The organism is Lewinella sp., assembly GCF_050633125.1.
Lineage (GTDB): Bacteria > Bacteroidota > Bacteroidia > Chitinophagales > Saprospiraceae > Lewinella.
Map to the genome: position 1 here is coordinate 1 of NZ_JBOEFX010000080.1, position 57,671 is coordinate 57,671.

Here is a 57,671-nt window from a genome sequence, read left to right on the forward strand (position 1 = left end):
TTAGCTTCCATTAAAGAGATTACAGGTGTCAAGACAGCGCCATTAGTGGGGTCTAGCGGGCTATCGATCCAGTATGCGATTATGATGGGCTTGGTGCATGATGCTCTGGAAAAACATCAGGGGAAGGCCATCAAGATTATTGTTCCACCCAACTGTTATGGTGGAACTAATGACCAAGCAAGGCGAGTTGCTGCTTGTATTGATAATGTAGAAGTGTTGGATTTACCCGTTGATGGGGATCATGATATGGTACAAAGCATCGACATTGTTTTAAACCAGGTAGCTCATGACGATGCAGTCCCTTATATCATTGCGGAAATCCCTACAAACCCCAGGGTTGAAGTTCCGGATCTTATAAAGTTAAGGGATGTTTTAAGTGCTGTTCGTAAAACCCAAAGTGGTGAAGTAGCTATTGATCCGGTTTTTATTCTAGATCAAACGTTTTGCCCCAACGTACAATTTTTAAGAGAAGATGGAAGATTCTCAACGATCAGGACTATTTCCTACGTGAGTGGATCGAAATTTCCAAGTGGAGGCAAGTGTACCGCTGGCTACTGTGTCGCAAATAAAAAGGGCAAAGCCCTGATGGAAAAGATAGACCAGCATCTAAGGCTTTGCGATAATGAGGCCACCGACCTTCAGATTGAAATATTAGCGCAGCAGTTGCCGTCCATGAATCAAAGGATACGAGCTGCTTATGAAAATACGCGTGAATTTGTAAACTTCATCAAGGAAGCTTTGCCAACAGCGAAGATCAATTTTGTTTCAGAAGAATTGGCAAAAGAAGGATTTACACCATCCGTTTTTTCCTTAGACCTACCCACAAAAGGGAATACGGAGGAAGAAAAAGAAGCCTACAAAAGAGCTTTGAATCTAAAGTTGATCAATTTGATGATTAACGAAATCCCTCACGAAAGCAAGTACTGCGTAAGCTATGGCCAGCTAAAAGGATGCTACTGGACCATTCCTGCTACCTCTACCCAAGGAACAACCAAAGAAGGCGACAAGGATTATATCGCCCGCGTAGCCATTTCGCCTAACTTGGATCTTGAACTTCATAAGAAGGTCTTTCTAGATTTTGTAGGGGGGATATGATCTTGTTCTTTCTAGGAAAATATCCAATAGACTGGAGATTGACTTGTATATGAACTATACTTACGGTATTTTTGTTATCTAATTAGATAACTACATGCCGACATTTTTCACTATTAATGGGGTTAAAATCCAACTGTTTTTTCAAGATCATGCACCACCACATTTTCATACCGCTATAGCAGAGTATAAGGCTATTATTAACATCGAGACTACCGAAATATTAGAAGGTGATTTGCCTAGGAATAAGAAGAAGGAAATATTGAGTTGGGCAAATGAAAATAAAGAAATATTGATGGAAATCTGGAATGATCTAAATGATTAAAATACAACAGGATATTTATGAAAAATATAATTCACCTTCTCAAAATTAACGAAGTTAAAGGCTTTGAAATATACTGCGTATTCAGTAACGGTGAGTATAGAGTCATTGATATTGCAAAATTTTTAGATAGCAAAGAGCTAAAGTCAGATAGCATTTTGAGAAACCTTTACGATGAAGATAAAGTGAAAAATGTAATCATTAAAAACGCGACACTTACTTGGCCTGATATAAAAAAAGTAAGCCGTCTTTCAAATGGTATGGAATTTGAAGTGGAGCTGGATTTGGACCCGATTGTATTATATGAAAATAGTGAAATAGATAAAGAAAGAGACAGTGCATACCAGCTAGGGCGAGAATTGAAAAAAGCAAGAATATCAGCTGGTATAACCCAAGAGGAACTTGCTCAGAAGGTAGGTACATCAAAATCCTATATTAGTAAGATTGAAAACAGTAGATCAGATATAGGCTATAAAACTTTGCGCAAAATCATTGAAGTGGGACTTAATAAAAGAATAGTGATTGAGTGATTTCAAGTGATCTAAAATACCCCAACTCTCAAAAAAAACTCCTACTTGATATAAGTATGCTGAGGTCAATAATGTTTTTGCTGTTCTATTTAATGGTAAGTGCTTGTACAGATCAATCTACTTACATTGAAAACTTATTTGAAGCAAGGCATTATGAAGAAATAATAGACCTATATAATGCTGCTCCTGAAGAATATGAGGATAGCCCTAAAGGATTGGCCTTTGTTGCAAAGGCTTATTTCCGACTGAGGGATTATGATAATGCCGTTAAGTTTTATGATAAAGCAATTGATTTAGATCCTTATGAACCGATGTATTATTCAGATAAAGGATTGTTGTATCATAAAATAGGAGATTTTAATAAAGCTATCATGCTCTGCGATAGAGCAATTGAATTGAACTCAAATTATCCTCCCGCATATATAAACAAGAGTGCAGCATATATAGGAATGAAAAAATGGGATTGGGCACTTGAAGAATTATTTCATGTAATGAAAATGGAGGTTAGCGATGAGGATAAAGCATATGCTTACGCTAATTTAAGTACAGTGTATTGTAATGCAGGTGATTATGAAAAGGCATTCAGTAATGCTAGTAAGGCCATCGAATTGAATGAGGAAATATTATGGGCATACAAGAATAGAGCGTTTATCTATATGGTGGGAAACGAAGGGGCGAAAGCAATGATAGATATAGATTCAGGTCTAGAGTTAGAGCATAACGACCCTGATTTGTTAATGTATAAAGGCATTGTTTTAATTAGATTACATAATGAAGTCGAGATTGGTTGCATTTATTTTAGAGATGCATTAGAAGGATTGAAAAAGCGAGGCGACGATAGGCTCGAAGGTCAAATAAGTATATTTGAGAGATATTGTAAATAAGTAGCACAAACAACCCCCAAAACCATGACCCTACCCCTAAAACTGATCGCCATATTATTAATCCTGGTAAGCAGCAATATCAATGGGCAGGTCCTTTCGACTGATCAACGTGCGTTTTTAGATCAATACTCCGTCGATTTGTCGGGTAGTGAGTTGCTTGATGGGTTTGAGCAAATCAAGGCTGAAATTGCGGATAAAAGATTTGTGCTCATCGGAGAGTTTAATCATGGTTCCAGAGAAGTATTTCTATTGCGAAATAAACTGATAGCATACTTAAATGACAGTTGCAGCTTCGATGTACTGCTGTTTGAATCTGGCATTGGTGAACTCATAGACCCCGATTTTAACAAAGACATACTTTCTCCAAAACAGATGACCTATGGCCTGCTAGGCGGATGGAGAACCAAAGAGTTCGAACAGCTGATGGAACTCATCAAAGAAAGGAAGCTCTCTATGGCAGGGTTTGATGTCCAAAGAAGCGGAAGGTCATTTGAGCGTACTCTTGATGGGATTGCAGAAACTTCCAATATTGACACTATCCTATTCTATAGTCTCGAAGATAGATTTGGACAATTGAAATCATTGCTTTCCAATAGGAGAGTAAGCTACCATGATTCAATACGCTTAAAGGCCAACGAATTAATAGCTGATTACGACCAACTTTATGCTGCTCTCCTTGAGGTTGAAGCAATGACCTCTGTCAAGAAATTTTTGCTGGCATTGAAAACGGTTCAAAACCGAATAAGGTTCCTGACCTATATGCTCGACTTTAAGGAAGGGAACGACTGGAACAAAAGATGGGCGGCTAGAGATTCATTAATGGCTGAAAATGTGATTTGGCTGGCAGAAAACATTTACCCCAACCAAAAAATCATCGTGATTGGGCATAATTTTCATATTTCTAAACATAATGGAAAGGAAGAAGTAATGGGCGAATTCTTACTTCGAAAGTACCCCAACCAAATGTATAGCATAGGCGTCTATGCAAAATCAGGAAGTTATTTAGGAAACTACGGCGATGAAAATAAGATGACAGCAGCAGCAGCAGCAGAGCAGTTGGATATAAAACATATCATTGAGGCATTGAATGTTGAGGTTAGCTACTTGCATATTCCCAAACAGCTAACAATTGGAGCCGAGTGGCTATATCAGAAAATAGTAACCAATGATACGTTTGTTGATCTGAGTAATTCTAATTCGGTGAACCTGTCTAAACACTTTGATGGATTGCTATTGTTGCAGAACGTTTCTATCCCAGAGAAATAAAGCGAACAAGAGCTTGCCGATATCAGTGTTGTCACCTGCATTAAATTGACGATAGTCATCTACCTACATGACGATAGTCACTAGGGATACCTACAGGTTTTATTTGCTTTGTATACGTCAAGAACCATTACGGAAACCAATAGAAATGGGCTTTGTGTTCTTAACAAGTCTTCACTCGTGGGGCCTGTGTCGTCAATGACAAACTGACAATAAGCAGGTGGAGGATATTTTTTAATAAAACCGACTTTATACAATGGATTTTACTGCAGAGCATTTGAAAAAAGTAAAAACGAGGGATGACTTAATTGAGATAGCAGAAAAGAATGATATTTCAATTGCTAAAACACTGAACAAATTACAATATGAAGCAGAGCTTGTAATGCTGCAAGCAGAATTTGTCAACCTTCAGAAATGGATCGCACAGAAGGGAATGAGGGTTGCCGTAATATTTGAAGGTAGAGATGCTGCGGGAAAAGGAGGCTCCATAAAACGATTTAAGGAGCACTTGAATCCCCGAACATCAAGAGTAGTAGCATTGACGAAACCAACAGAGGTTGAAAGAGGGCAATGGTACTTTCGGCGGTACATAAAAGCGTTGCCTAATCCTGGTGAGATTGTGTTTTTCGACAGAAGCTGGTACAACCGAGCCGTTGTAGAGCCGGTTATGGATTTCTGTACCCCAGAACAATATGAACAGTTTATTATGCAAGTACCTGAATTTGAGCACTTGCTTTATGAAGATAACTTGAAAATCATCAAGTTCTGGTTCTCTATTTCTAAAGATGAACAAAAAAAGAGGTTCGATGCTCGATTGAGTAACCCCTTGAAGCAATGGAAATTTAGTCCGGTAGATGTGAAAGGGCAAGAGCTGTGGGACAAATACACGCACTTCAAAGAACAGATGTTTAGCAAAACGCATACTAATTTTAGCCCATGGATCATCGTAAAAACGAATGACAAAAAGCAGGCAAGGCTGGAAAGTATGAGGTATGTGTTGTCACAGTTTGATTATGAAGGAAAAGGGGAGTCTAAAATACCGCTTTTACCCGATCCCAATGTGATCATGAGGTATCATAGAAGTGCTATTCAAATCGATATTTAAAAAGAACCTACTCTGACGTTTTTTTGTGGTTCACGATGAATTCTAAACACAAAAGGACACACCAGAGGATCAAAAGAAGCAAGATGAATTTAACAAAAGAAGAACTTACGCTCCTTAATTCTAAAGTAGGTTTACATACACTTTTAAAAAACAAGAAAGTTAGTATCCCCAAAGTTTTGGAAGAGGTGAAATATATCCATGACCTAAAGAAGAATCAAGAGGAATTGATAAAGCTTCAGAATTGGGTAATAAAGGAAAATAAGAAAGTTGTTATTCTCTTTGAAGGAAGAGACGCTGCGGGAAAAGGCGGAGCAATACGGCGGATTACGGAATATATCAACCCCAGGCATTTTAAAATCGTTGCTTTAAATATTCCTACTAGCGACGAAAGAAATCAATGGTTTTTTCAACGGTATATCAATCAGTTGCCAAAACCTGGGGAAATAGTTTTCTTTGATAGGAGCTGGTATAATCGAGCAGTGGTAGAGCCCGTAAATAACTTTTGTACAGACAGAGAATATGAAATCTTCATGTCTCAGGTCAACAGCTTCGAGGAAATGCTCATCCAGTCTGACACCTACCTGATCAAATTTTACTTTTCAATATCAAAGAAGGAGCAAGCAAAACGCTTTAGAGACATCAAGAATAGTCCTTTGAAGCGATGGAAGATGTCTTCTGTTGATGAAAAAGCCCAAGCGTTGTGGAATGAATATACCTCCTACAAAGAGAAAATGTTTGAGGTAACCAATACCAAACACGCCCCTTGGACGATCATTGATGCCAATAAAAAGCCCAGTGCCCGATTAAAGGCAATTGAACATATTTTAGCATCAATTCCTTATTGAGGACCAGGAAGTACGAGAGCTTGTTCGCAAAATTTACGAACAAGCTCTTTTTCTTATCTTAAGCCACTTCCTAATTGGGTAAGCGCATGTTGAACATAAACTAACCCAAAAACAAAAAATTAATGAGTCTACTTACTGTCGGTGTTTTCGGAACTTCTAGAAAAAAGCAAGAAAAACGAGTGCCCATCCACCCTGATCAATTGGGCTGGATAGACGAGGAGATCAGGGATCACCTGCTTTTTGAAGAAGGATATGGCTTGCCATTCGGAATGAGCGATGTCGAACTTGCCAAGGTGAGTGGTGGTGTGCTTACTAGGTCTGAGCTTTTCCAGCATTGTGAAGTCGCTTTATTGGCTAAACCCGTACAAGGCGATTTTGATGATATGAAAGATGGCACCATCCACTGGGGGTGGCCACATTGTGTACAGCAAAGAAGGATTACACAAACAGCTATTGACCGAAAGTTGACCCTTATTGCATGGGAGGCGATGCACCGCTGGTCGGCCCATGGAGATTGGCAAATGCACATCTTTCAAAATAACAATGAAATAGCAGGGTACGCCGGTGTGCACCATGCAATGAATCTGATGGGGATCGATGGAAACTACGGCCCGAATAGAAAAGCCGTTGTGATTAGTTTCGGTTCAGTAAGTAGAGGAGCTATACGTGCATTGCAGGCCCGAGGGGTTCAAGAGATTACTGTGTTTACTCAACGGCATTATTTCCTTGTTGCCGACCAAATGGCCGGTGTCAACTATCTTCAGTTTGATCAAAATGAGGAGGGGAGCCTGATGACCCTACATCCAGAACATGAATCCCGCCCCTTTGTGGAAGAATTGGTTGATGCAGATATCATCGTAAATGGTATGCTACAGGATACCGACAACCCCGTGATGCTGGTACCCGAAGATCAAAATGATCGCCTCAAGCCAGGTTGTGTAATTGTGGATATCAGCTGCGACGAAGGAATGGGCTTTTCATTTGCTAAACCCACCGATTTTGAGGTGCCGATGTTTAAGGCCGGCAAAGTGTTTTATTATGCAGTAGACCATACACCTTCCTACCTCTGGAACGCTGCCACTTGGGAAATATCTAATAGCCTGACACCTTACTTGCCAATCATCATGGGGGGAGGCGAAAAATGGCAAGAAAGTGAAACCATCCGGCGCGCTATTGAAATACAAGATGGTGTAATCCAAAATCCAAAAATCAACTCTTTTCAGAATAGGTCAAGCGAATACCCTCATCTTGAACTTCCAGTTGAGTCTTGATGCAAGGGAGGAGTAGAGCGATGCGAGCTACTTCGTGCCCCTTAGGTGTGAAGAGGAGAGATTGTTAATCATTCATTTTCAGCATGCGAATGATGGGCAGACGTTGGAAATGAACACTACTGTGATATCCACGAGGATTACTTGATTTCAGATAGATCTTCTAAGCCCCATCTATCCATACTCCTTAAAATATGCTCTAGAGACTTTCCTCTCGCACTTAGTTTATACTCTACCTTAGGAGGAACAACGGGGAAAATTTTTCTAGAAATGAGCCCGTCTTTTTCTAATTCTCTCACTGATTTCGTGAACATTTTATTAGAAATTGCGGGAACTTTTTTCTGTAAGACTCCAGACCGTAGAGGGCCTTCTAGTAGATGGAATAATATCAGAGGCTTCCATTTAGTACCTATTAGGCTCATGGTGTAATTTAATGAACAAGTGATGTTTTTATTCAAAAATTGTTGTTTAAGTTGTTGATTGTCAGTAATTAACTCTTTTTGGTAACTATGTAACTTTTTGGTAAGTTATTGTCATTGGTAGCAATATAGCTTATTTTTACATTCTAAATTATTGTAGATGACAACAAATAAGAATTATCCGAAATCTTTTTCACACATTGGAATTACGGTCCCTCGTATAAAAGAAGCAGTAAAGTTCTATTCAGAAGTAATGGGGTGGTATGTTATTATGGAGCCATCGACTGTGAAAAAAGAAAAAGACACGGCTATAGGGCAAATGTGTATTGACGTTTTTGGCGAGAATTGGGAAGAATTTGAAATTGCACACCTCGCGACCTCGGACGGTATTGGTGTGGAGTTATTTTCGTTCCCTAACGGAATTAAAGAAGCGCCTGAATTTAATCCTTTCAATACGGGCCTTTTTCACTTCTGCGTGCAAGACCCAAATATAGAGGAGTTAATTGATAAGATTGTAGCTTATGGGGGGAAGCAAAGAATGCCTGTCAGGGAATATTACCCAAATGACAAGCCTTTTAAAATGTGCTACGTGGAAGATCCTTTCGGGATTGTTTTTGAGATCTATACACATAGCTATGAATTGACCTACTCCTCGGGGGCTTATGCTAAATAAAGAGAAACATGGGAGAAATTGGAGAACTTTGCACGGGAAGCATTGATGTATGTCAAAGTGTAAAACAAAGCGTTGTATTTTTATTCATACCGTAAAGCTGTAATAGGGTCCATCGCAGCAGCTTTTTTAGCAGGATACCAACCAAAGAAGATACCTGTAAATGCACAGACGGTAAAGGAAACCAGAATAGAGGAAATCGTAACACTTACGGGCCAGTTCAGTAGATTAGAGACTAATTGAGTGGTGCCTATTCCTAATAGCACGCCAATGAACCCTCCGGTAATGCTGAGAAAAATAGACTCGATCAAAAACTGAAGCAAGATATCTATTCCTCTACCACCTACAGCCATACGCAAACCAATCTCGCGGGTACGTTCCTTTACTGATACGTACATGATATTCATGATACCGATACCCCCAACAAAGAGGGAGATGCCGGCAATCGCAACCAAGAGTACGGTCAACATTTCGCTGGTGGCACTAAAGGTAGAGATGAGCTCTTCCTGAGAGAAAACACTGAAGTCATTTTCCTCATTGTTACGAATGTCATGAGTTGTTCGCAAAATGGAAGTGATCTCTTCCACAGCTGCTGGTGCATCATCTTCACTGGTTGATGAAGCCACAATAGATTGGAGGTGATCAATAGCCAGGATTCTTTTTTGTACAGCAGTATAGGGAGAGAGGATAAGGTCGTCTTGATCTTGGCCAAAGGTATTTTCCCCCTTTTCGCTGAGTACGCCGATAATCTTGAGCGGAATTCTATTAAAGCGAATGGTTTGACCAACGGGGTCTTCTCCTTCCGTAAATAGATTATCGACCAGGGTTTGCCCTATGATCGCTACTTTGGATGCTTTTTTTACGGCTTCATCAGTAAACCCGCTTCCACTTTTTACTTCCAGAACACGTACATCTAAGTATTCGGGGCTCACCCCGTAAATGGTCGTTGGGCTATTGTTTGCGCCAAAGATTGCTTGTCCGCTACCTTGGCAAACAGGGGATACGTTTGTGATCAAGGAAGATTGTGTGTTTAGTGCATCAACATCCTCCAAGGTGAGTGATTGCATTTCGGCGGGGTCCATTCTCACCCCTCCTCTCATGCCTGCTCCAGGCCGGATCGTAAGCATGTTAGCGCCCATACTGGAAATGGACGATTCAATACTCTGCTTAGAACCTTCGCCGATGGCAAGCATAGCAATAACGGAGGCTACACCGATGATGATGCCCAGCATGGTCAGGAATGCTCTCACCTTGTTTAGGAGGATAGCTTTCCAGGCGATTTTAAAGAGATTCAGTATTCTCATGCGTCTACTTCTTTGGGTAAAAGGTCTAGTGCTTTTTGCGCATTGGCAACTTGATCATTGATTTGATCCTTGATGATGCGACCGTCTTTAAGAACAATTGTACGTTGAGTGAAAGTAGCAATGTCGGGCTCGTGGGTAACGAAAATGATGGTCTTCCCCTCCTTGTTGAGCTTTTGAAATAGCGCCAGGATTTCATAGGAGGTTCTGGTGTCAAGGTTACCTGTAGCTTCATCTGCGAGAATCACAACGGGATCATTAACTAAGGCACGAGCAATAGCCACCCGTTGTTGTTGGCCCCCTGAAAGTTGGTTGGGGGTGTGCTTCAATCGGTCAGCTAAGCCTACTAAATTCAAGGCATCAATAGCCCGCTGTTTACGTTGTACACTGTTGCTTTGAGGGTTGTACATCAAGGGAAGTTCTACATTTTCGATAGCGGTGGTGCGTGCCAGCAAGTTGTAGGACTGGAAGATGAAGCCAATTTTCTCGTTCCTGATTTTTGCCAAGGCATTACGGTTAAGGTTTTTGACAACCACTCCGTCTATTTTGTAGCTGCCAGCACTCGCTTGATCCAGGCAGCCGAGGATGTTTAGTAAGGTGGATTTGCCAGAACCACTTGTTCCCATGATAGAGACAAACTCACCTTCCTTTATCGTCAACGAGACGCCGCGTAATGCCCTCACCACTTCGGCACCGAGGACAAAATCCCGACTTAGGTCGGTAATATCGATGATCGTCTTTTGCATGTTCTGTTTATTTTAATTCGCTAACAAGGGCTATCTTCTCTTTCCTCCTGGAGGCGTTGGCATAAATGGACTGCTAGGGCTACCGTCCTTGCTCACAACTACGGGTACTTCACTCACTTTTAGGTTGGCTACCACTTCGTCTCCGGCTTCTAACCCTGATAATACTTCGACTTTGATGCCATCACTTTGGCCAACTGTTATTGTTATTGGTACCAGTTGATTGCCTTTTTTTACCCATACTGTTTTTTCATTCCCAGCTTGTTGTTGTGGGCTATTAACGGGCATCGGGTTGGGACGGCCTTCATCCGGAGTAGAAGGAAGGAATTGAGCATGGTATTGCTTTAGTAATTCCTTATCGGGTTCAAAATTGATTGCTCGCGCAGAAAGAGTTAGAACATCATTGTTTTCATAAGTATAAATAGTCACTGTAGCAGTGAGGCCCGGTAGCAATTTGAGGTCGGGGTTGTCGGCCTTAATGACCACCGTATAAGTGACGACATTGGATGTAACGGTAGGGTTCAGCCGTAGTTGAGTAACGATACCATTAAAAACTTCATCTGTAAAGGCATCGACGGTAAATGCGACCCTTTGCCCTGGTTGAACATTACCCACGTCGGCCTCGTCAACATCGGCTTCTACCTGCATTTTACTCAAATCTTGGGCTATCGTAAAGAGCGTAGGTGTACTGAAACTGGCAGCGACTGTTTGACCTACGTTGACACCTTTAGACAAGACCACCCCTGCAATAGGAGAGTAAATGTTGGCGTAGCCCAGGTTGGTTTGTGCTCTTGATAGTTCAATTTTTCGTTGCGAAAGGTTGCCTTGTGCCGCTTCTAGCTTGTACATGGCTTCCTCATAATCAGCCTTTGATCCATTGTTGTTGCTAAATAAAGCTTCCTTACGATCAGCAAGCGTTTGCAAGTAATCCAACTCATTTTGAGCGATTGCTAAATTCGTTTTGGCCTCGGCTACAGCAGCACTCAAATTCGTTTTGTCTAATTCGGCGATAAGCTGCCCTTTTTTGACGGTCGAGTTGTAGTCAACATACACTTTTTCTACCACCCCAGATACCTGGGTGCCTACCTCAATCTGAGTAATGGGCTCTACGGTGCCCGTTGCTGTTATGGTTTCAGCAATATCTCCTTTGCCAACCAGGACGGTTTCTGTCGTAATAGTAGCTGCTGTCTCTTGTTGGTTAAAGAAGAGGTAGCCTCCAGCGGCCAGTCCAATAAGGAGGATTAACCCTATGCTTTTTATTCGTCTGTTTGTCATGCTGCTAAAGTTAAATTTTGAGCTCATTACCGAGGTAAAACTGTAATAGGTTGTAGTACAGGATACTGGAATACCTTGCCTGTAGATACTGCTGTTCTGCGTTGATGTAGTTGTTTTTACTGATCAGTACATCAGTAGCACTGATGTCACCTAAGTCATATTGCTGCCGGGCTTGATCATAAGCAGTTTTTGAAGCTTCTGATACGACTTGGGCCGCATTGGCTTCCAGTAGTGAAGATGATGCACTTTGCCAGGCCGTCTCTATCGTGCGATAAAGTGTTTTATCAATGGTGCTTTGGGCTAATTGGGCTTTTTGAATGCCAATGAGTGCCGTTTGCACCTGTGTCGAAGTCTGCTTGCGATCAAAAATTGGAACACTGAGTGATAGCCCTATCTGTTGATTAAAGTTGCCGTTCAACTGTTCAAAATAATTGATGTCGCGAGTGCTGGTTTGGCCGGTATATAGCCTTGCGTTGGCGGATAAGGTGGGTTTGTATCCTGCTTTTGCTATTGCTAAATCAAGCTGACTGATTTGTACATCTAGTTCTCCTGCTTTTACTTGTGGCAACTGTGATTTTGCTGTTTGATAGACGGTAATAAGATCAGGGAGCACCAATTCAACTCCAAGTAGCGTACTCGTGGTATCTACAGCAAAATTGGTTTGAGGTTCTAGTTCAAGGAGTTGTTTCAATACCAATACTTGTTGCTTAAAGGAGTTGGTTGCAGCAACGAGTTGATAGGAATCATTAGCATTTTGGGCACGGAGATCGGCGACATCCTGCGCCGCGAGGTCCCCCAGGTCATAGCGGGCTTGGGCTTGGGCAAGCTGCTGCGTAGAGGTCGCCAGGTTGTATTCCGCAATGGCAATGTTCTCTTTCAAGTAGAGGATTTGCAAGTAGGCCTCTGTGACACTCAATACAATCTCGTTCTGTGCTTCTGCTTTGTACAGCTCGTTTTGCGTAAGCAGCAACTGGTTTTGTGAAATTTGTGTTTTCAATTGCCCCCCACTATACAAACTGACTTGAGAGTTTAAGCTGAAGTTGGAGGAGCTGATCTGTTGATTGACGTATTCACTGGTAATGGGGTCAATACTCGTACCATTGGTGAAGCCTATAGAGGCACCACCCGTAAGGTCAGGGTAACGTTGGTTTTCTGCCCGTTCAAGATTGGCTGCCGCCACGCTGCTGTTTAGCGCAGCTTGCTTGACCGTAATGTTATTCTCTTTGGCATAGGCTATACATTGCTGTAAGTCCCATGTAGTATTGGTTTGAGTAAAACCAATTAGCGTTGAGAAAAGAAATATAAATGCCAGAATGTACTTCATAAAAGATAATTCAGGTTGTCAAAATCAAGGGCTAAATTTCACATTAATAACAAGTTTAGCAAGGCCTCGTATGTGGTGTAATTTGCCTTTTCAACCCCTACTGGATTATTTTCAACAACGATGTAGAAATAATCAACCAAATAGACTATTGGGTATTGACAGATAACCCAAGCTTCTTGGTAATGGGTATAAATCAATACCTTTAGAGCGTGTTTAGGGCTGCAGAATTCCTTTACCTAATACGCAGTACCGAGTACGGTGAGGTTTACCTGCTGCAAAGTCCCTGTTGAGAAATGGATAAAGGTGAACTTCACAATACCTTAAAATCTATGGAAATATTTGCACAGAAACGGAATAGAGTCGTTGCTCAAATTGTACTTTGGGTAAGCCTGTTTGGGTCGATGAACCTCATGTTTGTGGGTACTGATGTGCCAGTAGGTTTGTACTACCGCAATTTCATTCACCTTGGAGTGGCGCTGGTAATTATTCTAATGAATTCTTATGTGCTTATCCCACGTTTGTTTGAGCAAAAAAAATATGAACGTTATGGTTTAGCGGTATTTGTAAGTTTGGCCGGGGTGCTTTTTTTAGCGGTAGCAATAGAAGGCGTATTAGCTAGGTTCTATCCAGTCCCCTTTGCTATAGAAAGGCCAATGAGGCAACCTGGAGGGCCGCCAGGGCCAATGGTTAAGTATATGTTGAGTCTTATCATTTATGCGGCTGTTTTTATGGTAGGAATTGTACTGGAAAGTATACAGCTGAATCGTCGGCAAGAGCAACTGGCTAGCCAAGTACAGCATGAGAAATTAGAAACAGAACTGAAGTTTCTCAAAAGCCAGATCAATCCTCATTTTCTTTTCAATGTGCTCAATAATGTGTACACCTTGTCTTTGATTCAATCCAAGCAAACCCCCGAAGTCGTTATGAAGCTATCGGAAATGCTGAGATATATGCTGTACGATAGCAATCAGGAGCGTGTTACCCTTGAGCAGGAGATTGCCTATATTCAGAATTATATTGCTTTACAACAACTAAAAGATGAAGAGCCACTAGATGTGGCAACGACGCTGGAGGTGAAAAATGCCAAAGTCCATATTGCGCCGATGATTTTGATTCCTTTTGTAGAGAATGCTTTTAAGCACAGTAAAATCGAGGATACTGAGAATGGGTGGATCAAAATTCAACTTATTGAAGATGGTTCCTCTATTCGCTTTGAAGTAAGCAACAGTATGCTTGCACAAGGGGGGACCAAAGACCCTACTGGCGGCATTGGCCTGGAAAATGTGCGCCGACGCCTAGAACTGGAATACCCAATAAAGCATGAGCTTAATATTGACCAAAAAGACCAACAATTTGTCATTCAACTCTCTATTCAATTATGACCAAAAGCAGGATCAGGTGCCTGGTAGTTGATGATGAGAAACTAGCCCGGACGTTGTTAGAAAACTATATCGGAAAACTACCTCAATTGGAGTTGGTTCAGCAATGTAAAAATGCAATTGAAGCCATCACGGTCTTAGAAAACGAACGTATTGACCTCATTTTTCTGGATATTCAAATGCCAGAACTTAGCGGGATTGAGCTACTGCACTCTCTGCCAGAGAAACCACTCGTCGTTTTTACCACTGCTTATCAGCAGTATGCACTCGAAGGCTATCAGTTGGATGTGGTTGACTATTTATTAAAGCCTTTTCGTTTTGAACGTTTTGTGCAGGCCGTCAACAAGGTGACCAGAAGACTGAATGTGGGGGCAGGCCAGCCTCTATCAGAAGAAAAAAAGGCCACAGAAAGTCAAGATAGGCCCTTTATGCTTTTTCGGTCTAGTGGTACCGTCCACAAGGTTTTTCTGGATGAGATTCTATATATTGAAGGAATGAAAGAATACGTGGCTATTCATCTGCCTGGTCAGCGGGTGGTCACCTTACAGTCGCTCAAACGATTAGAAGAGGATTTGCCACAAGGCCAGTTTGTACGTATACACAAGTCCTACATTGTCGCCGTGAGTAAGATTACGGCTACGAATAGCGGCCATGTTTTTATCGAAAAAGCAGCATTGCCTATTGGCGGGAGCTACCTGGATGCGGTGCAGCCCTATCTGTTTTAATTTTTATATCCCTGTTTCGTTGATTTTTTAGCCGTTTTGGTTGAAAAGACCGATGGCCTGCGAGCGTATTTAAGCTGTCAGGCGTCAATACGGCATTGTACGCTAAAAACGAAACGATGAAAAACCAGGGTGCCACACTTGGCATAGGGCTACTAGTATTGTTGCTGACCTTAGGGGGGCAGCTACAGGGGCAAAGCTTAGCAGATAAAAGAATCAAATACTCCTATGAGGACAAGGCCTTGGACATGGTCTTTTTTGACTTGAAGTTGGGGGAACGACTCAATTTCGAGTTTGATGCTTCCGATGTTAAAGGGATTGTTATTAACCAAACCATTCCGAGAATGCCGCTAGAGGAGGCTCTTGGTTACCTCCTGAAAGGTACTGGGCTTATTTTTGAACTTCAGGAACCACGAACGATTATCATTTCTAAAGATCCAAATTTTGGCAAGACCGCCCTTGATCCTTCTGAATATACGGCTACTCGCAATAATATATCCATATCAGGGACATTGAAAGACAAGGCTAGCGGAGAGACTTTACCCTATGCGGCCGTCTTAGTCGTGGGTACGGGCAATGGCGTTAGTACGAATGGTGATGGATATTTTACACTACAAAATGTACCGTCTGATACGGCTGTTCTAGAGGTGCAGTACCTAGGTTATCATACCGAGTATTATCGCTTGACCCCTGAAAATACCCAAAAAGATTTACGCATTGAGATGGAAGTCATTGGTCAGCAGCTCGAAGCGGTAATTGTAATAGCAGAGCAGGAAGAGCAGTTACTCAAGGCTTCTACGGGGGTGAGTAAAGTGAGTATCACACCTGCGGCTATCGCTACTTTACCGAGCTTCGGAGAGAAAGACATCTTTCGATCTTTGCAGTTGTTGCCGGGTATTAGTGGGTCTAATGAAAGTTCTTCCGGCCTTTATGTGAGAGGAGGAACACCGGATCAGAACCTCATTCTTTTTGATGACTTTACGGTTTATCATGTTGATCACCTCTTTGGCTTTTTTAGCGCTTTTAATTCAAATGCCATCAAGGATGTACAGTTGTATAAAGGCGGTTTTGGTGCCAAGTATGGTGGCCGACTTTCAAGCGTAGTAGAGCTGACCGGCAAGGATGGAAATTCACAGTCATTCAATGCAGGCATGGGACTGAGTTTGTTGAGTATCAATGGCTTTATTGAATCTCCTTTTGCCAATGGGAAAGGGTCTTTTCTAATCGCGGGAAGGCGCTCTTTTCAGAGCAGTTTCTACAGCAACCTTTTTAATGATTTTACAGATAGTGGCACTGCAAATGCTACCACGAATACTGGCGGTGGTGGTCGTCCTGGTGGTGGCCGATTTGGCCAGCAAGAGGTAGAACCTAGTTCCTATTTTTATGATTTGAATGGAAAGGCAACCTATCGATTAAATGACAAAGACATCCTGTCTCTCAGCTTTTACAACGGGCAGGACCATCTCGATAATTCACGTAATACCGACAATAGCGCCTTCGGGAACCGAAATGTAGACTTTAGTTTTGATCGCGAAAATACAGACTTGACCAATTGGGGTAACTGGGGCTCAGCACTCAAGTGGAGCCGCAGGTGGAATGACAAGTTTTATTCAAATCTCAACTTGTCTTACTCGAACTATTTTAGTGAGCGAGACCGAAGTGATATTACAAGTGTAAACCGTACAGATACCAGCTTTACGCTGAATAACGGCAGCTTGGAATACAATAACCTACGAGATTATTCCCTGAAGCTAGATAACGAATGGCAGCTCACGAGTAATAACCGCTTTGATTTTGGTTTTCAATCCTCGTACAATGATATTGAATACTTGTATCGTCAAAACGATACGCTGGATATCCTGAATCGGGTAGATCAAGGCTTAGTAAGCACCCTTTACGTACAGGATCGACAGACCATTGCACAGAAGTGGATATTGACCGGTGGCCTTCGTACGACTCATTACAGCGTCACCAATAAGTTGTATGTCGAGCCTCGGGCTTCCATGACCTACTTGCTTTCTGATGCTGTGAAATTGAAGGGAGCTTGGGGCAAGTACAACCAGTTTGCTACTCGAATTGTACGGGAAGATATTCAACAAGGTAGCCGCGATTTCTGGTTGCTAGCGGATGATCAAACGGTTCCAATTAGCTCAGCTACACACTATATTCTGGGGGCGAGTTACGAGGTGGGGTCTTACTTATTTGATGTAGAGATGTACCGAAAAAACCTGGATGGCCTCTCTGAGTATACCACGCGTTTTACGCCCTCTGGCTTTGGGCCAAATGCAAGCTTGGATTACGAAGAGTTTTTCTACACAGGTAGTGGCGTTGCTAAAGGGGTAGAAGTGTTGGCTCAGAAGAAATTAGGCTTGTTTACGGGATGGATTGGCTACACGCTGGGGCAAGTAAAATATGATTTCGACGCTTTTGGAGACGAGCCTTTTTATGCCAATCAAGACCAAACACATGAGTTGAAATTGGTAGGTAACTACAAGCATAGAAACTGGACATTTGGTGCTTCGTTTATCTACGCCAGTGGCCGCCCTTACACTGCGCCTACCGGTTTTTATGAGGTTCCACTACTGGATGGAAGTACCGCCAGCTTCTTTGAGGTAAGTGATAAAAATGCCTATCGTTTGCCCGCTTATCATCGCCTCGACCTTTCGAGTACTTACGAGTTCGATCTGGTACGTTCCAAGGCTAGTTTTGGTCTTTCGGTATACAATCTTTATGGTCGTAAAAACCTGTGGTACAAGGAGTACGATGTCGTAGAAGGAGAACTGTTGGAAACCAATGTGTCTTTATTGGGCTTTACGCCAAGTTTGTTTTTCAATTGGTCACTGCGCTAGTAGATGGTTAATGCGCAACAAGTAGATTTTTGAATAAGGACTAAACGCCTGATCATAATTTTTAAAACAAAATAACAATGAATCAATTTCAATTATACATACCAGTTGCCTTTGTTTTACTCCTAAGCTTAATGGCTTGTGAAAAAGACGAGGTAACCAACCTAATATCGGAAACGCCAGTGGTCACAGGTTTCCTTTATGCTGGCCAAAGGTGTGACAGTATTTTTATCGTCAGGACGATTTCTTATGGAAGTAGTGATACGACAGCTTTGCCGATCAACGGTCTGGATGTGGAAATATCTGATGGTGATAGGACCTATCCGCTTATGAATGAAGAGGCCGGTTATTATTATAGTCCAGATCTCAATATTGAGAGTGGCGCAATTTATACCCTTCAATTTGAGTACAACAACACCCTTGTAGCCGCTACGACCTTTGTTCCTATGAAAAAAGAAGCGGTCATTTCTGACACCCTAATTGAAATGGAACGAATAGTTTTGGGCTCTTTCCCGCCGATGGGAGGAGGAACACCCGGAGAAAATGCCATCGAGATCACCTGGGATAATACGGAAGGCGATTATTACTATGTTGTTATTCAGAATATGGAAGAAGATCCTGATTATATTAATGAACTCTTTGCAGAGCAGGATACACTGCAAGAGAATTTTCGAAATTTTCAATTTATCAGCGAACCCCAGGTGAGTGATTATTATAATATTGACCCCAATCGGGAGATTCGTCAATTTGGAGTACACCGCGTTATCGTATTTCGCGTGAATCCAGAATATGCAGCATTGTACAGTGTTTCAGATGTTTCTACGCTGAGTATTACAGCGCCGCCTTCCAATGTGGAAAATGGGCTAGGGATTTTCACGGGAGTATCTAGTGATACTTTATTTTTTGAGGTGAAAGAAGAATAGTATCTTGGGAAATATCGATTTTATGAACCTTATACGAAATGGAATATTTACAGCCTACAAAAACTACGAACTTAAGCTCATTGAGTCTCGAGAGGAAGTCCCTGTTCCAATTGAAGAGAAAAGCTATCAAATTTGGTATGAGAACAATGCAAATTGTCCTTTTGGGGATTTCATAAAATCCAGTCACAATAATGGATTTTATAAAATAGTCACCATCGATCAGCTGAAGGATGTTTTTGCTGTACGGACTTTAGGGAAATATAATAACAAAGTCGTTGAGGTTTTTCCTTCTAGAGAAAAAGACCATCTTCAAATCTCAACAAGAGATAAATCCACTGCAACCGACTTGCATTTTACCAAAGTAGGAGAAGATTGGTATATGAAAGAGGTTGACAGTTCTGCGTTGGAGTTGGTATGGGAGAAAATTCTTCGGGTGAAAACTCCCAAGGATAAGCAGGAGCAGATATTTAGATTAAAAGAGTTAATGAAAAGGCCGGCATTGGATGTTCACGTGAAAATGAATCCTTTGCTCAGTTTATTTCGATACGTTCTTGGTAGCAAAAGAAGTAATTAGATTAAGTCAAGCCTTGAGTGTTTTCGCTGCGGCATTTGTTGTTATGACGATTGTCCTATTCTTACTACCAGTTAATGAAAACAATGATAGGATTATTTACGGGACCTATTTTATAACTTTATTGCTCTTCTCATTTTACACTAGGTACAAGGTGCGTAGATTACCTTAGTAGCGTTATTTTTGAGAAAGGAAGCTGCCATAAATACCTTTTTTACTTGATATTTAATTATTTTAAAGCCCTCATTATGCTGAATCTTACGCTCTCTTTCGTGTTTTTATTACTCTTTTCCTTTGCAATGAATGCTCAAAGTGGCGCTGAAATGAAAGCAGATTCGCTCGCGCTAATTGGTATGAACCTCATGGATGAAGGAGAAATCGCTGCCGCTATTGATTATCTCGAACAAGCCAAAGTAATCTTTCCGGGCAAGTCTACCTACGATTATGAAATAGGCTTGGCGCATTACAAAGGCGGAGCGTATGATGCGGCACTCCCTGTTTTTAGGTCCCTGCTCAAAGGCGCTGATAGCCAACCGCTTTATTACCAAATGTTGGGCAATACCTATGATGTACTTGGTAAGCGCAAGAAAGCCAAAAAGGTATACGAAGAAGGGTTGGAAAAATTTCCCAACTCAGGGCCGCTGTATTTAGAATCAGGGGTGGTGGCCATGTCAGAAGAAGACTACAACCTCGCGCGTTATTATTGGGAAAAAGGCATTCAGGTTGATCCTACTCATCCTTCGAATTACTATTGGGCAACCAAGTTTTTTGCGAGCACTTCCGAAAAAGTATGGGCGCTTCTTTATGGAGAAATTTTTCTCAACCTTGAATTTGGAACAGAAAGGGTAGATGAAATTAGCGGCTTACTTTTTGAGCTTTATAATGAGGTTTACGTTGTGGAAAGCGATACTTCTGGTAGCTTCGACCTTACCGAATCAGGGTTTACCATCTCGGTCGATCGATTGAATTTGGAAACACTTCAAGCAAACAACTTTGCTTTGCTGCCCTTTGAAGGGGAATTTGCTACGAAATATGCGGTGACAGCTATCGTCTATTCCGATGCTCCTCTTGACCTGGAGGGGATTCACCAAGCCCGTACCGTTTTCCTGGAATCCTGGATGGACGAAGAGAACAACAGCCAGGAAAAATACCCTTTTGTACTTTTCCCTTATCAAGCCGAAGTGATCGAAGCTGATTATTTTCAACTATATAATTACTTCTTGTTCAGAGCCGGAGATATAGCATCTTTTGGAGAATTTTATCAGGAAAACGATTTAGAATACGATGCTTTTTTCGAGTGGTACAATGAGCACAATCTGGATTTTACCAATAATAACCATAGTCGCTTGAATTTTGAATAGCGCTTTAATTCGTCAGTTTATTAAAATCCCTGCCGCTGGGATCTTGAAAAACGCGTAAATCAAATTCCGGGACAACCGCTAAAATATGATCGAAGATATCAGCCTGGATATTTTCATAATTAGCCCATTCCTGGTCTTTGCTAAATACATAAATCTCGATGGGTAGGCCATGTTCTGTTGGCGCAAGTTGCCTTACCAGAAACGTCATGTCCTTATTGATCATTGGGTGGTTGCCTAAATAAGCTTTAACATAGGCACGAAATGTTCCAATGTTGGTCATTCTTCTACCATTCACGAGGCTGGAGTTATCCACCTGCTCTTGCTTATTGCTTTGTTGTAACGCTATGGTTTTTTCCTCAATGTAATCGGAGATATACTGGATTTTACTAAAACGGTCCAGCATATCTTCTGTGCAAAACCGAATGGTGTTAATGTCGATGTTGATAGAACGTTTAATCCGTCTACCACCTGATTCAGACATGCCACGCCAGTTTTTAAAGGACTCGGTAATTAAAGCATAGGTAGGAATTGTCGTAATGGTTTTGTCCCAGTTTTGCACTTTGACGGTCGTTAAAGCGATTTCAACGATATCACCATTTGCACCATATTTTGGCATCTCAATCCAGTCTCCTTTGGCTACCATTCGGTTAGCTGATAACTGTATTCCAGCTACAAAACCCAAAATAGCATCCTTGAAAATAAACATCAATACTGCCGTAAGAGCGCCTAAGCTGCTAAATAAATAGACAGGCGTTTTATTCAGTAAAATGGAAATGATAAATATGCCACTGGTGAAATAAATGATGATTTTAAGAACCTGAATAAAGCTTTTTATAGGAAGTCTATTTGAAACCTCATAGGTGCTGTAAATAGCCAGGGAAGCATTTAGAAAGGCATCAATAGCCAGTATCCCCATCGCAATCATGTAGATGAAAATGAGCCCGTTAGCCAAAGAAATGAACGAATCGTAACCCGCCAGAGGAATTGGAATAGATAAATAAATGAAAATGGCTGGCGCCAGATAAGCGAGACGGTTGAATACTTTTTTATGCAGAAGCATATCGTCCCATTGCGTTGCTGTTCGGCCAATAATAGCAGCGAGTGCCCTTAGGATAAAACGCTTCGCAAGCAAATAAACAATAAGGCTTAAAACAATAATCAACACAAAAAGTAAGCTGCGTGATAAAAGATCGGCAGTAGACAATTCGAGGCCCTGCTTTATTATCCAGTTTTTAAAAATGTCAAGCATACGTAGGCTAAATTTTAGAGCTTGTTCGGAAAATTTCCAAACAAGCTCTAAAGATACTCGTAATACAACTAAGCAACAGATGATCAATAAGTGCCTGGTTTTATTCAGGTGTAAAATCAGGCGTAGTCACTACAGCGCATACCGATAACCCACCAAGGCCTGCAGACTTACCCCCTGTTCTTGCCCTCGACTGGAAATGCTATAGCTGGCCATCGTACCGATACGTAAACTGCCAGCACCGACATTCGCCACAATATAGCCCAGTTGTACCCCGGTGCGGAAAGAAGAGTCTAAGGTCAACCCTGTCCAGAAGGTGTCGTACATTTCGTATTGCAAGCCCAGTTGGAAGTGCATTATGTTGTTGGTCGCGTACAGTACTTGTAGGCTAGGCTCTACAAAACCACTGCGGTGATCAAAGTGATAACCTACCAAGCCAAAGCCATGAAGTACTCGCTTGAAGTTAGCTGTCTCGTTGAATTCCGCAAAGCGTAGTGCTCCCGGCATCACCTGCTGGGCACTCAGGCCCGCAAAGAGGTAGGATTCTTCATAGTCGTCAGGATCAGCCCCTGTGTAGTAAACACCAACGCCAAAGTTGGTCTGATTGATCGTGCTTTCCCCGGTACCTAAAAGTTGATCATCAAGGTCGTAAGCAGCCAAGTCATTACCATTAAAACCAAACTGACTCAGGTTGGCCATTACCCCGATGGCGAGCCGATGATTGTAGTCCAGCTTTATTTGGTAGGCATACAGCAGCGAAATACTGGTTTGCCGCAAAGGCCCCGCTTGGTCGTTTTGCACCTGCAGGCCCGCACTCATGTTGTAATCCAGGATAGGCACTTGAATGTCGGCCATAACCGTTTGCGGAGCACCCGCAAAACCCATCCACTGTTGATGATAAACAGCTTGGGTTTCTACATAACTCCAAGGTGCCGTCATCGCCGGGTTCCAACTCGCGTAGGTAGAACTGAACGCAGTTGTGTGAGGCACTTGTTGGGCCACCAGCCAAAGCGGGAAAAACAAAATGAATAGGGTAGTATATCTCATAACAAAAAGGTTGTTCCAATTAAGTAAAGCGTTGTTGGCGCTTCTGTTTCTCTGTGGTGAAACTAATCTAGCTACTTTTTTACCACAGAGGTGTTTTTTTAAAAGAGTTTGAACTTGGCAAAGCCACACTATGTGTCTATGTGATAAATGAAAAATCAATCAACCACAATCGTCAAAGCACTCTTGATGGGCTTCGAGGCAACATCAATGTTTAGCACATAGTAGTAAATGCCCGGTGGCAAGGGCTGGCCATTCCGGGTGCCATCCCAGTATTCGCCGTCGATCTGGTAGTTGGGCTTGCTGAAGATCAAGTCACCCCAACGGTTGAAGATGCTGAGTTGATTACCCCGGTAGTTTTCTAAGCCCCGAAAAATTAGAACGTCGTTTTTACCATCGCCGTTAGGAGAAAGGAAGTTGACAAGGTCTACCAGTACCTCAGGTGCTTCTTCTACGTTTACGGTTAGCGTTTCGGTTACGATACAGCCTTCCGAAGAAGTAATGTCTACGAGGAAAGTAGTTGTCTCATCCAGCGTAACTTCTGGATCAGGGCAGTCAATACAAGATAATTCTACGTTTGTCATCCAGCTGTAGGCAATACCGCCTTCTGCAAACAAAGTGAGGGCTTGCCCGGAAAAAATAGTCGTATCCGGCCCTACAGTTGTAGGAAAAGGAATAAGGCTGATTGCAACGGTGTCGCTTAAAGCACAACCATCCTCGCTGAGCGCATCAAGCACGACCAGGCCTTCATTTGATACCAGAAGCTCTGGAGCATCAGTGCCGGTCGGTACGCCATCAACGGTCCAGTTAAAGGTTATTAAATCTTCATTAGCCAAGAGTATCAAGGTCGTTTTGGGACAAATACTGGTATCTGGCCTCAAATCAAGCAAGGGAAGGATTGCATCGCTGACAATCACTTCATCCATAGCCGTACAACCAGCATCATTACTTGCACTTACGGTGTAAAGCCCTGTTTCCGTAACCGTAATCTCATTAGTCGTTGGTGTAATTGGCTGCCCATCCAGCGTCCAGTTGTAGACAAAGGTAGGGTCGGTTCCTGCGCTTAGGGTGGCTGTTTCACCGGGGCAAATCCCGACATCTTCGCCTAGCTCCAGCACTGGCACCGCATCAGCTTCAATGGTGATTTGATCAGTACTGGTACAGCCTGCTGCATTGGTTACACTTACCGCGTAAGTTCCTACCGTATTGATGCTTATTTCATTGGTCGTTTCCGTTAAGGGTTGCCCCTCGAAGGTCCAACTGTAGGTGAGGTTTTGGTCTTCACTTGCGGATAGGGTTGTTTCTTCCTCTGGACAGATGCCAAAATCATTTCCTAACTCGATGCTAGGCGCAGCTACTTCTGTGATGGTAACCTGATCGGTAGCGGTACACCCGTTTTCATTGGTTACAGTTACGGCATAAACCCCAGTGGTATTTACCGTTACTTCGTTGGTGGTTTGAGGGAAGGGCTGCCCATCTAGCGTCCAGCTGTAGGTGAGGTTGTTCATTGTGCTGGCGGTTAATGTAGTTTCGTCGTTGGCACAAAGTTCAAGGTCTTGCCCCAATTCGACTTGCGGTACCATGCTTTCGCTAACAGTTACTTGATCAACGGCGGTACAGCCGGCAGTATTGGTCGCACTTACGGCGTAGATGCCCGCTTCAGTAACAGTAATCTCGTTAGTGGTTGGCGTAATTGGCTGCCCATCCAGCGTCCAGTTGTAGACAAAGGTAGGGTCGGTACTGGCGGTTAGGGTTGCGGAGTCATCCGGACAAATAGAAAAGTCATCTTCCAGCACAATCTCAGGGGCACCGCTTTCTGAAATGGTGATCAGGGTATCAATAAGGCAATTTGAATCATCTTGTATTTGTACTAGATAGCTGCCTGCTGCCAATTGATTCTCTACTGCGTCAGGCGAAAATCCATCACCAAAATCATAGAGGTAATCTGGCATTCCTCCGCTTACGGTTAGCATGATGGAACCAGTAGGCGTGTCACAGTTACTTTCTTGTAGTTGAATATTGTCGACTTGGATAGCGGATGGTTCCGTAATTACAAAGTCATCTTCGTAAATACTACCGTTTTGGTCGGTAATAGTAAGGGCATAATCTCCTGCTGCAAGATTGTCGATATTCGGATCACTACTGGTAAACCCGTCTGGGCCTGTCCAGCTAAATACATAACTAGGAAGGCCACCTTCAACGTTAGTTGTTATACTGCCTTGGCTTTCGCCGAAACAAGTGTTGGATGTCGTCGAGGTTTCTACCTGTAAGGTTTCTGAAATAATTTGGACCTCTCCATCAATATAGGTGCCGTCTATTTCTTCAATGAGTACGCCATTGATCACACCTATTTGGATTGGGGTAGGAGCGTTGACAAAACTCACCGGCGAACTGTCGCCGAGATCGCCAATAGCGAGGAAGGTTACCGAAAAAATAACGCTGTCATCGGGTAAGGTAAATCCACTCACTTGGCCATCGAACCACACAAAAGTGAGGCGGCCGTTAGCAATATCTGTTTCCCCAAAATTGAACTCCGACATGCCGGGTAGGCCATAGTCACCTGTGTTTTGGTAAGTAACCACTGCGGGGTCCCACTGGAGGGTGAATTGAATACTTACTACATCATTAAAATTCGCTACCGATACGGGCACACTTATGGTGCTTCCTTCCAGTACTGTTTCCTGCCCCGCCGTAATAATGGGGGCTTGGGCCTGGAGAGCCACAACGCTCAAGAAGAGTAAAGTGAGTAAAATGTAGCATCTCATTGGGGATGATTTTGGGTGTTTGTTCTGCAAACCTGATTAGGCGAAAAACCTTCCTGTTGAGCCACAACAGAGATGGCTTTTCATATGAAAAAGAGATATCCCGCCGGAACAAGCGCCGGCGGGAATCTCCAAAAAATCCAATTTTACTTTTGTAAAACCACCTTCTGCGTAGTGGTGAACGCTCCAGCCTTGAATACCAGGTAGTACATGCCTGCTGCTGGCAAATCACGACCATCTAGTTGTACGGTCTGCTGCCCGGCAGGGTAGTATGCTGCCTGACGAACGATCTGCTTACCGCTGATGTCCATCAACTGAATTTCAACATCAGCTGCTTCTGGTAGGAAGAAAGTCAAAGTTGCTTCTGCTACGAATGGATTCGGCTTAAGGGCCTCTACCGATACGTTTTTCTCAACAGGATTGCTGGTCGAAGTTACCTCCGAGCGGTAATCAGTATGAATGTCCAGGGCTTCTCCCGTATTCGTGTAACCGGCAGATCGCATTGTCGCTACATTCGTCTGAATACGTTCTTCCATGCTGGTGCTGATATTCGATGCCGCAAACTTCAGGGTGAAGAGTACTTCGTCGGCCTCCAATTCCCAGCCGTCTATTTGCGCGGTAGGGTCATACCATAGGGTAGTGATCAAGCCCTCATCGAGGTGATTACGACCAAAGAACGTCTCATTCAAGCCAGGTAATGAACCCGGAATAACTTCTGCCAACTGCATTTGGTACTGGTCAAACCAGATGTCAAATTGGTAAGCAGAGATCGTCGTATGTTCCGCTGAACGGAAGCTGATGAGCACGTCACCATTCACGTCGGTTGTTTCCGTAATCACTAGGTTGAGGATGCCACCGTTGGGTGCTTGTAGCCCCATCGCCGTATTGTTTACATCACCCAATTTCATGGCAATGAAATCGTTGCCCATGGTGTCACGGTCGAGGCTCACAAAGTCAATCTCCTCAGGGAAGGCTTCCTGTAACGGGTTAGCTGGATTGAGGAACGTATATTCCTGATCTACAAAACGCCAAGAGTTGAAGTCTGGGAATTCCGTCGTGATATTCAATATCAGTTGTTGGATTTTCACCAGGTCAATACCACTTACCAGACCAGAAACGTCTACGTCGGCAGCAATGATTTTGTAAGGAGAATCCAGCATCTGTACATTGAGGATGTGGCGTTGAATCAAAGCCAAATCCAAGGCAGTTACACCATCCACATGGTTGGTATTACGCATAGGCGTTACCGTGTAAGGCTGCCCCGCAGTAAGATCGAGGAACTCGTAGTCACCAGCGGCATCCGTCATAGTGGATGGTTGACCGGTACAATCTACAATTACTTCGTCCAGTGGAGCACCGGTTTCCCGGTAAACTTTACCAAGGATGTCGACTTTGGCCAGGATACATGCTTCGCCAGCGTTCAGTACGTAAGGCACGGCACCAACAATACCTCCATTGATGGCTCCTACTTCCACAAAGGTAGGGCTGTCATCCATAAATACGGCGGTACATTCATCTACGGTAGAAAGCAATTCTACTCGGATGGTATAAATTACTTCCCCGTCAGCAACACTTACCCCATTGGCGCTAAACCATACCGAAGTGATGGTCTCGTCACTGGCGAGGTTGAAGTCTGAGTTGTCTAATTCCGAAAGGTTGAAGTTGTTTACTCCCACCAAGCGTGCAATCGAGGGGTCTGCTACGTGGATCGATTTCTGGAAAGAAACGATGTCCGTAAAGTTCTCCACACTAACTGGAATTTCTACGATCTGTCCAGGTTGCCCGGTAACGGTACCTATGTTGAAGGTCACTGCTCCTGTGGTACTTACGTCTACCGTCACGGATTCACAAACGGTGTTGTCGCCACAATCATTGGTTACTGTTAGGCAAACGGTATAGATTCCAGGCGTAATGTAATCGTGTACTGGGTTTTGGTCGGTAGATGCCATGCCGTCACCAAAGTCCCACGACCAAGCGAAAGGCGAACCCGTAGAGTTGTCAGTAAAGGTAGCTTCCAGTTCATTTGTTGCGGAAGTAAACGCTGCTATTGGCGCAGAGCCTGGGTTGTCCATCACTTCTGCGTCCGCGGTAGCGGTACAACCGTTTATACCGGTTACAGTAAGGGTATAAGTACCCGCTGCATTTACCGTTGGGTTCTGAGTAGAAGACATAAACATATTCGGTCCCGTCCAGGCGTAGGTGACGCCAGGAGTCGTTGAGCTACCCATTAATTGCACACTTCCTGTTAGACAGTTTAAAGTGCCACCGATAGCCATTGCATCAGGAGCGTCGGTATTGCCCGTTACGGTAGCTGTAGCCATTGCGGTACACCCATTGGTGCCTGTATAGGTTACGATATAATCGCCAGCCATACTTACAATAGGGTTCTGTTCGCTAGACATGAAGGTGTTCGGTCCCGTCCAGCTGTAAGTGCCACCAGGAGGGTCACCACTAGCCATCAATTGTACATTGTTGCTTGCGCAATCCAGTGCGCCGCCAGTAGCAGTTATGGTTGGTGGTGCCGTATCCAGAATTGCCTCGACCATTGCCGTTGCTGTACAGCCGTTAGGTGCGGTAGCCACGACGGTATAGGTTCCTCCAAGGGCAAATACTTGTGGATTTTGATCGGTGGTGGTAAAACCATTAGGATCCGTCCATAGATAGGTTGTGCCTGGGGTCGTCGAATTCGCAGTTACAAAGAATGGCCCAGGGCCACAGTCAATCGTAGTACCCATTGCCGTTAGGTTGGGAACGTCTGCATCTTGATCGACCGTAGCATCCGCCGTAGTAGTACAGCCATCCGGAGACGTTACTGTCAGGGTGTAAGTGCCAGGCATGGTTACGAATGGGTTCTGATCACCCGACATAAAGCTATTGGGGCCTGTCCAACTATAGCTTACGCCAGGGGTAGTAGAGCTACCCATTAGCTGTACATTACCGGTTGCGCAGCTCAGCGTTCCGCCAGTAGCTATAGCATCAGGGGCAGTACCGCCGGTGACGATGATTTCGCCAATAGCGCAACAACCGTTGCCGCCGCTTACGGTTACAGAATAAGTACCCGCAGTAGTTACTTCAATGGTCTGGGTTGTTTCCAGCGTCGACCATTCGTAGCTGAGACCAGGGTTACCTGCATCCAGGGTAATGGCTGTGCCGCATACACTCTGAGGAGGGCCTAAATCTACTGTGATATCGTTAAGAACGTTGATCGTGAAATCTGTGCTAGTTATATTTCCACAAGCATCTTGCACACTAAACTGATAGTTGTACATAACAGTATCGCTAGGCACACAACCCACAATCAAACCCGGAGGAAGGATGGTTATCTGCCCACTCAAGTCGCCATCACAGGCGTCAAACGCAGCGAGGTTAGCAAAAAGCGTCGCTTCATCTGGGTAGGCATCATCACACCCAATGGTGATGTCATCAGGTACGCCTGAAAGTAGAGGCGCTTGCGTATCGTTGAGGTTGACGGTAATGGTAAACAGGTCAGGATTAGCATTGCCACAATTGTCAACGGCCTCATAAGTGTAGTTGCCAGAAGAGGCGTTGCCACCACCACAAGTGATTCCACTCGTGGCCAATACCAAGGTGACAGTTGAAGTTCCACAGGCATCAGTTGCTGTAGGCAGGTTGGCTGCCAGGATAGCGTCTACATCATCGCCACATTCAGCGTCGATGACGAGGTTTAACGCCGGAGTATCCCATTCTGGGGCTTGTGTATCTACGACCTCTATGTCAAAACTGAGCGAAGCACTTTGTCCACAGGCATCTTGAACGAAGAAATTATACTCTAATGTTTCTAGCGGTTCGCCAAAGGCACAGTCACCAATCACTATCACAATATCTCCAATGACGTCGTCACTGATGTCAAAACCATTTCCGTCAAGGACTAAAATGTCAGTACCAAATTCAAAAGAAGGAATAGGGTCACCACATTCTACCGTGACGGTGCCGGTAGGAGCACCGACAAACATAGGGGGAGCAGGTTGGAGTACCGTCAGGTTGACGACGTAAAACTCTTCGTTGCCACAATCATCCGTAGCCGTGAAGGTGATCACGTAATCCCCAGGAGGGTACAAGCCACTAGCGTCTTCGTCAGAGCTGCTGGCGAATGGGGAGTCATTGGTAATGGTGACAGCGCCACAACCGTCAGTAGCGGTAGTAGAAAGCCCAATCACAGCAGCCTCACAGGTGCCAGCATCGGTATCAACGGTAATATTCTGTGGCGGGCCAGTCGTAAAGACAGGTAAGGTATTGTCAGTCTCCGTTACCGTAATGGAGAAGAAATCGGGGTTGGCGTTACCACACTGATCTACGGCTTGATAGAAGTACGTTGTTTCTGAGGTTAAGCCACACAAAGGAGTAGCTAGCGCACCATCGAAAACAATATCTACGGTTGTAAGATCACAACCATCGGTTGCAGTAGGCAAGTTGGCTGCCAACAGTGCATCAATGTCATCGCCACATTCAGCGGTTAAGCTCAATTCCAGCGAAAGATCATCCCACACAGGGGGCTCTGTATCAATACGCGTTTGTGTCCAGGTTACTTCGTCAAAGTTACCGTTAGCATCGGTAATGCGGTAGGTGTCGGTGATGATTTGGATCGTACCGTCAGAACAGTCTTGCGTATCAAAATCACTGCCAACGTACTGGATGTTTGCACTGATATCACCATCACATTCATCAAAGGCAATAATATCTACACCGTTTACCAGAATAGGAGGTACACCTTCAGAACATTCGATAATCACATCCGTGACGAGTAGCGTGATGGTAGGATCATCCAAATCCGGATCGCAGGGGTCTGGCGCTACGATTGCACAACCAGCTAGCGCAGAAGTGTTAAGTGTGTTAGGATCGTACTGGGTGGCTGTAATGACTTGTCCTTCGGTAAGTGTGGCTGGGCCAGAGAAGTTACCAGATGCATCCGCCGTTAATTGCCCAATATAGAAACCTTGACAGGTGGTGTTTCCAGGACACGCATCATTGTCTTGAAAGTAAAATTGTACCTCTGCATTAGGGGCCGCAGTACCACTTACGACATCAGGGGTAGCGCTCGTAATAACCGGAGGTTGGATACCACCGTTGCCGCCGCTTTCCATGTTGATGGCAACATTTTCGTTACAATAAAAATTTGTTTCGGAATAATAGTTATTCTGTGCTCCCGAACGGTTAAAAATGCCAGTTTGGTTAAAGCTTACCGTATTTCTTATGAATTGATTGGAGGAAGCGTCCTGGACATAAAATCCAATATTTCCACCGTAATCGTCACCCGCAGCATTGGTGCCGATGAAGTTGTCTGTGAAGATATTGAAGGAGGTAGTGGCGTCCAGCATCGTGACGATATCGCTGGTTGTATTAAGTCCTCCCATGGTATTGTTAAAAACATTGATATCCCTGGAATCTTGTAGCCAAAGTGCTTCCGCATCGATAGTGCTAGCAACGCCATTTTCATCAATATTCAACAAGCATTCCGAAATAGTGCTGAATCCGGTACCCGCCAGGAAAATTTGAGTGAAACCACATTCTGTAACAATGCATTCAAAAATATTAAAGTTTGAATTGGCTGTCATGCTGATTCCAGCACCTACGGCATTAATTACTTTCAAACCAAGGATACCTACACCATCACCAAATACAACCACACCTTCATTGCCATCCATATCAATGGTAATAAGCGGTGTACCTGCATATCCAGGCTGAGACGTACCATACAAGATGATCCCTTCGTCCGTGATTTGAGGAAAGTTTGCTGCCATCGTAATGGTATGCGAACCGCTTCCATCAATATCAAAAAAGATATCGTCGATGAATGGTTGGGTATTAGCGCAATCAATTGCTGCTCGCAGCGAGCCAGGGCCACTATCTTCTGTATTAGTGACGTAAAGGGATCCGAGGGCGTGCTCAAAGCAACCCATATCCACTGAACATACTTTTACACGCTCGGTCAGATCAAGGTCTACATCCAGGGTTTCTCCGGCGCCATCGCCATCTACATCGAGGATGTCGCTAGGGAGCAGACTGGCGTCACCAGCATTAACGGCAGGGGATTGATCTTGCAGGCGGTAGTTGCCACCAGCAGGGCTGAAAAAGACAGGGTCACCAGTGATGTTGCCGTTAGTACCGATGGTAATGTTCGAACCACTAGCATCGCCAATCAGATTATTATTGGCGGTAAAAGATGGTCCAGTCTGAGCAAAATCCGGGCTACTACCCGTATTGTTGGCAATGATATTATTATACAGGGTAACATCCCCACCGCTCCCAGCTTGAAAAACGCCACCGCCACTACCTGCAGCACTGTTATCACTAATCGTATTGTTAATGATAGTAGCTACGGCACTAAATACAATAGCAATAGCACCACCGTTAGTATTTGATTGGTTGTTGTAAAACAAACAATTCGTAACGGTATTGGTACTGTTGGTGTTCAAATCCAGCGCACCACCCTGACCAGTAGAAGTGTTATCGATGAAGTTACAGTTTACGAAATTACCGGTACCAAAACCAACGGACACTGCACCACCAACATTAGCACCAGTGTTATTACGAAAAGTACAGTTGGAAGCATTAAGCGTAGCTACCGAAACTTCAATAGCTCCACCAAAAGCACCGGGAACATTAGCATTGGTCATCTCAAGATTTATCAGATTGACCACAGCATTGGAATAAACGCCAAATATCCGATTACTACCGTTGCCACTGGCATCGATGGTTAAACCGGCTCCTGAAGCATCCAAGGTCATGTCTTTACTGAGGTTAATCTGACCGGAGGTGAGTAAAATAGGGCCACCAACATTGAAGTCAATCGTGCCGCCGACAGGAATGTCGATCACTGCTTGCCGTAGCGTTCCCGGCCCGCTGTCGGCGACACTGGTGACAGTGATTTGCGCCATCATCCACAAGGGAAGCAAAAACGCAATAAATAAAAGGTGTAGTTTACGCATAGTACGAGGTTTTAAAAACTGAATATGGAACTGGGTTTTAGGTGTTGAACACCTGTGTGGTTCCGATTAAGTAATTGGATCAGCTGTTCACTGATGAACCTTTGTTCTATGCAAAATTAGCTGGTGAGCACCCGGTATTCACGGACATTTTATTAATTAAATAAGTTTTTAATTTTAATATTTTTTTGTTAATGAATTGATATTCAGAGCTTTGATTTGTTTTTTTATAAGTCTTGTTTTGATATTTTGTTCATAGGGTGAGTTTATTCTGATAAGGAATAAGTAGTTTCGCATTGTGTTGGTAGAAAAGTAAATAGATGAAAATGGAAACACCAAGTTATGGTATTGTTCTCTCCGGCGGTGGCGTAAGAGGGATTGCTCACTTGGGGGTGATCAAAGCTTTAGAAGAGCACGGTATTTATCCCGAAATCATTGCCGGAGCCAGTGCTGGAGCAATTGTAGGTGCCTTTTATGCTGCCGGACATTCCTGGCAGGAGATTCTTCATTTTTTTAAATCCACCTCCATGTTTTCCTGGCAGAACTATACCTACCGTAAGCCAGGCATTTTGGATACCGACAAGTTTGAAAGCCTCTTCGCTTCTTATCTGCCCGGGGATAGTTTTGAGAGTTTGACCAAGACCCTCTTTGTTTCCACTACGGATATTGAGAAGGGAAAGAATGTGATTTTTAAAGAGGGCTCCTTAGTGCGCAAGGTACTGGCATCGGCAGCTTTCCCGATGGTGCTTTCTCCCGTACGCATCTCTGGCATCTATTACGCTGATGGGGCCATCACTAATAATTTTCCGGTAGAACCACTCTTACCGCTGTGTGACAAGATTATAGGCTCTTACGTTAGCCCACTTCCCGTTGTTCAACCCGGTGAACTGACCAACTCAATGGCCGTACTAGAGCGCGCGTTCAAGATTGGCATGGCTGCTCTTTCTGAAAGCAAGTTTGAGCATTGCGATATCCTGATCGCTCCCCATCAACTCAATAAGGTAGGTACTTTCAGTATCAATCGTATTGATGAGGTTTTCGAAATTGGCTACGCGGCGGCTTCTCAGAAGTTGAAGGAACTCCATTAGTTGATGCTAAATGTAATCGGGGCTTCCAGGGGCGCAATGATTTTTCCGCCAATCGTACTAGTGCGATCATACGATTGGGGTACATTGACGTGTTTTGACCTCGGATGGGGGCGAATATCAATTCCAACCGAAGGACTGGTTAAGAAGAATCAAAATAGAGGTCGAATATTGGTGGAAAAGAGTAACGAAACGACCTCACCATAGAACCCCTTATTTACTGAATTTTACCCCGAACCCCTTCCGCCAGCATTTCCGTTTTTATCCAATAGATATCAGCCTGGCCATTGGTCAGTCGCGTAAAAAACAACACTTTCCCATCGGGCGAAAGAGAGGGCGAATATTCCCATGCAGCAGTGTTGATTAAGCCCTCCTTGTCAATAGAAATCGGTGGCGACCATTGGTTGTTTACCTTTTCGGAAAAGAAAATATCTGAATTGCCTACGGCATTGTGCCCAGCGCTCATGAACAACATTTTTGTGCCATCCGCGAACAAGAACGGTTCACCATCCACTTGATCGGTACTGATGCTGAGTTTCTCTGGTTGGTCTTCAGGGTGTTCAAGGCTATACATATCTACGGCATTCAAGCCAGTGCCCTCTCTGTCAGCATGGAAATAGATCGTTCCGTCGTGTTCGGTTGCGCCACTGTCGATACCATCAGTGCTGAAGTTTCCTCCTAAATGCACAGGTTCTGACCATGTTTCTCCACTCCATTCGGCGTACCAAATATCGTTCTTCAACTTTTCGGGGCCACCTTGAGTTGTAGGCCGGGTAGAGGAAAAGTAGAGCCGTTGTGAATGTTGATTGAAGGATACGTATTCGTTGTTCCATTCCTGGGAAAAAGGAGCAATGGTTGGGGTACTAAATTTACCGTCCACCCGCTTGGAAAACATTATTTTCTTGTTACCATTACTAGATCGAGTAAAAGCGATCCAACTTGCATTGATGAACGTGATTCCGTATTCATTGGCTGCGGTACAAATGAGGTCGGGAGCAAAGACCTTTGCTTCCGCAGGAACGGCTAAAGGGCCTTGCCAAAGCACCTGCTCGATCATCCAATGACCGCCGTGTTTGGCTAGTAAAATGTAGTCGATCCCCCACCACGCTGTAACCTTCGCCGTAGCAATATGGTCAGAAACATCGAGCACATCGACTGCCTTGGGGGCTCCCGGACGCACAAATTTTTCGTTCTCCAATACGTTTCTCGCGTAAGCGATGGCCTCGTCATAACTCATCAGACCCTCGCTTTCATAATGGCCGTCTTTATTTTTCCAGTAACCGGATTTATAAAGCGATGACACGAGCACCGTTTGTAGTTTGACGGTATCTCCTTCATAAAACCCTTCCAGGTAGTTCAGGCAAGCGCTCTTTACCGCTATTTCTTCTGAATTAGTCTGGGCAAATGTCACTGAAGTAAAAAGCAATGCGATTAGGGAAAGGGTAAATTTCATGGATGCATTGATTAGCTTAGATAATTTCAAGAAATTACCACTTTCCCCAGCACTATGAAAGCCTTCATCTTTGTCTAGCAATATATCCGAATGACTTTGCTTTGTATGCTACCTAATTTGAAGCAAATTGTGTCCTTTCTGCTTTCTTTTCGACCATTTTAGTGGCTACACTATCTAGCGCCTGTCCCAAATCCCAACATAAATCGTTGACATTTTCTACGCCTATTGATAAGCGTACCAGTTTGTCCGTAATCCCCAGCCGCTGACGGGTAGCAGGATCAACCCCAATATGGGTCATACTCGCCGGGTGTTGTGCCAGTGATTCTGTACTGCCCAGGCTTACCGCCAACTGGAACAAGCGTAGTTCATTGAGAAAGTGGAATGCTTCAGCTTCTGCACCTTTAATAGAGAAAGAAATCATGGCTCCTGGTGAGGTATACTGCTTCCGGTAAAGCTCATAAGCTTCACTGCCTTCGGGCAAAAGACCTAAATAATAGACCTTCTCTACCATAGGGTGTTCCTGTAGGAAAGTCGCAATCTCCTGGGCATTTTGCTGCTGGCGTTCCATCCGAACCTTTAGGGTCTCCAGGCTGCGTAGCAATAGCCAACAGGTATTGGGGCTCGACATATTGCCTAGGAAAGTTCGCAGAACTTTGATCCTTTTGATGGTTTCAGTATTACCTAATACTGCACCGGCAATCAAATCGCTGTGCCCGCCAATGTATTTGGTGGCAGAGTAAATGACCAGATCAGCACCTAGCTGAAGAGGGTGCGACCAAAGTGGCCCCATATAGGTGTTGTCTACGGCTAAGTGTATAGGCTGGTCTTCGCTTGCGAAGTGGTCGGCAACTTTGCGACACATAGCAATGTCGATCAGTGCATTGGTAGGGTTGGCCGGCGTTTCTACATAGACGAGTTTTAGACGATCTCCTTTTCCTGTGGCTTCAACACGGTCCACTATATCCTGATAATGATCTTCCTCGTTGAAAGCAATGGCTGTGACACCTAATTGTGGCAACAAATGATGGATGAAATGATCCGTACCACCATAAACAGGGTTACTATAAAGGAGTGCATCACCCGGCTTCAGATACTCCAATAAAACAGTACTGATCGCAGACATGCCACTCTCAAAAACGGCACAATCTTCCGCCTGATCCCATAAACAAAGACGGGTTTCCAGAATTTCAAGATTGGGGTTGTTGATCCGGCTATAAATCAAGCCCAGTTTTTCTTCTTGTTCTTTGTGCCTAAGCCCATAAGCAACTTCAAAAAAAGCCTTTCCTTCTTCCGCTGTTTTAAAAACAAAAGTAGAGGTTTGGAAAATAGGTGACTTAATGGCCCCTTCCGACCATTCCGGCTCGTAGCCGTGAGACATCATCAAACTTTCCGGTGCACATTTGTGATCGTGGTGCTTTTTCATGGTGGGCTGTTTTGAAGCAGTAGAGATATTCAACTGCCTGGTTGCTGATGGTGCAAAATTACCGGTGTTTAGATAAATAGTCTAGTGTCTGGTGATAAGGAAGGAGTTAATTCTATTAAATGATAATAATTTAGTTTTTTAATCTAATTTTGGTTGATGGAAAGGCTTGGTGTAGAAAAATAATCCTCAGCCATTTAGTAAGGGGTATAATGTGCCGCCAAAAATAACCACCATGGAAGCAAAATTAGATGCAATAGACCGCCGTATCCTGCAACTCTTGCAAGCCGACGGGAAACGGAAAATAAAGGAAATTGCTCACGAGCTGCAAATGACCAATACCCCTGTTTTTGAAAGAATTAAACGACTGGAAAAGGATGGTTTCATCAGGGGATATAAGGCCTTGCTGGATCGAACTAAGCTGGGGTTCATGCTCACCGCATTTTGCTCTGTCACTTTAGAGCAACACCACAAAGCTTACTTGGATCAATTTGAGGCGGATGTGCGAAAAATACCTGAAGTAGTCGCTTGCTACCACTTGGCCGGAATGTTTGACTACCTACTGAAAGTGTACGTAAAAGATATGGCTGACTACCAGTTTTTTATCACCAAAAAGCTAGCCTCACTAGCAAATATTGGCCGGGTTCAGAGCTCCTTCGTGATGACTGAAGTGAAAGAGGAATCTGTTCTTCCGATTGATTAATTTACGGCTTAGAAAAACAATAAAGGCGCATCTTAGTTTCCGAACTAAGATGTCATATCTGGCTGGTCTTCTGACCAGCTAGCAGCGCACTAGATGCTTGTGTATTTTCGTGCCTCAGTGTCTAGTAAAAAAGAAGGCAAGCCTCATTTAATTCTCCCGCCACTTCAAAATCTCTTGCCAGGCACGTTCTTCCATCCAGCTGTGCTTGTTTTTGCGTAAGCTAAATCCAACATGCCCGCCATCAGGCGTGAGTTCCAACGTAAGAAAAGGGTGGTCTTTGGCTTCCTCCAGCGGCAAGCAGGCCTCGGTAATGATCGGGTCATTAAGGGCCGAAACAGCTAAAACAGGCCGCGATAGTGTACTGACGAAATTTTTCGCAGATGCAAGGTCATAAAACTCCTGAGCGGAATCAACGCCCAGTATTGGTGCCGTGAACCATTCGTCGAATTGTTTCCAGGTTTCAATTTTGTCCAACTTTTCCATGTCCAGCTTCCCTGGGAAGCGTTGGTCTTTGATACGGAATTTTTCTCCCAGCTGCTTCATGAATCGCGTTTTATACAGCTCATTCCCTGGCAGCTCAAGGGCATCCACACTCGCTTCGAGATCAAAAGGGGAGGAGAAGGCAATGCCACCACGGATGACATCTGGCAAATCCGGGCTATGTACAGAAAGGTATTTGGTAGTCATTGCTCCGCCCATGCTATAGCCTATGAGTACAACTTCCTGGTAGTCTTTTTGCTGTAAAGCGTAAGTTGTTACCCTGTGTATATCTTCAATCTCTCCGTGATGGTAAAAACGAAATAAACGATTCATCTCACCACTGCATGAACGGCAATTCCAAGCTAGCGCATCCCAGCCGCGTGCGTGGAAGAACCGGGCTGCCGAGCGCATATAAGGGCGTCGGCTGTTCCCTTCCAGCCCGTGGGTAAGAATGACTAGGGAACGATTGCCCTTGTTTTGTAACCAGTCAAGATCGAGGAAATCACCATCGTCGAGCTCTAGCCGTTCCCGGCGAAAGCCTACTTTGGGGCCACGTAAAGCGGGTAGAATAGTTTGCCAGTGCCCGTTGATTTGATACCAAGGCGGGCCGGGGTAACTATCGGTGTGAAGGATTGCCACTGTTGCTTACTTTACTACAATTTCATAAAATTCCCGTGCGGCTCTGGCGGGAGAAAGTGCAGCAATGTACTTGTTCTCCGCCACTACATAATATTGTACTTCTTCTGTAAGCTCAATCTGTGCGGCCCATTCGTTGTTTTCATTAGCAGCCATAGGCTGGCGTTGCCAAGGGGCAAAAGCTTCTTGTCTGAAATAGATCCAAACTTCATCAGCCTCCGTTACAGAAGCGGTGATAATAGCTTCTTCACCAACAACTTGGTGTTGAACTTCACTGACGACTGGAGGTGCCTTTTGCATCAAAGGATGTGCCAGAATGTTTTCTGCCCTTTTGTCCATCAATTCTGTAATACCAATAATGCTGGAATTATCTACCCGAACGGTCTCATTGAGGTTCTTTTCGTAGAGCTCCATGGAATAGAGACGATTGGGGTCTTTATTGACGTCTTCACTAATGAGTGCTCGTATTTCATTTGCCCGCTCTTTGTACCAGCCGTTGCTGAAGTTTTCTTCTACAATGGTCTTTACATGAGCCAGGTACATCTTTCGGTAATGACTAACGCCTAGCAGTTTAAGGACAAAAGGGCGTTGGGTGTTGTTTTCTTTGTAATGTAAAAACAAACTCATATCCTGCATAGCTTCATTACTCAGCGGTGCTCCCATACCTGTATAACGAAAACCACCGAAGCACAAGTTCATGTCCCATAAAACAGGATGCCAGGTATTATATTCATCCTGATAGAGGTAATAATTGTGGCAAAGACGACCGATATAGCTATCAAGATTGACCATCACATTGTTATAAGCCAGCATCCAGAGTGCTTCGTTGATGTTCATCTGTTGCTCCAACGCTTCGGGATTGTTGTTGATAACATTAATCAACTCCATGAGTTCTCCCCAACCATTCTTTGATTTTATCTCATAGTAAGGGAAATAACAGACAGAGTCTTTGCCGAGAAATTCGAGACTCGCATTGTTTCCTTTTTTGCAATTACCGGGCGCACTTTGGTCCCAACTGGGGTCACATTTGAAGAAAACCCCTTTTTTGCTCCCATAGTATTGTTTCAAGAAATCTTCGTCTACCGATTCCGAGAGGTTATACAGTCCCATGTAGTCGTCGTTGACATATACGCGAGAGTAGTTAGCACGCGGAGCAGGTACATACTTACGGGCAATATCATAAGACAATACTTCCCGAATAAAGCTGGGGTCGCGGAAAACGTTGGAAAGCTTCAGCGTTTCGTAACCTCCGGGTAGTCGGGCATCCTTTTCTTGAAAGTTTACCTTGATATTGAAAGGTAGCTTACGGCCACCGGCATTTCGAACATTAAAGTAGGAGCTATTGCCTTTGTACCTAATCCCTGAATTAGGATATGCTTTTCCGTCAACGTTAACATCGGCAATAAGTCGTTCGTCTTGTCCTCGTTCTTTGAGCGAGTCCAGTAATTCGTGCCAGTTAGGTTCAGAAAAATTAATCCTAACCTCCACAATGTGTTCGAGCGTATAAAGCTTGTCCTGAGCTTGTAGAGCAAATGACAGAAAGCCCCAAAGGCTGCAGATAATAAGTATGCGATTCATTGACGATAGTTTACAAAAAAACACCCCTTCCTACTGGTTGACTTCCCGGAGGGTAGTTTTGTATTGTTCGAAATTGTAGTGGCTGGGGCTAAAGCTTACGGTCTTAACGTTTTCTGCCATCAAGTAGTATTGAATTTGGTTTTGACCATCGGTTGGTTTAATGACTGCACCAAAGACACCATCGTTGGCTTGCCCATCATAATGCTCCCCATCATTAAGCATAGGAACCATTTTGAAGGCTTCATTTTCGTTAAAACGATAGTAAAGGTAGACATTCTTGGGGTAGTCCTCTACCGTAGCATGAATTCTGAATTCATCAAGTTGGGTGCTGGAAAAACGTTCCCGACCTTCAACCCCCACTTTACTAATCGCCGGAGGAAGAAATATATAGACCTCCTGGCTTTCTAACCAACTGGCTCGCTTGTCCATAAAATCAACCAACCCAGGAATACGGCTACGCTTGCCAATGACCTCAGTTAGGCTTTGGTTAAATTCAATGGGCGAATAGTACTGGCCGGGGTCATTTCTGCGGGCTTCGCTGATCATGGCTTGTAATGCTTTGGCCCGATTTTCTAGTTTACCACTCATCACCCATTCGACAAGGATCGTGCGAAAGTGCGCAAGATATTGCTTGTAGTTGATCTCGTCAGCAAGAATTACGCTGATGAGCGGCCTTTCTTCATTGTTCAGGTGAAGATCGGGGGAAAGCGTTAGTAAAGTAGCAGTACTTAAGTCCGAAGAATTGGCACCGTCATTTTTGTAACTACCAAAAGCAAGGTTCAATTCTCCTAGAACAGGAGTGATCTTACCTCCAAGTGGCTGGTACAAATAATAATTACTTGCATACTGCCCGGTATAAGAATTCAGGTTTACCAAAACGTTGTTGAAGGCCAGCATCCAGAGCGTAGCATCAATATCTAGGAGCTTAGCTAAGTCGGCAGGTGATGACGCGAGGGTCGATGATAATGTTTGTACCAGGCCGAGGTCTCCTTGTAGAAGTTTCCAATTTGCAGCGACACAATTTGCAGATTCTTCATGTTGTAAAGAACCAAATACATTACGGCTGCACTCTTCCGAAACAATAGTTTGAGGCTCCTCTGTAGGAGTGACTAATGTGCCCTTGGCGTTCTCAAACCGATCTTTGAGATATCCTTTTTCTACTGCTTCTACATTAGCGAACAAACCATAGGGTTCCCCGTTGATGGTTACTTCTGCAAAATTGGCAGCGGGTGCATTAAAGTAAGTGCGGGCGATTTCACTAGCCAATACTTCGCGAACCAAAGAAGGGTCACGCAACGCACTGGACAGGTTGATAACATGGTGCCCCTGGTAATCTTTACTACCGAGATCAATGTAAAGGCCGTTACGCTTTCCATTAGGGGTGAATGAGCGGCCGTCGCGATAACGGATACCTACTTCTGTAAGGGCAGTGCCGTTTACCTGGAGATCACCGGTGAGGAGCTCGTCTCCGTTAAAACGAAGAGAATCCAGGAGGTATTTCCAATTGTCAGCATTGAAGGTGATATCAATTTGCTGGATGTTATCCGTTTGGTAAAAGTCATTTTGACTGCTACCAAAACTGCACAAAGAAGTAACGAGAAGAAGGGTAAGAATGTGCTTCATGATAAAAGGAGTAAAACTGCTCTGGTGATGAAAATAGCGTGCCTGGCACTCTACCGGCACAACACTGCAATATTAATGATTTTTATGCAGATCATTCCCTTTGCTTAGTAAGCAAGCTGACCCTTGTGCAGATGGTAGGGTTCCTTTAGGTAATGGTAGGAGATCAGGATGCAGAGGAGAAGAGTTGGGATATATGCAGAACGACATTCATAAGCATAATAGCCGCTAGGGCCAGCCCTAGCAGACGCATCCAGGTAGCGTTTTGCTGTCGGAAGCTTTCTGCCCGTTCCCGCCTTTCGGGATCTTTGACTTTGATAATGCCACGAGCAAAGAGATAGAGGTATACCCCAAGTGCTAATAATAAAATTTCTACAAGAAGGCCAAGGAATTCCATAGTTCAAGGAATTGGTAAGTAACATTGCAAAACTAAGTGCTTACGGGGGAAAAGCACGGAGTTGGCTGTTTTTTTTCTGGTATTTACTTACGCTCGCTTCTTTTGCGGAAATACTTGGTGTTTACGATTAGTAGGCCAAAAGATTCTCCGGCTTCTTTCTCACGGTTTGCGTGATGAGCACCATGCGCTCGAAGAATAGCCCTGCTGTAGCGGTTATCCAACTGACGAAACCACTTGAAACGCTGGTGAATATAAACGTCGTGGATAAGGAAGTAGATCAGCCCATAAATAGAAATGCCAATCCCTACGAAAGTGAGCCAGAAAAGGTTTTCTACATTCAACCCAATGATATAACTGGCCGCACTGGGAATGGCAAAAACCAGAAAAAATAGATCATTCTTTTCAAAAAAACCTTCATCATCAGGATGCGGTTTGTGGTGATCTTCGTGCCAGGTCCACAGTAAACCATGCATCACAAATTTGTGTGCAAACCAAGCAACGAACTCCATCGCAAGGGTAGTCGCTATGATAATGACAATGTAAAATAAGGTGCTCATGAGCAATGTTTTTTCTGTTGGGTTTTCAACAAAAAAATAGAGCGATGGTTTACTTCTACGTAGTACGAAAGGTCATTTTAGGAGATAAAAAATACTTATATGACCTTATGATCTCTTATATGGTTCAAATTTTCTTTCATAAGAAAGCCCTTGTGCTACCGAAGGGCATCCAATAAATTAACCGCTTTGCTGTGTAATTGGCCACTATCTGAAGGGATCTTTTCTAAGTAATCAACAGCGGCTTCAGGTTGGTCTTCCGCTAAGGCAAACAAAGCAGCGTACCAATAGGCCTGATCTTTTAGAATGGGGTGATCGAAAAGCGTTTTGATAGTGGATTTAGCTTGCTGAGCTTGGCCGTTTTCCCAATAGCTGATGGCGAGTGCCAGTTGCAGTGTTGGCTGCTCTGGTTCATTTTGCAAAATAAGACCAAACTCCTTGATCGCAGCAGTGTAATCTTTTTGTTGATAGGCTTCGAGTGCGATCATTGCAGGATCTTCTTCACCTGCACTACGTGAAGTAGGGTCTAAGAAATACACTTCGTAGTTGTCTGCAAATAACTCCTGTGAACTTGGGTTTTGCTGTAGCCAAAAAAGAATACCTAAGGCTCCTACTAAAAGTGCTGCTGCTGCACTCCATCGTAACCAAAGCTGTCGACCGATCGGTACAATCTTCGCCTCCTGATTATTCCCTACAATCTCTTCGTGAATCACCTGTAACCGACTCCTTAAATCTTGCTGACTTCCAAATGCAATGCCCTGCCTCATTTCTTGCTGGAATAAGGTGTCTTTGGCTAGCTTATTTTCTTCGGACAATCGTTGCCTAAAGGCTTTGTGAGCCTGTTGGTTTAGACTACCGTCCAGGTAATCGTCTATTTCGTTCCAATACTGATCTTCTTTCTCACTCATTTTGACTGATTATCAATCGTTCAGACGTAGTGGTACTATGCCTTTACGTTACAAAATTTCAACTATCAAACCTTATTCAACCATCAACCCAATTCATCCCCAAACCTCCTTAGCCACCGGTTGGGTTAAAACCCATTCCCGCAGTTTGCGTAGGCAGCGAGATTTTTTGTTTTTAGCAACCTGTTCGCCCGAGTAGCCCATGGTTTCGGCAATGCCTTTCATTTTGTGCCGCTCAAAGTAGTAGAGTTGCAACACCTTTTGGCAGTCACCGCCTAGTTGTCGTAAACCTTCCGCAACGAGTTGATTCCGGTCGTTGTCCTCTAGGATGTCAAGAATGCCAGCGTCCAAACTCACCGTTTCTTGGTGCACCTCGGTCAGGGGTGTTTCCCTTTTCTTTTTCCGCAATTTCATTAACCATAGGTTACGACATATTGCGTAGAGTAAGGTCTTCAAGCTAGCAGTGAGCACAAAGCCGGTTTGCCGGGTCTTGTGGAAAAGTGCCACTAAACCGTCTTGAAAAACATCGGCTGCGTCTTCTCGCTCGCCATTGTTCCGGATCACCAACTGCTCTATCATACCATAGTGCTGCTGATACAATGCACGCAAACCTTCATCTTGTTGGTTGCTGCGATTGGATTGTAAGGACTTCAGTATTTCCTGGTCGTTAATCAACAGGGTTTGACTATTATTGCTCAAAATGTAAAAAGGTAATCAAGCTGTTCAAGAAAATATCGGAGAATAAAAAGTAAAGATAGGTCTAAATCAATAAGGTCTAAAAATAAAATCCCGTATTCTGGTTACAAACCAAGAATACGGGATAAGAAATTTTTCCTTTCTGAAAAAGGAATTAACATGAGTCATCCCGAATTTTGATTGTCATCAAAATCCGTGCTGACCAACCGCAAAACCTATAGTTAAAGAAGAAACCCCACGATTTCTATTAGTGAAATCATGGGGTTTTCTACAAAAGTCAGATAAATCAATCTTTTCAGCTATTTAATGACTCATGTTAAGGAAGTTCGAAGCTTGACAACCGAAAACCAACCTCTTGGGCTGAATTCCACCAATAATTATTAAATCGGACAATTCCAACCCCCTCTGCGTAATAAGTATTAATTAACTTATTATGTATCAGGTCGGTAGTGTCAGTTGCCGTTACAGTACCTTGTACATTAATACAATCAAAAACACCAGCGGGTGTTTCAACAGTTGTGAGTTCATCATAGAAGATGTAATCAATAAAACCGAGGTTGGCAGCCACAGTATCTGTGTAAATAACGTCTCCGCTTAGTGATGCATTTAATGTGGGAATGGAATTGTCGTCTCCTTCCGCATAAAGTATACCATTTGAAAGGCGGTAACTATCTGGAATTATACTTTTAAAGATAAAACCGGTTGATTTCTCTATTTCGTAAACAACATCTTCTCCATCCTGGTAGCTGTTTATGACCGTCATGGTATCCATTCCTGTTAAAACTTCTTCTCCGTTTTCTACCTTATAAGATTCATACACCCAAAAGGCACCAACCTCCAATGGGAAGTAGTCACTAGCATCTGGTGGTGGAATAATGTTTTCATCGTCATCATTACAGGCTGGAAAAAGAAGGACACTAAGCAGGAGCAAAGTGAAGAGAGAAAGTTTGGTCTTCATACTATGTGGTTTTTCTAATAAACGAGACCAATAAGCAACTGTTATAATTTAGCCAAATTTAACAAGCTCTTATCTTGAATTTCGGCATTCGCCGAAAGTCGTAGAAGGATTAAAGGTAGAAGATATAGGGATTTGAAACCGAAGGAGAATGATTACCGTTAAATTTCCAACTTCCATTTTTTTACGCCCTTGTTGGGAATTGATCCTTCTGCGTTTTCTGATCCCTGTACCCTGTACCATAGGCGCGAGAAGCAAGTTGTATCCCCGTACGGACTTTTGCCGAAAGTCGAGCTTATACAAAGAGTGCTTTATACAATTCCTCCAATTTACCAATAGTATACACCTTTATACCATAACGTTCTGTGTCTAAACCCTTGGTGTTATAGCGGGAAATGAAGATTTCCTTAAACCCAAGGCGGTCTGCTTCTTGAATGCGTTGTTCGATTCGGTTAACGGCCCGTATTTCTCCGGACAAGCCTACCTCTCCGGCAAAACAAACATCGGTGGGAATCGCTACATCTTCGTAGCTCGACATAATAGCTGCAACAATACTGAGGTCAATAGCGGGGTCGTCGACCCGAATTCCTCCGGCAATATTAAGGAAGACATCTTGCTGTCCCAAGGCAAACCCTGCACGCTTTTCTAGCACGGCCAATAGCATACTCAGTCTACGCAAGTCAAAACCAGTGGCGCTTCGTTGAGGCGTTCCATAAACAGCAGTGCTGACCAGTGCTTGGGTTTCAATGAGCATTGGGCGCAAACCTTCCATCGTTGCTGAAATGGAGCTACCTGAAAGCTCTTCATCTTTTTGCGAAAGCAGTAACTCCGAAGGGTTGGAAACTTCTCGTAAGCCCTGGGCTTGCATCTCATAAATTCCCATTTCATCGGTGGAGCCAAAACGATTTTTTAGCGTCCTCAAAATACGGTAGGAGTAGTTGCGATCCCCTTCAAACTGGAGGACGGTATCTACTATGTGTTCTAGTAGTTTTGGGCCGGCAATACTCCCTTCCTTGGTAATATGCCCAATGAGAAAAACCGGAATATTGGTTTCCTTAGCGAAGCGTTGCAGCTCAGCAGCACACTCTCTGACTTGGCTCACCGTGCCGGGCATGCTCTCTACATTAGGAGAAGAAAGGGTTTGGATAGAATCCGCAACAATTAACTTGGGTTGCAATTCCAGTGCGTGATTGAGCACCTTTTGAGTATTGGTTTCTGTAAGGATGAAGCAGTGCTCCATATTTCCCCCCAGTCGCTCAGCCCTCAGCTTTATTTGTTGTTCACTCTCCTCGCCACTTACGTAGAGGACCTTGGCATTTACACCCAGTGCGAGTTGTAGTAAGAGGGTTGATTTACCAATTCCGGGCTGCCCGCCAAAAAGGACAAGTGAGCCAGGCACAATTCCGCCCCCAAGCACACGGTTGAGTTCTTCATCTGGGCTAACAAGGCGTTCTATCTCTCCCGCCTTAATTTCAGGAAGAGGTACAGGGCGTGGTCCGGTACGCTTAGTCTCCTTTCGCCAACTTTGGGTTTGCTCCTCTCTGGCATTGGTTTTAGAGATTTTTTCTTCTACCAGTGTATTCCATTCTCCGCACTGCCGGCACTGACCTTCCCATTTAGGAGACTCACTTCCGCAATTCCGACAAAAGAAAACTGTTTTAACTTTAGCCAAGATTTAATTTTTTGTTGGAACAATGTTACGGATTTTTATCTTTTTCCAAAAATTTACCCAATACTTTAATCACACACCTTTGTAATGTTCTTGCAGGGATAGGGTGCGGAAAAGCTAGTTTGGTACAGGAGGAGAGTACTGTTTTCTTATGAATAAATGAAGCTTAGTTAATATTATTGCTTTTCTTGATGTGAAATTTTTTTGGGCGAAAGTAAACTATGAACTAATTTTTATTCTATATTTGTACTGTTAAGCAAATAATATAGCTTGGCGTGAAAAGGTTTCTCCGTAGGAATTAGAGCAATTGATTAGAAGTGTGCGGATTCGACAACCCTTTCAAATTCTATCGAAGATTGTTTTCATTTGGTTTTTTGGGGTTATACAGGGTCTTCCTTTGGGAGACCCTGTTTTTGTCTAAGAGATACTAGCCTTAGTCGAAGGTTTTAATTATCTATAAACTCTTGGTGGTCTCTAATTGTATCTATATTTTAGAGTTTGTTTTGGACTGCTTCACGATAAAAGTAAGTTCCAAACAACTTCTTAGAGTTTTTAATAGAAAAGCGCTCTGGTAAATATGCCAGGGGTAAAACAATAACAATTTTTATGAAAAGGAGAGGAATGTTTTCGTCTTCCAGTAACCCGATGTTTCGGGAGAAAACGCTTCAGCGCGCAGCTCAGAACACATTGGATGGAGACTTTATTAAGATAAGCGGAGATCGTATGACGGTCAGCGGAGCAGTAAATAAATCACTGATCTTAGGCGCGATCATGTTACTCACTGCTGTTGTAGGGTTTACTTATGCCAGCCCTGTTTTGATGTGGGGAGGTGCTATCCTAGGACTGGTGACAGTACTTGCTGCTAGCTTTAAACCGGAATGGTCGACCTTTTTGGCGCCACTTTATGCAGCTTTGGAAGGTTTTTTCGTCGGCTCAATATCTATGATTTACGCAGCAGCGTTTTTCCCGGGTATTATCTTTCAGGCGGTTACCCTCACGATGGCGGTATTCTTTGTGATGCTTTTTGTATACAAAATGGGCATCATTAAAGTAACGGGGAAATTCCGTAGCGGAGTAATCATGGCTACTGGCGCTATTTTCTTGGTTTATATCGTCAATTTTGCCCTTTCTTTCTTCGGTATCAATTTGCCATTTTTACACGAAGGTGGAATGATGGGTATTGGCATTAGCCTAGTAATTATCGGCGTAGCTTCGATGAACCTGCTGCTGGATTTTGATAATTTCGATAAAGGCGAAAAATTCGGAGCACCTGCTTATTACGAGTGGTTCTTCGCAATGGGCTTACTGGTAACACTGGTATGGCTCTATATTGAAATCCTACGCTTGTTATCTATCCTGTCGTCTAGCGACTAAAAGCTAGCGATTAAGAAGGATGTGATTTTAGGGTAGAACGATAAAAATATCGTTCTACCCTGATTTTTTTAAGGCCTAGGGTATTCCATCTTTCCGACCTCTTCTGTTTTATAATAGGTGTCTAGACCTGCCACGCTCAGCGTACCCAATTCCTGGTGCGCTACATGCCCACTATCTGACACGACCTCGTCAGGTAGTATTACTTCAACAATTTTTCCTACTAGAAAAAGTGTGCCATTGGCCTTGATGTGGTGCTCTTCCACCAATTCCAGGCCAATCTTCACCTTACTTTCTTGGACATAGGGAGCAGGAACGATTTCACTGTATACTGGCGTTAGCCCTACTGCTTTAAACTCTGAAGTTTCGATAGGGTAATTGGCTGAACTTTGATGAGCAGCAGCAAGGATAGTCTCGTCTACAGTATTGAGTGTAAAGAACCCTTGAGCTTTCATATGATGGTAGGTTTGCCTGGGTACCGTTAAAGGGCGCATGATGAAACCCAGTAGGGGAGGAGTAGCGCCAATGTGTACTACCGAGCTAAATAACCCCAAGTTTTCTACTCCGCGATGACTTTTGGTACCTATGAGGTGAAGCCCCCGCGGTCCGGGAAGGGTATTGAAAAAATTACGCCGGAAAAACTTTTCCATTTTAGGAAAATCCGAAGCATTGAAGTGCATAAGTTGATTTTATCTTGAATTGTAAGCCTATTCCAACTAAAAAGCGGAAAGCTGGTTTTTGTTCACCTGCTTTCCGCAAAACGCCCTTCAAAATTTATCTATTATACACGGTAAGGAAAACGGCGAGCCATCACGCGCGCCAAATGGCGGACAATCTCAGCGTGCCGGTCATTCCAATCTGTTTGAACGACTTTATCTGTATTCCATACACTTATGCCGTCTTGCCCATCAAGGACAGAGGCAGAAAGAAATACATCGCTGGTCTTCGTTGGGATAAACCAGAGGGCTTCGCCCCCAAAAAGACTGATGGCCGAAAGCGCCATACTAACTCCAAAGGATTCCAACTCTGTTAAGAACATATCTTTACGGATACTGGTGCGAACAACGGCATCCACGCCAAGCACTTCGGCCAGCTTGGTCGGAGACATGGTCCAGCTTTCGCGAAAGCCAATACCCGCTTCTTCCAGTTTAGCATTGGTTTCGGTGTAGTGCTGTAGATTGATAAGAATTTCACCATCTCGCCGGCCAGAGCGCTGTGCTACTTCATCAAAAATGGCAATCTGAAAAGCAAGGCTTTCATTTTCTTCGACTTGTTCAACCATTTCCTTTGTCATCTCTTCGGGGATACGACCGGTGGTAATGGTTTGGCTAGGTAAAACAGCGATGGTTTGATGCTCGTCCGCATAGTTTTCATAGGCGGCGGTTTCGTAATACTTGGGACTACAGCTAAACCAGCTGATAGTGAGTAAGAAAAGCAAGAATTGGAGAGCTTTCATAAAGGTTGAATTTAGGGGTTTGTAAAGGTTTTTCTTATAATTGCTACCCTAATTTACGGGGACTTTGGGGGAGTTGCCAAGCTATAAAAGGTACTTTAGGATCACTTTAACCACAGGTCCTGGAATTAAGAAAAGGCTAACAGATTATATAGCTTTTTCGGTTCTCTTTTTGACGAATTGATAACATTATTTCTGATAACTTTCACTTTGTATAAGTTTGCTCTCGGGAAAAGCGTTTACCTTTGGACACAAGTATTTGATAAAGCCATAAAGAAGTGGCCTCCATGATGAAAGCCTTATTGTTCACTTTACTTTTTACTTTACTGGGGAGTGGTCTGTTCTCACAGGACGCCCTTCAGGAAGCTCGCCGACTGAGTAATCGTCATGATTATCAGCAATCCTCTAGCCTTTTACTTACCTATATTGATGAACATCCCCAGCGTAAATATGATTTAGGCCGGGCTTGGATGCTTCATAGTTATAACCTCCTAAGAGTGGGAGAATTAGTGAAGGCTAAAGAGGCAAATGACCGCTCTCTTACTTTGAGAATGCAACTGCGTTCCGGAGATATTGCAGAAAACTACCTGCAAGCAGCGCAGATCAGTCTCTCTAATAACCGTGCCGATGATGCCTTGGTAGCTGCACAGCAGGGAATGCAGATGTTGATCGAGAACCCTCAATTGTATGCGGATCTCAACTTGCTGGCAGCGCAAGCACTCAACCTGATGGGCCGCTATGACGAAGCCAATCGATATTTTCAAACAGCACGGGAAGTACTAACCATTGAGTTAGGAACGGATGATCCTGCTTACGGGATGCTGTTAAGGTCTGGTGGTCGATTACTACAACAGCAAGGACAATACCAAGCGGCTTTCAATCACTTGGCTTTATCTTATTCGACCTTGAATACTCCGGTGGAAAAGGTAAAATCTCTGCTTTTGGCTTACGAATTGTATTACCAGGTAAAGGCTAAGGGGTAATCTGTTGCTTTCCCACTAAGGTTGATAAAGCTTCTGCGTGAACAGAAACTCGAAGCTATCATTCTCCAATGGAATAGTCAACTTAAGTGATTGGGTATTGTCAAAGCGGGGGAAGGCCACGAGGCCTCGGATACTCTCTCCAGGGCGTAGGGTCGTACGCCTTAATACGATTTCTTGCCAGAAAAGGAGTTGCTCGGAGGAAGGCAACGCTTCGGGGTATTCTGTAAGAATAGGGTCTTGGTGAAAACTTAAACCCCAGGCGATTGTGGGAACGGCTACATCTACGGCAAATTCGAGGGCATCAAGCGCATCGTTATCGTAATAATTGTCACTACCCGAATCATTATCGCTGGTAGCTGCTACAACAGCTGCACCTACCAAGACAATCCCTCCTGCAACAGCAGCATTTTTAGCATTGGCTTCCTTTTGAGATGCTCGCATCTCCATCGACAGTATAACGTCCTCTGGGTCAAGAGCAGACATTTGATAGCCATTGGTTGTCTTTAGAGAAAGAACTTCGGGACTTACTAGGATAGGGAAGTCTTTTTCGTTAATCACCTCTATGTCAAATAGTAAGTATTTACGATCAGTATGACTAAAGGCAGCCCTAACGATGACGCTATCTTGTTTCTTTTCGGCGATCGGCTGTCCTTGGAACCAGAAGACATTCTCCTGCGCTTCAGGAGCGATACGGATAACCTTTTGGGGTGTAAAGCAGCCCGTGAATAAAAGGCTCATACCCATAAGAAGGAGAAGGTTGGTATAGATTCTTAGCATGTGGCAGGGTGTTTCTATTTAATGTAAAGGTACTCAGGGTCTACTACTTAAGGCAATGTCGTCAGCGTTAAGGAAGGGTTAAAATTGGTCGAATAGATAATCTGTTTAATCGAATAGCCCAGAGATAGCTCTTTGTTTTATCTATTATTAGAAAATCAGAAATTAATGAGCACTGGTTGTAATAAATTTCAACGAGTGATGACTAATAGATAAAACCAACACATTTACATGAGTACTCTAATCGAAGCGCGAGGTTTAATCAAGGATTTTGGTGACTTCCGCGCGGTAAATAATGTTTCCTTCCAAGTAGAGGCAGGAGAGATTTTCGGCCTGCTAGGCCCCAATGGAGCAGGAAAGACCACAACACTAAGGATGTTGTCTGGATTGTTGACCCCCTCTGATGGAGAGGCCATTATGAATAGTCATTCTATGCAAAAAGAGCAAATGGCTGCTCGGCGATCACTGGGTTTTCTTACCGGTGATATGGATCTCTACCGACGCTTGAATCCACGGGAGTTATTGATGTATTTCGGTAAACTTTACGAAACGCCAAAGGCTGAGCTGAATGCTCGCGTCGATCGCCTTATCGAGGCTTTCGGGATCACGTCCTTTGTCGATCGCCATTGTGAAAAACTGTCTACAGGGCAGAAGCAACGTGTTTCTATTGCCCGTACTTTGGTGCATGATCCCAAAATTGTGGTATTGGATGAACCTACGACTGGTTTGGATATCATGGCTTCGGAGTTTATTCTTCAGTTTATCAAGAAGATGGCCCGCGAAGAAGGTAAAGCACTCATCTTTTCTACCCATAACCTTACGGAGGTCGAGCGCCTGTGTGACCGTATCGGTATTATTCACGAGGGAAACCTTGTTTACCTGGGAGATGTTGCCGGAATCAAAAAACAAACAGTTCAGGATACTTTACCGCAAGCATTTTTTGAATTGGTGAAAGAAGATAAGCTTGTAGGTACCTAGTTGGAAATGGGGTACGAATCGTAACTGCCAAAACCAACCTATTGAGTAATCCGTAATAAAAACCACTGCGTGCTCTTCGGCATTACGCGATATACTTGGATTTTTAATATCGTCCAGGATGCCGGCTGTTGCTCACCATTGATAAAATAAATAATAGAATGAGAAGTCATATTATCGCTACAATATTTTCAAAAGAAATCAAAGAAGTTCTTCGTGACAAGCGAATGCTCTACTTGATTATTTTACTTCCCTTTTTCTTGTATCCGGTCCTCTTTACGCTCATTGGTGGGGTAGGGGCTAGCCAGCAAGAGAAGCTTATGCAGCAGGAAATTGCCGTTTGGGTTTCCCCCAATGCTGTGGATACGCCCTTGCCAGACCTATTGGCCCAGGACCCAAGCCTGAAAGTAGAAATGAAAGCTTTTGCGGAAGCCGATTTGGAAGGACAGAAACGAACCATGGGTATTCAATTACCTGATGATTATCAGGAGCGCCTCAATAATGGGCAATCGGCTGAAATTGTCATTTATGCGGATCAATCACAGGACGTGTTGAACATGCGGGAACGAATACTACGTACCCAATTGACAGGCTTAGGAGATCAATTACTAAACGAACGATTAGCCAGCAAGGAATTGAGTCCTGAATTTGCCAATCCGCTGTCTATTGATAGTGTAGATTTATCGCCGGAGGAAAGTGGAGATCGGATGATGGTCGCATTTTTACCTATGATGATCTTACTATTCATTTTCATTGGTTGTATTTATATAGCTATTGATATTACAGCCGGAGAAAAAGAGCGCCGTACACTTCAGACCTTGTTTACAACTACTGCTTCTACGAAAGAGATCGTAGCGGGCAAGTTTCTTGCGGTCGCTGCCGTCGGAATTGTAAGTGCGACCATGAATATCTTGAGTTTGGTAGTAGCCATGAATATTCAGGCCTACCTACTGGAAGAGGAATCTGCTGGCATGGCCATGAATTTGGCACCAGAAGCATGGGTTTGGCTAGTTATCCTAGTACTTCTGACTACCCTGTTTTTAGGGGCCTTGTCGCTTGCTGTCGTGCTGCTGGCAAACTCATATAAAGAGGCACAAAGCTATGTAAGTCCGCTGATGATGGTCGTACTTATTCCTGCTATGATGGCCATTATGCCAGGGGTAGAACTCAATATGCAAACAGCATTAATTCCAGTATTCAATGTAGCGCTTTCAATTGTTGCTATCTTGAAAGGGAACTTCGATACCAGTATGTTGGCTATTGTTGCTGCGGCTAGTTTCGTATATGGCATATTAGCCCTTTATCTGGCGAGCCTCAGCTTTGGTAATGAGAATATCATCACCGGCGAGAAGGTCAACTGGAAGGCGCTTTTGGGGAAATAGTTACTGATAACTACGAGCAGTAGCCAAACCTACAACATGAGTCATCCCGAATTTNNGGCCAAAATCCAGTCTGACTTTAACTTAGAAAGAGTCATTAAATAGCTGAAAAGATTGATTTATCTGACTTTTGTAGAAAACCCCATGATTTCACTAATAGAAATCATGGGGTTTCTTCTTTAACTATAGGTTTTGCGGTTGGTCAGCACGGATTTTGATGACAATCAAAATTCGGGATGACTCATGTTTGCAGTACCCCGTACCTACTCTACCACCACGCGTTCTACGTGCTGGCCAATTTGAATCAAGTAGATGCCGGCAGGCAGTGTACTCAGGTCCAAGTTGTGCTGTAGCGTACCGTTAGCTACTTGTGCTTGCTGCAACAACTGAGCTTGCAGGTTGTATACCAGTAGGCGATAGTCCTGCGTCGTTGCTTCACTCCACTGTAGTACTACCTGGCCTTTGGTCGGGTTGGGGTACAAGCGGAATGCTTCGGCAGCGGCAAGATTTTCGTTACTCGTTACACAAGCATCAAGAATGTCAATAGTAAAGGTAGTTACAGGCAGGAATCCACCGGTACCATCTTGTACCACAAAAGTGAAGTTGTCTTCTGTAACCGAGTTGTCAGTATTAACGTAGTAAACATTACCCGCATCCAATGATGACTGACGGAAGATGTCTCCTACGAAAAGCTGCTGATCAAGAAAGTAAAGTTCGCCAGCCGTAGGCTCTGATACGACCGTGTATTCTAACTCAAAGGCATTTTGAGAATCATCCTCAACGGCTAAGAAAACACCGGTAATATTGCCACTTTCGTTAGGCTTTACACAGAATTCTTCGTTGCGAACAACGATAGGAGCATCAGGAGAAGAGGATGCACAGAACTCAATGGCCCATTCATCAACAGAGCCTGGAGAACCAAATCCTGTTTCTGTAATTTTTACGATTAGCTTCCATTCTCCTTGGCTCTCTTCACCAATAAAGGCGGCTAAAGCTTCTGTAGGTATATAACTAGACTGACTCGTAGGAGGACATTGGATAGTCTGTGGAGCATCATCATCAAAACCTACATTTACGCGGTCTGTAGAGAAACACTCACCATCATAAAGCAATACTTCTGTTAGCTGTGGGCTACGCAGTATAATCTGGAAGTTTTGAATAGGCTGGTAGCGAACATTAAGAATCGGAATGTTGATATCGCTAATTGTTCCTTGGAAATCGACATTGATTGTGGATGTTATCGTCGGTAGTGGTCCCTGTCCAGGGATGTTTAAAGGAGTGTCAGTTGATGTTTGACCTTCGCAAGTAGCATTTTCTGTATGAAAGGTATAAGGAGATGACCATGGTCCAGCTCCACACTCGTTGATTGGGCGAATGCGCCAAAAGAACAAGGTATTCTCTTCAAAAAGAATCGTTGGGGTGTATGCTGTTGTTTCTAATCCTGAGGCTTCATCAATGATATCATCACCAAATAATGGGCTGGTAGCCAGCTCGAAATCATACAGCTGTGCATTGGGTAAGCCTGTCCAAGAGAAATCAGCGCTTAGCACAATCCCTGACGAGCCTTCAGCAGGGGTTAACAGTTCCAATGCACTGAAGTCATTGTTGTATACTTCCACATTGAAAACACGGTAAGTTGTATCTTCATCTGTCGTTACAGCCCGAACTTCTACCGTAAGTGAACCGTCAAAGGTACTGTTGCTAAAGTCTAGCGTAAGGCTACTACCTTCTCCAGGTTGAAGCTCAGTGGCAGTGAAGTTGGCAACTACATTGTCGGGCAAAGTAGAGGTGATATCCAGCGTAATGGTACTGTCGTAATCAAGGATAGAAGCCGTAATGAATTCGATATCCGCGGTACTTTCAGGTACACAAATCTCTTGGTACAAAGGACCATAGTTGAGGGTGTAGCCTGCTTCTACAGCAGGTTCGATGCTGAAATCCTGGTTGGAGATGTCAAAGAAAATATTATCTGCAGCATCTATTCTTACTCTCGCGTCATTGGATACAGCATCAGGTACCGTCACAAAGGCAGTACCATCATTAGGCGTATCCGCCAATAACATAATTGGGTAAGTTAAACCACCATCAGTAGATAAGCGAATATTTACGCGTTGGCAATTTACAATATCTCCATCTGTATTGGCCACATCCCAGGTTACCTCGGTGTAGTCACCTACATTCCATTGGGCACTAGCTGTATTAGGAGAAGTCACCAGAAATGGCCCTGCTTCTACAGCTGCCCGAAAGGCAACACCAGCCCAAGCAACACCGCCGCTAGTAGGGTGGTTGTCACGTACCGCACAGCGGAAGGTCATATTACGGCTGTAAGTAGGGAGCACCTCTGCATTATCAGAAGTATTGTTGATAATCTTCGTCAATAGCGGAAATACCCTTGTTGGAGAACTTGTTGGCGAAAAAGAACGAAATAGGGGAGAGTCTCCTACTGGCGAGCCAGGAAAAGGTCCGTAATCGCCCGCTTCTTCATCGTAGGGGTAGCTCAAGTTAGTATTACGTTGTTCCCAACAATAGGTCAGGTCATCGTTTTCCATATCCGTTGCACTAGCCGTTAATTCGAAAGGCGTGCTGATAGGAATGAAGAAGCCATTCTCATAATCTACCGTTACTTCAGGGATCGTGTTCCCTTCTGCGATCGGTGTAGCACAAGCATTACCGTCGTCGTCACGGGTATAAGCAAAAATTTGCTGTAGCGAGGTCTGGTTGTAGTAGTCGCTGGAGTTGCTGGCAATATTATAGCCAGACGGACAGATTCCTGCATACCCCATGATCGTTGTACCTCCACCAGGTTCAACAGCAGTACCAACACTTACGTTTTGGCAACCACTCTGTACGTGGGTTGCACCAAACTGGTGGCCCATTTCGTGGCACAGGATATTGATCACAAATGGATCACCCTGTGGGCTACTCCGGGTAGAGGTTGCACGACCTTTACCGTTAGCTCTACATACGCCCTGCAATTGAGCAACACCCTGACCACTGAATGGTCCTGTACTGATAACGTGGCCAATGTCGTAAGCGGCATTACCTACAATGCCATCGAGCACACCTGGGTTATCATTGAGCATCTCATCAGTCTGGTTCTCATAAGGATCTGTAGATGGATCTAAGAAGATCAACTGATCATTGTTCTCAATCAACTCTAATTGGATCGCCATATCACGACCAAAGACTTCGTTTACCCGATTGATAATAGTGACGATAGCTGACATGGAAGTTTCGACTGTACCACCATGAAAGTTACTAAACTCTCCGGTACAAGCCATCGCCAAGCGGTATCTGCGCTGTACGATACTGGGCCCACCTGTAGTTGTCTTATCCTGTTGAGTAATCACCTCCGGAGAAGCATAGATTTCTTCAATATCCAAGCCGGTTTCACCGCTGGCATTACACTCAAATCCATTCCATAGCTCAGTGTTGAGATTCTCTTCTACGAAATAGCTGACGTAGTAGCGATCATCATTCAAAGCGTAAGGATCAATGTAGATGGTGCCTTCCGTGGTACGGATAGTAGCGTGTAAACCTTGGTAGGTCCATCCTACTCGTCCGCCAAGGATACCTTCTGCGAGCGCAGGCAAAACCTCGTAGGTCTGAATGCCCGGGTAGCGTGCCGCCAACCCAGGTGCCATTACGGATACTGGTCTGATGGACATGGCAAGGGTTTTGCCATCGGGCGTAGGCAAAGCTACCTGACGCACACTTTTGTCTGTGGCAAGTAAATGGCTAGCCAA

At 43.9% G+C, this 57,671-nt stretch carries 44 protein-coding genes and 1 pseudogene (1 of these 45 running past the window's edge); 21 read left to right on the forward strand and 24 right to left on the reverse strand.

The features are described from left to right. From ACRBG0_RS17480 to ACRBG0_RS17515, 8 genes and pseudogenes are all read left to right on the forward strand, one after another. Positions 1-1,095 (forward strand): annotated as a pseudogene (locus ACRBG0_RS17480) (cystathionine beta-synthase); the annotation flags it as partial. Positions 1,096-1,189: 94 nt separating this feature from the next. Next, positions 1,190-1,417 (forward strand): DUF4160 domain-containing protein, encoded by a 228-nt coding sequence (locus ACRBG0_RS17485; RefSeq protein WP_431488152.1) that lies wholly within the window; start codon positions 1,190-1,192, stop codon positions 1,415-1,417. A gap of 17 nt (positions 1,418-1,434) precedes the next feature. Then, the gene (locus ACRBG0_RS17490; protein ID WP_431488153.1) at positions 1,435-1,944 is read left to right on the forward strand and encodes a helix-turn-helix domain-containing protein; all 510 of its coding nucleotides are present in this window, start codon (positions 1,435-1,437) and stop codon (positions 1,942-1,944) included. Continuing rightward, complete coding sequence (locus ACRBG0_RS17495) at positions 1,941-2,828, forward strand: tetratricopeptide repeat protein (RefSeq protein WP_431488154.1); 888 nt, start codon at positions 1,941-1,943, stop codon at positions 2,826-2,828. Before ACRBG0_RS17490 ends, ACRBG0_RS17495 begins: the two co-directional genes overlap by 4 nt. Positions 2,829-2,852: 24 nt before the next feature. After that, positions 2,853-4,094, forward strand: coding sequence for an erythromycin esterase family protein (locus ACRBG0_RS17500; RefSeq protein WP_431488155.1), 1,242 nt, complete (start codon positions 2,853-2,855; stop codon positions 4,092-4,094). Between the two features lie 253 nt (positions 4,095-4,347). Then, complete coding sequence (ppk2, locus tag ACRBG0_RS17505) at positions 4,348-5,196, forward strand: polyphosphate kinase 2 (protein ID WP_431488156.1); 849 nt, start codon at positions 4,348-4,350, stop codon at positions 5,194-5,196. A gap of 83 nt (positions 5,197-5,279) precedes the next feature. Next, positions 5,280-6,041 carry a polyphosphate kinase 2 gene (gene ppk2 / locus ACRBG0_RS17510; RefSeq protein ID WP_431488157.1) on the forward strand — a complete coding sequence of 254 codons (762 nt, stop codon included), beginning with the start codon at positions 5,280-5,282 and terminating at the stop codon, positions 6,039-6,041. A 122-nt stretch (positions 6,042-6,163) separates the two neighbouring features. Beyond that, complete coding sequence (locus ACRBG0_RS17515; protein ID WP_431488158.1) at positions 6,164-7,312, forward strand: N(5)-(carboxyethyl)ornithine synthase; 1,149 nt, start codon at positions 6,164-6,166, stop codon at positions 7,310-7,312. A gap of 137 nt (positions 7,313-7,449) precedes the next feature. On the opposite strand, the gene ACRBG0_RS17520 is transcribed toward ACRBG0_RS17515, so the two are convergent. After that, complete coding sequence (locus ACRBG0_RS17520) at positions 7,450-7,731, reverse strand: winged helix-turn-helix transcriptional regulator (RefSeq protein ID WP_431488196.1); 282 nt, start codon at positions 7,729-7,731, stop codon at positions 7,450-7,452. Between the two features lie 157 nt (positions 7,732-7,888). On the opposite strand from ACRBG0_RS17520, the gene ACRBG0_RS17525 reads away from it, so the two are divergent. Next, a complete protein-coding gene (locus tag ACRBG0_RS17525) occupies positions 7,889-8,401 on the forward strand; it encodes a VOC family protein (protein WP_431488159.1) in 513 nt (170 codons plus the stop codon). A gap of 80 nt (positions 8,402-8,481) precedes the next feature. Here ACRBG0_RS17525 and ACRBG0_RS17530 read toward each other — a convergent pair whose 3' ends face one another. The 4 genes from ACRBG0_RS17530 to ACRBG0_RS17545 are packed head-to-tail and all read right to left on the reverse strand — an operon-like array spanning position 8,482 to position 13,041. Next, the gene (locus tag ACRBG0_RS17530) at positions 8,482-9,702 is read right to left on the reverse strand and encodes an ABC transporter permease (protein WP_431488160.1); all 1,221 of its coding nucleotides are present in this window, start codon (positions 9,700-9,702) and stop codon (positions 8,482-8,484) included. After that, the gene (locus ACRBG0_RS17535; RefSeq protein WP_431488161.1) at positions 9,699-10,445 is read right to left on the reverse strand and encodes an ABC transporter ATP-binding protein; all 747 of its coding nucleotides are present in this window, start codon (positions 10,443-10,445) and stop codon (positions 9,699-9,701) included. Before ACRBG0_RS17535 ends, ACRBG0_RS17530 begins: the two co-directional genes overlap by 4 nt. A 30-nt stretch (positions 10,446-10,475) precedes the next feature. Then, complete coding sequence (locus ACRBG0_RS17540) at positions 10,476-11,717, reverse strand: efflux RND transporter periplasmic adaptor subunit (RefSeq protein ID WP_431488162.1); 1,242 nt, start codon at positions 11,715-11,717, stop codon at positions 10,476-10,478. 10 nt (positions 11,718-11,727) lie between these two features. Continuing rightward, a complete protein-coding gene (locus tag ACRBG0_RS17545; RefSeq protein WP_431488163.1) occupies positions 11,728-13,041 on the reverse strand; it encodes a TolC family protein in 1,314 nt (437 codons plus the stop codon). Between the two features lie 329 nt (positions 13,042-13,370). Here ACRBG0_RS17545 and ACRBG0_RS17550 point away from each other — a divergent pair, with 329 nt between their 5' ends. The 6 genes from ACRBG0_RS17550 (at position 13,371) to ACRBG0_RS17575 (ending at position 20,843) form a co-directional block, all read left to right on the forward strand. After that, positions 13,371-14,423, forward strand: coding sequence for a sensor histidine kinase (locus ACRBG0_RS17550; protein WP_431488164.1), 1,053 nt, complete (start codon positions 13,371-13,373; stop codon positions 14,421-14,423). Next, the gene (locus ACRBG0_RS17555) at positions 14,420-15,145 is read left to right on the forward strand and encodes a LytR/AlgR family response regulator transcription factor (protein ID WP_431488165.1); all 726 of its coding nucleotides are present in this window, start codon (positions 14,420-14,422) and stop codon (positions 15,143-15,145) included. Before ACRBG0_RS17550 ends, ACRBG0_RS17555 begins: the two co-directional genes overlap by 4 nt. A gap of 116 nt (positions 15,146-15,261) precedes the next feature. Then, positions 15,262-17,991, forward strand: a complete 2,730-nt coding sequence (locus ACRBG0_RS17560) for a TonB-dependent receptor domain-containing protein (RefSeq protein WP_431488166.1) — start codon at positions 15,262-15,264, stop codon at positions 17,989-17,991. Positions 17,992-18,068: 77 nt separating this feature from the next. Next, complete coding sequence (locus ACRBG0_RS17565; RefSeq protein ID WP_431488167.1) at positions 18,069-18,911, forward strand: DUF4249 family protein; 843 nt, start codon at positions 18,069-18,071, stop codon at positions 18,909-18,911. A gap of 22 nt (positions 18,912-18,933) precedes the next feature. Then, entirely contained in the window at positions 18,934-19,485 is a 552-nt protein-coding gene (locus ACRBG0_RS17570) for a hypothetical protein (protein ID WP_431488168.1), read from the forward strand. A 245-nt stretch (positions 19,486-19,730) separates the two neighbouring features. Next, positions 19,731-20,843 (forward strand): tetratricopeptide repeat protein, encoded by a 1,113-nt coding sequence (locus tag ACRBG0_RS17575; protein ID WP_431488169.1) that lies wholly within the window; start codon positions 19,731-19,733, stop codon positions 20,841-20,843. Positions 20,844-20,847: 4 nt separating this feature from the next. On the opposite strand, the gene ACRBG0_RS17580 is transcribed toward ACRBG0_RS17575, so the two are convergent. The 4 genes from ACRBG0_RS17580 to ACRBG0_RS17595 form a co-directional block, all read right to left on the reverse strand. Then, positions 20,848-22,092, reverse strand: a complete 1,245-nt coding sequence (locus ACRBG0_RS17580; RefSeq protein WP_431488170.1) for a mechanosensitive ion channel family protein — start codon at positions 22,090-22,092, stop codon at positions 20,848-20,850. A gap of 129 nt (positions 22,093-22,221) precedes the next feature. After that, complete coding sequence (locus ACRBG0_RS17585) at positions 22,222-23,136, reverse strand: PorP/SprF family type IX secretion system membrane protein (RefSeq protein ID WP_431488171.1); 915 nt, start codon at positions 23,134-23,136, stop codon at positions 22,222-22,224. A gap of 155 nt (positions 23,137-23,291) precedes the next feature. After that, positions 23,292-25,898, reverse strand: a complete 2,607-nt coding sequence (locus ACRBG0_RS17590; protein WP_431488172.1) for a gliding motility-associated C-terminal domain-containing protein — start codon at positions 25,896-25,898, stop codon at positions 23,292-23,294. Positions 25,899-26,041: 143 nt separating this feature from the next. Then, entirely contained in the window at positions 26,042-32,842 is a 6,801-nt protein-coding gene (locus ACRBG0_RS17595; RefSeq protein WP_431488173.1) for a PKD domain-containing protein, read from the reverse strand. 323 nt (positions 32,843-33,165) lie between these two features. Here ACRBG0_RS17595 and ACRBG0_RS17600 point away from each other — a divergent pair, with 323 nt between their 5' ends. After that, positions 33,166-33,927, forward strand: a complete 762-nt coding sequence (locus ACRBG0_RS17600; RefSeq protein WP_431488174.1) for a patatin-like phospholipase family protein — start codon at positions 33,166-33,168, stop codon at positions 33,925-33,927. Between the two features lie 214 nt (positions 33,928-34,141). On the opposite strand, the gene ACRBG0_RS17605 is transcribed toward ACRBG0_RS17600, so the two are convergent. Continuing rightward, on the reverse strand, positions 34,142-35,377 hold the full coding sequence (locus ACRBG0_RS17605) for a nuclear transport factor 2 family protein (RefSeq protein WP_431488175.1): 1,236 nt from the start codon (positions 35,375-35,377) through the stop codon (positions 34,142-34,144). A 112-nt stretch (positions 35,378-35,489) separates the two neighbouring features. Beyond that, positions 35,490-36,800: a cystathionine gamma-synthase family protein gene (locus tag ACRBG0_RS17610; RefSeq protein ID WP_431488176.1), complete on the reverse strand. Its 1,311-nt coding sequence runs from the start codon at positions 36,798-36,800 to the stop codon at positions 35,490-35,492. A 232-nt stretch (positions 36,801-37,032) separates the two neighbouring features. On the opposite strand from ACRBG0_RS17610, the gene ACRBG0_RS17615 reads away from it, so the two are divergent. Beyond that, on the forward strand, positions 37,033-37,500 hold the full coding sequence (locus tag ACRBG0_RS17615; protein ID WP_431488177.1) for an Lrp/AsnC family transcriptional regulator: 468 nt from the start codon (positions 37,033-37,035) through the stop codon (positions 37,498-37,500). Between the two features lie 147 nt (positions 37,501-37,647). On the opposite strand, the gene ACRBG0_RS17620 is transcribed toward ACRBG0_RS17615, so the two are convergent. The 9 genes from ACRBG0_RS17620 to radA all read right to left on the reverse strand — a co-directional run bounded on the left by ACRBG0_RS17620 (position 37,648) and on the right by radA (position 46,993). After that, positions 37,648-38,619, reverse strand: coding sequence for a YheT family hydrolase (locus ACRBG0_RS17620; RefSeq protein WP_431488178.1), 972 nt, complete (start codon positions 38,617-38,619; stop codon positions 37,648-37,650). Positions 38,620-38,625: 6 nt separating this feature from the next. Beyond that, complete coding sequence (locus tag ACRBG0_RS17625) at positions 38,626-40,194, reverse strand: CotH kinase family protein (protein WP_431488179.1); 1,569 nt, start codon at positions 40,192-40,194, stop codon at positions 38,626-38,628. Positions 40,195-40,224: 30 nt separating this feature from the next. After that, the gene (locus ACRBG0_RS17630) at positions 40,225-41,817 is read right to left on the reverse strand and encodes a CotH kinase family protein (protein ID WP_431488180.1); all 1,593 of its coding nucleotides are present in this window, start codon (positions 41,815-41,817) and stop codon (positions 40,225-40,227) included. 163 nt (positions 41,818-41,980) lie between these two features. Continuing rightward, positions 41,981-42,211, reverse strand: coding sequence for a hypothetical protein (locus ACRBG0_RS17635; protein ID WP_431488181.1), 231 nt, complete (start codon positions 42,209-42,211; stop codon positions 41,981-41,983). An 83-nt stretch (positions 42,212-42,294) separates the two neighbouring features. Then, positions 42,295-42,768: a fatty acid hydroxylase gene (locus tag ACRBG0_RS17640; protein WP_431488182.1), complete on the reverse strand. Its 474-nt coding sequence runs from the start codon at positions 42,766-42,768 to the stop codon at positions 42,295-42,297. Positions 42,769-42,923: 155 nt separating this feature from the next. Beyond that, entirely contained in the window at positions 42,924-43,673 is a 750-nt protein-coding gene (locus ACRBG0_RS17645; protein WP_431488183.1) for a tetratricopeptide repeat protein, read from the reverse strand. Positions 43,674-43,766: 93 nt separating this feature from the next. Continuing rightward, positions 43,767-44,369 (reverse strand): RNA polymerase sigma factor, encoded by a 603-nt coding sequence (locus ACRBG0_RS17650; protein ID WP_431488184.1) that lies wholly within the window; start codon positions 44,367-44,369, stop codon positions 43,767-43,769. A gap of 313 nt (positions 44,370-44,682) precedes the next feature. Continuing rightward, positions 44,683-45,324 carry a TapB family protein gene (locus ACRBG0_RS17655; RefSeq protein WP_431488185.1) on the reverse strand — a complete coding sequence of 214 codons (642 nt, stop codon included), beginning with the start codon at positions 45,322-45,324 and terminating at the stop codon, positions 44,683-44,685. Between the two features lie 292 nt (positions 45,325-45,616). Next, positions 45,617-46,993 (reverse strand): DNA repair protein RadA, encoded by a 1,377-nt coding sequence (gene radA, locus ACRBG0_RS17660; RefSeq protein ID WP_431488186.1) that lies wholly within the window; start codon positions 46,991-46,993, stop codon positions 45,617-45,619. 603 nt (positions 46,994-47,596) lie between these two features. Between radA and ACRBG0_RS17665 the strand changes: the two genes are divergently transcribed. Further along, positions 47,597-48,364, forward strand: coding sequence for a Bax inhibitor-1/YccA family protein (locus ACRBG0_RS17665; protein ID WP_431488187.1), 768 nt, complete (start codon positions 47,597-47,599; stop codon positions 48,362-48,364). Between the two features lie 68 nt (positions 48,365-48,432). On the opposite strand, the gene ACRBG0_RS17670 is transcribed toward ACRBG0_RS17665, so the two are convergent. Then, positions 48,433-49,041, reverse strand: a complete 609-nt coding sequence (locus tag ACRBG0_RS17670) for a flavin reductase family protein (RefSeq protein ID WP_431488188.1) — start codon at positions 49,039-49,041, stop codon at positions 48,433-48,435. 101 nt (positions 49,042-49,142) lie between these two features. Then, the gene (locus ACRBG0_RS17675; protein WP_431488189.1) at positions 49,143-49,817 is read right to left on the reverse strand and encodes a hypothetical protein; all 675 of its coding nucleotides are present in this window, start codon (positions 49,815-49,817) and stop codon (positions 49,143-49,145) included. A 284-nt stretch (positions 49,818-50,101) separates the two neighbouring features. Here ACRBG0_RS17675 and ACRBG0_RS17680 point away from each other — a divergent pair, with 284 nt between their 5' ends. Next, positions 50,102-50,797: a tetratricopeptide repeat protein gene (locus ACRBG0_RS17680; protein ID WP_431488190.1), complete on the forward strand. Its 696-nt coding sequence runs from the start codon at positions 50,102-50,104 to the stop codon at positions 50,795-50,797. 15 nt (positions 50,798-50,812) lie between these two features. Here ACRBG0_RS17680 and ACRBG0_RS17685 read toward each other — a convergent pair whose 3' ends face one another. Beyond that, positions 50,813-51,574, reverse strand: coding sequence for a hypothetical protein (locus ACRBG0_RS17685; protein ID WP_431488191.1), 762 nt, complete (start codon positions 51,572-51,574; stop codon positions 50,813-50,815). Positions 51,575-51,802: 228 nt separating this feature from the next. On the opposite strand from ACRBG0_RS17685, the gene ACRBG0_RS17690 reads away from it, so the two are divergent. After that, a complete protein-coding gene (locus ACRBG0_RS17690) occupies positions 51,803-52,549 on the forward strand; it encodes an ABC transporter ATP-binding protein (RefSeq protein WP_431488192.1) in 747 nt (248 codons plus the stop codon). A 158-nt stretch (positions 52,550-52,707) separates the two neighbouring features. Beyond that, positions 52,708-53,928, forward strand: coding sequence for an ABC transporter permease (locus ACRBG0_RS17695; protein WP_431488193.1), 1,221 nt, complete (start codon positions 52,708-52,710; stop codon positions 53,926-53,928). Positions 53,929-54,188: 260 nt separating this feature from the next. Here ACRBG0_RS17695 and ACRBG0_RS17700 read toward each other — a convergent pair whose 3' ends face one another. Further along, positions 54,189-57,671 carry the 3' portion of a reprolysin-like metallopeptidase gene (locus tag ACRBG0_RS17700; RefSeq protein WP_431488194.1) on the reverse strand. It continues 177 nt past the right edge of the window, so the window shows 3,483 of its 3,660 coding nt (coding positions 178-3,660); its start codon lies beyond the right edge, outside the window — the gene reads right to left on this strand; the stop codon is at positions 54,189-54,191.

Bases quoted from the DNA above. Each gene is read 5' to 3' on its own strand.
- ACRBG0_RS17485 (WP_431488152.1), top strand. From the start codon at position 1,190: ATGCCGACATTTTTCACTATTAATGGGGTTAAAATCCAACTGTTTTTT.
- ACRBG0_RS17490 (WP_431488153.1), top strand. From the start codon at position 1,435: ATGAAAAATATAATTCACCTTCTCAAAATTAACGAAGTTAAAGGCTTT.
- ACRBG0_RS17500 (WP_431488155.1), top strand. From the start codon at position 2,853: ATGACCCTACCCCTAAAACTGATCGCCATATTATTAATCCTGGTAAGC.
- ppk2 (WP_431488156.1), top strand. From the start codon at position 4,348: ATGGATTTTACTGCAGAGCATTTGAAAAAAGTAAAAACGAGGGATGAC.
- ppk2 (WP_431488157.1), top strand. From the start codon at position 5,280: ATGAATTTAACAAAAGAAGAACTTACGCTCCTTAATTCTAAAGTAGGT.
- ACRBG0_RS17515 (WP_431488158.1), top strand. From the start codon at position 6,164: ATGAGTCTACTTACTGTCGGTGTTTTCGGAACTTCTAGAAAAAAGCAA.
- ACRBG0_RS17520 (WP_431488196.1), bottom strand. From the start codon at position 7,731: ATGAGCCTAATAGGTACTAAATGGAAGCCTCTGATATTATTCCATCTA.
- ACRBG0_RS17525 (WP_431488159.1), top strand. From the start codon at position 7,889: ATGACAACAAATAAGAATTATCCGAAATCTTTTTCACACATTGGAATT.
- ACRBG0_RS17530 (WP_431488160.1), bottom strand. From the start codon at position 9,702: ATGAGAATACTGAATCTCTTTAAAATCGCCTGGAAAGCTATCCTCCTA.
- ACRBG0_RS17535 (WP_431488161.1), bottom strand. From the start codon at position 10,445: ATGCAAAAGACGATCATCGATATTACCGACCTAAGTCGGGATTTTGTC.
- ACRBG0_RS17540 (WP_431488162.1), bottom strand. From the start codon at position 11,717: ATGACAAACAGACGAATAAAAAGCATAGGGTTAATCCTCCTTATTGGA.
- ACRBG0_RS17545 (WP_431488163.1), bottom strand. From the start codon at position 13,041: ATGAAGTACATTCTGGCATTTATATTTCTTTTCTCAACGCTAATTGGT.
- ACRBG0_RS17550 (WP_431488164.1), top strand. From the start codon at position 13,371: ATGGAAATATTTGCACAGAAACGGAATAGAGTCGTTGCTCAAATTGTA.
- ACRBG0_RS17555 (WP_431488165.1), top strand. From the start codon at position 14,420: ATGACCAAAAGCAGGATCAGGTGCCTGGTAGTTGATGATGAGAAACTA.
- ACRBG0_RS17560 (WP_431488166.1), top strand. From the start codon at position 15,262: ATGAAAAACCAGGGTGCCACACTTGGCATAGGGCTACTAGTATTGTTG.
- ACRBG0_RS17565 (WP_431488167.1), top strand. From the start codon at position 18,069: ATGAATCAATTTCAATTATACATACCAGTTGCCTTTGTTTTACTCCTA.
- ACRBG0_RS17570 (WP_431488168.1), top strand. From the start codon at position 18,934: ATGAACCTTATACGAAATGGAATATTTACAGCCTACAAAAACTACGAA.
- ACRBG0_RS17575 (WP_431488169.1), top strand. From the start codon at position 19,731: ATGCTGAATCTTACGCTCTCTTTCGTGTTTTTATTACTCTTTTCCTTT.
- ACRBG0_RS17580 (WP_431488170.1), bottom strand. From the start codon at position 22,092: ATGCTTGACATTTTTAAAAACTGGATAATAAAGCAGGGCCTCGAATTG.
- ACRBG0_RS17585 (WP_431488171.1), bottom strand. From the start codon at position 23,136: ATGAGATATACTACCCTATTCATTTTGTTTTTCCCGCTTTGGCTGGTG.
- ACRBG0_RS17590 (WP_431488172.1), bottom strand. From the start codon at position 25,898: ATGAGATGCTACATTTTACTCACTTTACTCTTCTTGAGCGTTGTGGCT.
- ACRBG0_RS17595 (WP_431488173.1), bottom strand. From the start codon at position 32,842: ATGCGTAAACTACACCTTTTATTTATTGCGTTTTTGCTTCCCTTGTGG.
- ACRBG0_RS17600 (WP_431488174.1), top strand. From the start codon at position 33,166: ATGGAAACACCAAGTTATGGTATTGTTCTCTCCGGCGGTGGCGTAAGA.
- ACRBG0_RS17605 (WP_431488175.1), bottom strand. From the start codon at position 35,377: ATGAAATTTACCCTTTCCCTAATCGCATTGCTTTTTACTTCAGTGACA.
- ACRBG0_RS17610 (WP_431488176.1), bottom strand. From the start codon at position 36,800: ATGAAAAAGCACCACGATCACAAATGTGCACCGGAAAGTTTGATGATG.
- ACRBG0_RS17615 (WP_431488177.1), top strand. From the start codon at position 37,033: ATGGAAGCAAAATTAGATGCAATAGACCGCCGTATCCTGCAACTCTTG.
- ACRBG0_RS17625 (WP_431488179.1), bottom strand. From the start codon at position 40,194: ATGAATCGCATACTTATTATCTGCAGCCTTTGGGGCTTTCTGTCATTT.
- ACRBG0_RS17630 (WP_431488180.1), bottom strand. From the start codon at position 41,817: ATGAAGCACATTCTTACCCTTCTTCTCGTTACTTCTTTGTGCAGTTTT.
- ACRBG0_RS17635 (WP_431488181.1), bottom strand. From the start codon at position 42,211: ATGGAATTCCTTGGCCTTCTTGTAGAAATTTTATTATTAGCACTTGGG.
- ACRBG0_RS17640 (WP_431488182.1), bottom strand. From the start codon at position 42,768: ATGAGCACCTTATTTTACATTGTCATTATCATAGCGACTACCCTTGCG.
- ACRBG0_RS17645 (WP_431488183.1), bottom strand. From the start codon at position 43,673: ATGAGTGAGAAAGAAGATCAGTATTGGAACGAAATAGACGATTACCTG.
- ACRBG0_RS17655 (WP_431488185.1), bottom strand. From the start codon at position 45,324: ATGAAGACCAAACTTTCTCTCTTCACTTTGCTCCTGCTTAGTGTCCTT.
- ACRBG0_RS17665 (WP_431488187.1), top strand. From the start codon at position 47,597: ATGAAAAGGAGAGGAATGTTTTCGTCTTCCAGTAACCCGATGTTTCGG.
- ACRBG0_RS17670 (WP_431488188.1), bottom strand. From the start codon at position 49,041: ATGCACTTCAATGCTTCGGATTTTCCTAAAATGGAAAAGTTTTTCCGG.
- ACRBG0_RS17675 (WP_431488189.1), bottom strand. From the start codon at position 49,817: ATGAAAGCTCTCCAATTCTTGCTTTTCTTACTCACTATCAGCTGGTTT.
- ACRBG0_RS17680 (WP_431488190.1), top strand. From the start codon at position 50,102: ATGATGAAAGCCTTATTGTTCACTTTACTTTTTACTTTACTGGGGAGT.
- ACRBG0_RS17685 (WP_431488191.1), bottom strand. From the start codon at position 51,574: ATGCTAAGAATCTATACCAACCTTCTCCTTCTTATGGGTATGAGCCTT.
- ACRBG0_RS17690 (WP_431488192.1), top strand. From the start codon at position 51,803: ATGAGTACTCTAATCGAAGCGCGAGGTTTAATCAAGGATTTTGGTGAC.
- ACRBG0_RS17695 (WP_431488193.1), top strand. From the start codon at position 52,708: ATGAGAAGTCATATTATCGCTACAATATTTTCAAAAGAAATCAAAGAA.